Source organism: Phytomonospora endophytica, assembly GCF_014202425.1.
GTDB classification, from domain to species: Bacteria; Actinomycetota; Actinomycetes; order Mycobacteriales; family Micromonosporaceae; genus Phytomonospora; species Phytomonospora endophytica.
The window spans coordinates 386325-443995 of record NZ_JACHGT010000001.1; the positions used below are offsets into that span (position 1 = coordinate 386325).

Sequence of the window (57671 nt, forward strand, 5' to 3'; positions counted from 1 at the left end):
GGGGCTTCGCCCCCTTGACCCCCGGCCTCGCTCGGGAGACTGGGGGTGCCTTGGCGGTCTCCGGTCGGGTGGCTGGGATGCGGGCTGAGGTTGTTTGGCACTCGCCTGTCTCCGTCTTATCGGCCTTTTCAAGGGCACATGAAGAACCTGGGGCAGTCAAGGGAAAGAGCGCCCTTGACAGCCCCAGAACCTTCATGTCGTCCAATCAACGGCCGAAGCGACGGAGACAGAGGTTAGTGGTGGGTGGGTCGCGCTGGCGCGACCTGGGGGTTCCGTCTCGTGGGGGCGTTCGCTGCGACGGTGTGACCTCACCGAACACGTCCGCGCGCACGTGTTTCGTCTCGTGGGGGGCGTTCGCTGCAGGCTGCAGGCAGCAGGCAGCAGGCAGCAGGCAGCAGGCAGCACGCAGCGCACCGCACGCTGTCCGTCGCTTTGCGCTGGGCAGCGTTCGGCGGCGCGCGTCTGAACGAATCGCGCGCTTCCCCCTCGTGCCCAAAGGGGCCCCAAAAATCACAATACGGACAGGGTGTGACAGTTCGTATCGGCTGCTTTTTCGTTTGGAGTGTCACCCGTGTCGCCGGCGTTCGTGATCGCCGCCGCTTTCGCTCGGTGGGCGTCCTGGCGAACTCGCTCGTCGTGCGGCTTTCGCTGATGCCGCTGTTCTAGTCCGCGTGTCGCCGCCATCGCGAGCTCGTCATGCGGGGTCGGTTCGTGCGCGCCCGTCTTCGTGCCGTTGATGTTCACGGCGTGCCCTCGCCCGCTCGCGTTGCCGTCCGCCGCACCCACCCCGCCCGCGCCGCCGTGCCCGCCCGCGCCGCCATGCCTGTCCGGGCCATCGAGCCCTGTCCGGGCCCCCAAGACCCACGCCACCTGCGTTGTGAGCAGAAGTTCACGTCTTCGAAACATCGGTCGACATGTCCGTAACACGCGCGGCTCGTCGGTGAAACACCCCTGCTCGACGCTGTCCCCACGTTCACTTGACACCGGAAGGACTCGGCATGGAACTCGACGCCGGTAACACAGCCTGGGTGCTGATCGCCTCAGCACTCGTACTTCTCATGGTGCCGGGCCTTGCCCTGTTCTACGGCGGGCTGACGCGTGCCAAGAGCAAGGTCAACATGCTGATGATGAACCTGTCGGCCCTGGCCATCGTCAGCCTCCTGTGGGTCGCCTACGGCTACAGCGTCGCCTTCAAGGGCACCGGGGCCGTCATCGGGGACTTCACGGCGGCCGGGCTTCGTGACCTTCAGGACGCGGTGACGTCGACGGGGTTGCCCGAGTTGCTGTTCGTCGTCTTCCAGATGATGTTCGCCGGGATCACCGTCGCGCTCGTCTCGGGTGCGGTGGCCGAGCGCATGAAGTTCAGTTCCTGGCTCGTCTTCGCCGTGGTGTGGGCTTCGGTCGTGTACTTCCCCGTCGCGCACTGGGTGTGGGGTGGCGGGTTCATCGGGAACCGTGACACCGGGATCGGCGCTCTCGACTTCGCCGGTGGCACGGCTGTCCACGTCAACGCCGGAGCCGCCGCGTTCGGCCTGATCCTCGTCCTCGGGAAGCGACTGGGCTGGCCGCACCGCGACCACAAGCCGCACAACATGTCCCTCGTCCTGCTCGGCACGGGCCTGCTGTGGTTCGGGTGGTTCGGCTTCAACGCCGGCTCCGAACTCGCCGCCGACGGGATCGCCGCGCTCGCCTTCATCAACACGCAGGTCGCCACGGCGGCCGGGGTCGTCGCCTGGATGATCGTCGACTGGATCCGCCTTGGCAAGCCGACGCTGCTCGGGTCCTGCGGTGGCGCGGTCGCCGGGCTCGTCGCCATCACGCCCGCCTGTGCCTACGTCGAACCGCTGGGGGCGCTCGCCATCGGCGTCATCGCCGGTGCGCTGTGCCCCTTCGCGATCCTGCTGAAGAAGCGTCTCGGCTACGACGACTCGCTCGACGTCGTCGGTGTCCACCTGGTCGCCGGTGCGGTCGGGTCGGTCCTGATCGGTGTCTTCGCGGTGGGCTCGCTGGTGCCCGAGGGCGTCAGCGCGGGTCTGGCCTACGGCGGGGGTGCTTCGCTGCTGGGCAAGCAGGCCGCGGCGGTCGGCATCGTGGCGGTCTTCTCGGCGCTCGTGGCCGCCGTCATCGGCCTCGTGCTGAAGCTCACCATCGGCCTGCGCGTCCCCGCCGAGGGCGAGGTCGCCGGGATCGACACCCACGAACACGCCGAAGAGGGCTACGTCCTCGCCTACGAGGACGAGGACGCCTCGGCCACCGAACAGGCCGAGCAGGCCGACGAGACCGAAGGCGAACTGGTCGGCGCCGCCAAATAGGCACCTGACGGCACATGGCCCGCGAGGGGTTGTCGCGGGCCATGTGCCGTGTCCGGCTCCGGCCGGATAGGCTCGTTGGGACCTGCTATGAGTTGACAGCGAGGACGACCACCAGTGTTCGACACTCTTTCCGAGCGCCTGTCCGGCATTTTCAACCAGCTGCGCGGCAAGGGACGCCTCACCGACGCCGACATCGACGCCACCGCGCGCGAGATCCGGCTGGCATTGCTTGAGGCCGATGTCGCGCTGCCCGTCGTGCGCACCTTCATCGGGCACGTCAAAGAACGCTGCCGCGGTGCCGAGGTGTCGAAAGCCCTCAACCCCGGCCAGCAGGTCATCAAGATCGTCAACGAGGAGCTCATCGCGATCCTCGGCGGCGAGTCTCGCCGCCTGACCTTCGCCAAACAGCCCCCCACGGTCGTCATGCTCGCCGGCCTCCAGGGCGCCGGTAAGACGACCCTGGCGGGCAAGCTCGCGCTGTGGCTCAAAGGCCAGGGCCACGAGCCGCTCCTCGTCGCCGCCGACCTCCAGCGCCCCAACGCCGTCGAGCAGCTCAAGGTCATGGGCGAGCGCGCGGGCGTCGAGGTCTACGCGCCCCAGCCCGGCTCCGGCGTCGGCGACCCCGTCGAGGTCGCCAAGGACTCTCTCGCGCACGCGACCCGCCACGCCCGCGACATCGTCATCGTCGACACCGCCGGCCGTCTCGGCATCGACGCCGAGATGATGGCGCAGGCCGCGGCGATCCGCGATGTCACGAACCCCGACGAGGTCCTGTTCGTCATCGACGCGATGATCGGTCAGGACGCCGTCACCACCGCCGAGGCCTTCCGCGACGGCGTTGGCATCACCGGTGTCGTCCTCTCCAAGCTCGACGGTGACGCGCGCGGTGGTGCCGCCCTGTCGGTCCGGGAGGTCACCGGGCAGCCGATCATGTTCGCCTCCACGGGCGAGAAGCTCACCGACTTCGACGTCTTCCACCCCGACCGGATGGCTTCGCGCATCCTCGGCATGGGCGACGTGCTGACCCTCATCGAGCAGGCCGAGACGGTCTTCGAGGAGGAGCAGAAGGAGCGGATGACCGCCAAGATGCTCGGCGGTGAGACCTTCACGCTCAACGACTTCCTGGAGCAGCTCCTCGCGGTCCGCAAGATGGGCCCGATCGCCAACCTGCTGGGCATGATGCCCGGCATGGGGCAGATGAAGGACCAGATCGCCGACCTCGACGACAAGCACCTCGACAAGGTCACCGCGATCATCCGCTCGATGACGCCCGGTGAGCGCGAGGACCCGAAGGTCATCAAGGGCTCGCGGCGGATCCGCATCGCCAACGGCTCGGGCACCTCGGTCAACGACGTCAACCAGCTCATCACCCGCTTCTTCGACGCGCAGAAGATGATGAAGCAGATGGGCGGCATGATGGGCATGCCGGGCGGCCGGAAGGCCACGAAGTCGCCGACGATCAAGCGCAAGGGCAAGAACGGCAAGGTCAAGAAGCGCAACGTGCGCTCGGGCGGCATCGCCGGCGGCATGTTCGGGCCGAAACCGCCCGCGCAGCTGCCCGGTCAGGACCCCTCGGGTCTGCCCTCGGACTTCCAGATGCCCAATATCGACTTCGGTCAGCTGGGCGGCAAGAAAAAGAAGGACTGACGTCCGTGCCGCGCGAGGTGGAGCCGCTGCACGTCCGTGCCGTCGTCCTGCCCGGTGACGAGGTGACCGACCTGTACCTGTACGGGGACACGGTCACCTTCGAGCCGATCGCGGGCGCCCGCACGATCGTCGACGGCGGTTTCGTCCTCCCCGGTCTCGTCGACGCGCACTGCCACATCGGCATCAAACGCGGCTCGAACCCGGTGACCTCGCTCGACGAGGCCCGCGCCTTCGCCGCCGTCGACCGGGACGCCGGTGTCCTCGCCATCCGTGACGCGGGTTCGCCTTTCCCGTACCCGGAACTCGACGACGATCCCGACGTGCCGCGACTCGTGCGCGCGGGCCGCCACCTCGCGCCCGCGAAGCGCTACCTCCGGGGCGTCGCGATCGAGTGCACGCCCGAGGAGCTGCCGCTCCGCGCGGCCGAGCAGGCCGAACTCGGCAACGGCTGGATCAAACTCGTCGCCGACTGGATCGACCGCGGTGAAGGCGACCTCGGCCCCACCTACGACGCCTCCGTGCTCGCCGCCGCGATCGACGCCGCCCACGACGCGGGCGCCAAAGTCGCCGTGCACACCTTCAGTGAGGAGGCCGTCGCCGCCGTCGTGCGGGCCGGCGTCGACTCCGTCGAACACGGCACGGGCCTGTCGCTCGACCTCATCGACGAGATGGCCGCCCGGGGCACCGCGCTGGTCCCGACGATGATCAACATCGCGACCTTCGACGACATCGCCGCCCACGCCGACCCGAAGTTCCCCGTCTACGCCGAGCACATGCGCCGCCTCAAGACCGGGTTCCCCGAGGTCGTGCGGGCCGCGCACGAGGCGGGCGTGCCGATCTATGTGGGCACCGACGCCGGGGGCGGCATCGACCACGGTCTCGCCGCCGAGGAGATGATCCTGCTCAACGAACTCGCCGGGATCCCCACCGAGGAGGTCATCGCCGCGGCGAGCTGGCGCGGCCGGGACTGGCTCGGTTTCGGTTCGCTGACCGAGCGAGGGCTCGCCGACCTCGTCGCCTACGACACCGACCCGCGAAAGGACCTGCGCGTGCTGCGGGACCCGAAACGGATCGTGCTGCGGGGACGGGTCGTCAAGTAGCCCGCCCCCGGGTGGTCCCTACCGCAGCTTCGCCATCGCCGCCACCGCGTCGACCCACACCCGCTGCTTCTCCGGTGTCTGCCCGACCAGGTACGTCGCGCGCAGCTTCGGCGGCAGGTGCAGCAGCAACCGCGCCACGACCTCGATGTTGTCCCGCAGCTGCGAGGCCTCGGCGTTGGCGAAGACCTGGTGCACCAGGTCCGTGACGTCGGTGCCCTCGTCGTTCGACTCGGCCGCGATCATCAACCGCGCCTCCCAGCCGTCGACGTCGGAGGCCAGTTCACGCAGACCCACCGGCTTGTTGTCGGCCAGACGCGCCTCAAGCCCCGACAGCGACACCGGCGCGTAGTCGCCGTCGCCCAGATAGATCAGCCCGGTCCGCAACGGCTGTTCATGCCGGTGCAGCTTGATCAACCGCTCGATCGTCCGCTTCGTGACCCACTCGCGGCCCTCATCGTCGATGTCGTTCTTCCACCACTCCAGCACCACCTCGGCGGTGTGGCCGTAAGTGTCGATCAGCCACTGGTTGGCCGGGATGTCATCGGGCCGGACCTCATAACTCACCGTGAAACGGCTCGCCTGGGCCACGTTGTTGCTCGACACCATCAGCTTGCGGCCCAGGTGATACGGCGGATTCTGCAACGCGATCTGCGCCTTCAGGTTCTGGATCGGACGGCCCGCGAGGGTCCACTCCTGCGTGACCTCCATCAACTTCGCGAAAGCCGCCTTGTCCTTCGGCCGGTTGTACTCGTCCCAGACCAGGACCTTCGGTTCACGACCCAGCAGGCTGCGCGTCAACAGCGCCTCCAGGCTCCCGTCGGGCGTGGGGACCGGCACGCACAGATCCTCCACATTCGTCACCGGCAGCGAGAAGTACACCGGGTCACGACCGATCTCGTCGCGCACGACCTGTTTCGTCACCGCCGTCTTCCCGCACCCGGGAGGCCCCTGCAGCAGCACCGCCCACCGGTTGCGGATCGCCGCCCGCAGAATCCGCCGCACCGGGTCGGCGACCGTCGCCGGCGACGAGACGCCCAGGGCCTTGCCGATCCGGCCCAGGATCTCATCGGTCAAGTCGCGCGGCTTGCCCTTCTGCTCATCGGCCAGCCGCAACCGCGTCCCGTTCACCAGTGGCAGACCCCACTCCAGCGGGAAACCCTCCCGCGCGCAGTCCAGGACGTGCTGCAGCGTCCGCGGCGACAGCAGCTGCCGCACCACGGGCGCCTGCGCCGCCCAGACCTGGAACACCGGCGCCAGATCCCACGACGGATACCGCGCCGACAGGAACCGCCGCCACGAGGTGTCGTTGGCGCTGATCCGCATCGTCACCATCCGGTCGAGGACCGCCAGGTCACTGCGCCGGGCACTGGTCTCCGCCGAGGACTCGTTGTCGGTGAGGAACACCCCGACACAGCCCAGCTCCCGCAGATCGTGCTCGCCGAGGGTCCAGTCGCACGCGATCTGCATCAGCTGCGACTGGATGGTGTCCCCGGCCTGCAGCGAGTCGTCCAGCAACAGCACGAACGGCCGGCCCGGATTGAGCTGCTTCATGATCAGCTGCCGCAGCGCCAGCCCGCCCCGGTCCGTCCGGACCGGCGCGTTGACCAGCAGGTCGTCCGGCGTCAGGTTCGCCGCCGGGACCAGCACCACCTCGGTGTCGGGATACCGCTTCGGGATGTAGGACAGGAAGGTCGCCGTCTTCCCGATCCCATGCTCGCCGAACACCTGCCCGGTCTGGCCCATCGCGATCATCGCGTCGATGAAACGCTCAAGGGCCGAAGGTTCCGGCGCGTTCGCCGCGGCCTTCGCCTTGCGCGGCGTCCCGCGCCTGTCCCCGGTCATCAGCTCCGTCATCGCTCTCCCGTGGTGACCCGATGGCAGGCCATCGGCGGATCGTGTCTTTCCGGCCAGTCGTCGCCTCCGTCGGTGATCAGCCAGATCCACTTGCCCGGCTCCGCCGGCGACACCACGGGCGCGTACCCGTCGGTCACCATGATCACCGCGTCGGCCTTCTCCTCGAAGGTCGCGCCGCCGACCTCAAGACGGCCCTCGGCGTAGTCCACGACGTTCTGGAAATTCGTGCCCCCGCCGCCGTGCACCCGCTCACCGGGCTTGAACGGCATCACGACCCCGTCGAAGCTCAGCCAGTGCGTCTCCACCCCGTCGGTCTGCCCCACCAGCGTCGTCAGCCACTCCACGACGTCATCGGACATCGAACCCGAGGTGTCGAAGGCGACCAGCACCACCTTCGTCCGCTCCCGCCCCCGCCGCGACAGCAGCGGCTCGTGCCCCAGCGACAGCAGGACCGCGCCCAGCTTCTTCGGGTAGACCAGCCGTTCGCCCTCCCGCAGCTTCGAGGCCAGCACGTCGATCAGCCAGCGCTTCCACCAGTCGACCCGGCGCGTCTTCGGCGTCTGCCCGCGCAGCGCGGACAGCCCCAGCTCGCCCCACATCTTGCTCAGGCCGTCGTCGTCGCCGTCGCTGCGCCCGGCGAGGTCGAGCAGTTCGTCCTTCGCCGACCGGTTCCCCCGGCGCGCCTGCCGCATCGTCTCCTCCAGCACGGCCCGGCCGATGCGCGCGACGGTCTCGTCGTCGAGCGGCACACCCCCGTCGCCGTGGATGCACACGTACGACGGGCCCGGAGGATGCCTCATGCGCTTGAGTTCGGCGTAGACGGTCATGTCGGTCTCCACGAAGTCCTCGAAGGACAGTGGTTCCAGGCCCTGCCCGCGCAGATCGCGCCGGTAGGCCTCGTGGACCTCGGCGGGATCGACGCCGGTTGGCCGGACCGTCCCGTCGGCGAGGCGCTCGCCCGGCAGCGTGGAGCGGCCAAGGCGCCGCATCGCGACGTGGTTGATGCTCACCTCGGCGGCGATGGTGAAGACCGGGTCTTCGCGCAGCTCACGCTCGACGTACATGTGCCGGTGCACCAGGTGGCGCGCCTCGTGGAACAGCACGAACTTGACGCCCGCGACGTCGAGGCGGCAGAAGAAGTCCGGGTTGTACAGCAGCATGCACGCGCCCGCGCCGGTCGCGACGACCGCGGCGGTGTCGATCGCGGTCGTCGCGATCTGGTGATGGCACTTGGCGTACAGCCAGGACGTCATGACGCTGTCGCTGATGCCGAGGTCGAGCAGCGCCGACTCCTTCAGCGCCCGGGCCCGCTCGATCACCTCCGGCTCGGCTGGTTCGTGCGCGACGAGGGCGTGCCGGTCGGCGAGGTCGACGGGCCTGCGGGGATGGGGATGGGAGTGACCGGTGGCGGCTTCGGGGGTCGTCAACGCCCCTCCGTTCCCATGACGGTGGCGGCGGTGGCGAGCAGCGCGGCGACGGGGCCGTCGAACTCGTCGAGCAGCCGAACGGCGAGGATCCAGGCGTCCTGGTCGGTGCCGAGGGTGTGGCGGACCATGTCCGACAGTGTCGCGCGCGCCCGCGCGGCGTCGAACGCGGGCGGCGGATCCTCGATGAGTTCCCCGATCAGGCGCAGGGCGCCCACCGCGGGCCGCGCGTGCAGCAGCAGGTCCGTTGTGGACAGTCGGCCGGCGGTGAGGGCACGGCGGATCCAGGCGCGCTCCTCGTAACGGTGGCTCAACGGGTTCTTCCCGACCACGGCGCCGCTCTCGGCACCGCCGAGGATCGCGCGCTCGGCCGGGCTGAGTCCGACCAGCACCCGCTCGGACTCCGCGCGGATGTCCGCGGGGCAGTCGTCGACGTGGGCGAAGCGGCCGAAGACGTCGTCGCGGAAGGGCTCTTCGCGGTGGGCGGCCAGGATCTCCGGCCAGTGCCACAGGTGCGACTCGGCGAGCAGCGCCACCGGATCGACGGCCGGGTCGCGCAGGGCCGCGACCTGGCCGCGCGCGCTCTCGCCGTGGGCGACGCGGGCGCTGAGGCTGTCGACGGCCGCGGCCTCGTCGCCGATCGCGAGGAGGTCCCGGAGCGCGTGGTCGACCGTCGCCAGGAAGGCGGGCCGCCGGGGATCGGTGGCATGGGCCTTGAGTTCACCGTGGAACTCCACCAGCCGCTCGGTGCCCCGATGCCGCCACACGTTCAGCAGCATCCGCAGTTGCGGCACCTCGCCGCGGACGCGCTGGGACTGCAGGATCGACCACTGGACCTCGGTGTCGGCGCACACGACGGCGTCGCGCGGATGCCAGTCGTCGCGGCCGAGGCGGCGGAGTTCGAGGCGGAAGGCCGGGTCGAGGCGGCGGGCGAGGACGCGCTCACGGAGCGGGCGGTCGCAGTTCGGGTGCTTGAAGACGCGGGCGTCGACGAGCGGTTCACCGAGGTCGAGGAGGCGGCCGAGTTCGGCGGCCGACAGTTCCGGTCGCGCGGCCAGGAGGGCCTGCTGGGCCGGGGTGCCGTAGGAGGTGAGGTGGTCGATCCAGTCGGCGCGGAACGGGCTCTCCGACAGCAGCAGAGCGGTGGTGGGGGCGTCGAGTTCGGCGAGGACGGTCATCTGGACGACCGTGTCGGTGACGCTGAGGAGCCCGGCGAGGGCGGCGCGTTCGGCGCCGGGCTGGCCCGCTCCGGCCGCTCGGCCGCTGCGCCGGGGCGCGTCGGTGAAGAGTTCGGTGATGGAGCCGTCGAAGCGGCGCAGGCGGGCGCGCATGCGGTCCCAGGCGCGTGGGTCCTCGCCGAGCCGTTCGGTGACGAGGGCGGCGAGTTCGTCGGTGAGGGGCTTCCAGGCGGGCGAGGCCGAGCGGCGCAGGACCGCCGCGAGCACGGCCGGCGCGGGTCGGGCCTCGGCGGCGATGAGGGCGGCGTGGCCGTTCTCCTCGACGAGGCGTGTGATGAGCCCGGCGACGGCCTTGTCGGGCGCGGGCACCGAGGCGGGGGCCGTCAGCAGGCCCGGGTGGACGCGGTGGGCGGACCGCACGACGACGGCGGAGTCGGTGCGGTAGAAGGCGAGCAGCGCGTCCTCGGAGCAGTCGGGGCGCGCGGCGAGAACGTCGACGAGCATGCCGGAGAAGGGTTTGCGGCGGTGGGCCTCGATGACCGTGGGCCACTCGATGACCCCGCGCTTGCCGATGGCGTCGCGGTGGAGGTGGTCGGGCGCGGTTCGCAGCTCCTCGATGAGGCCGGTGGTGCCTTCGAGGAGCGCCGTGCGTGCGGCGAGGCCGGGGGGTGGCTCGGTGCCCTCCAGCGTGTGGATGGCGAGCCGGGCCCGATGCCGTTCGGCCTCGCTGAGGTACAGGCTGTCGACGGCGTGGCGGACGAGCTCGGGGAAAGGCGCGCGTAGGACGTTGGCGGCCTCGACCTGCCAGCGCTCGGGGTGGTGCAGCATCCCTTCGCGGAGGCCGTCGGGGCCGTGCCAGCACGCTCGTTCCGGGGGAGAGGACAGCAGCAGGCCCTGCGCCTCGTGGGGGAGGGTCAGGAGGGTCTCCATCCCGCAGGGGCAGGTTCCGGCGATCCGTGTGTGCAGGTCGGTGTTCTCGGGGTCGCGACGGATCAGGGCGGCCAGCTGGGCGTCGAGACCATGGCGCAGCACCGTTTCGAGCAGCCCGCCGGGGAGTTCGGTGAGGCGTTCGAGGATGCCGGCGAGGACGTCGCCGAGCGCGGTGGTCACTCGCTCCCAGTCCATGTCGCCGGCGGCGGCGAGCAGCACGCTTCCGGCGTAGCGTTCGTTGCGCGTCACGTCGTTCCCCTCAGGCCGCCACGGCCGCCGTGCGCAGGAGTTCGGCGACGGTGCCGCGGAACTCGGGCAGCATGCGCAGGGCGAGAAGCCAGGCGTCGGGCCGGTCGCCGACGGTCCCGGCGAGCAGCTCGGTCAGCGGCTCGGGCTCCTCGGCGAGTGCTTGCGCGGTCAGTGAGAGCGCCCGCATCGCGGGGAAGCCGTCGGTGAGGACCTGCCCGGTGTTCAGCTGGCCGGAGGTCAGGCAGCCCGAGAGCCAGAACCCGTTGACGAAGCCCGCGTCGAGGGCCTCGGCGCGCAGTCGCCGCAGCGGACCGCCGGGACTGGACAGTACTTCGTCCCAGGCGTTGCCCTGTGCCGCGGCGGCCTCGTCCAGTTCCGCGGGGAGCTCGTTGATCTCGTGGCGCATCGCCGCGAGCATCTTCGCCGGCAGGGGCTCGGTGCGATGGGCGGCGAGGATCCGGGGCCAGAGCCACACGTGGGACTCGCGGGCCAGCACGAAGTGGTCCTCGCGTTCACGGCGCAGCTCGGCGACCTGCCATTCCGCGGTCAGCGTGGCGTCCAGCTCGGCCCGCAGCGCCGCGAGCGCGGCCGCCGGCTCGGGCATCGCGGCGAGTTTGCGCAGGCGGGACTTGGCGCCTCGGCCGATCGGCCGACGCGAGTAGTTGGCACCGGTGAAGGAGTCGGAGATCAGGTGCAGGGCACGGTCCTTGCCGTGCCGCTCCCAGGCGTTGAGCAGCAGCCGCAGTTGCGGGCGCTCGCCGCGTACGCGGACGTGGCGGAGGATGTGCTCCTGCAGCTCGGTGTCGGCGCAGTCGACGGCGTCGGTGCCGCGCCAGCCGCCGGTCTTGGCGAGCAGGCGGTCGCGTAGTTCGGGGTGGAGCGGCACCGGGCCTTCGCCCGGCCCGAAGCGCGTGCCGGACAGGATCGCGCGCCGCTGCTCGGGAGTGGCGCCCGTCCGGTGGAAGATGCGGGCGTTGACCACGGGAGAGTCGAGGGCCAGCAGGCGGTGCAGCCAGTCCGCGTCGAGCCCGATGCGGGCGGCGAGCATCGCCGCCCAGGTCTCGTCGCGGGCGATCGCGGTTTCCATCAGGCGGGGGTCGAAGGCGGCGCGGGTGAACACGTCGAAGCGCGTGCGATCGTCGAGGACGGGCAGGAGCGCCAGGCGAACCTCGACCGTGGCGCGGTCGAAGACGGCGATGAAGGCCTCCCGCGCTCCCGACAGGGAGGGGGCCTTGCCGTCCGTGGGCGCGGGGGCGGCCTCGGGCCAGGACGCGGGCGCCTTGCCGTCGCCGACCATGGCCGAGACGTGGCCGAAGAGGTCCGTGACGGTTCCGCGCGCCGACTTCAGCGCCGCCCGCAGCGCCCGCCAGGCGGCGGGGTCGTCGCCGAGTTTCGCGACGGCCGCGGTCAGCTCGGCGAGCGCGGGATGCGCGTCCCCGGCATGGTCGCCGCGAGTGCCGGCGAGGACGGCGGTCGCCGGAGCGGCGTCGGTCAACAGCCCGCAGGAGAGGCCGTCGGCGAGGGCCCGGCGGGTCAGCATCCGGGTCGACTTCCCGAGGACCGACGCCGAGGCCTTCACCCCGTGCCAGACGCGGGCGTCGAAGCCGCCGGCGATCTCGGCGACCGCGAGCGGATGCGCCGCGTAGAGGACCGCGACGATCTCCGGTGGGCAGTCGTGCCGTTCCACCAGGGCCCTGGCCGCGCGCTCGTCGAAGGGTTCGGCGGCGTGCGCGGCCGCGATCAGCGGCCAGTCCAAGGTGGAGCGCTGGGCGGCCTGTTCGCCGAGGTCCGCGCGCTGCCCGGGGCGAAGTTCCCGGATCGCCGACTCCGTGCCTTCCGCCCAGGCCAGCAGGCCCGAGAGGTCGCCGCCCGCGTCGAGTTCGGCCAAGGCCAGCTCGCCGACCTTCCCGCCCAGCAGTTCGGCCCAGATCCGGGCCGTCTCGGCCCCGTCATGGCGGTACAGGCCGCGCAATGCGTGTCCGCGTTCGCGTTCGCTCAGCGCCACCGGCGCCACGGTCAGCGCGTGCTCGATCAGGTCGGGGAACGGGGCGTGGACCATGGGCCGCAGTCCGGTGAGGTTCTTGATCTGGCGGAGCCGGGCGAGCGCGCCTTCGGGGCCGTGCCAGCCGGGATGCTCCGGGTCGGCGTGCTTCAGTGTCGCCCGACGCAGAGCGGGATCCTCGCCCGCGGCGAGGGCGACGGCGGGGTGGCCGGTCGCGGCGAGGCGCTCGCGGACGGCGGGGTCGTGGCGCAGTCCGGGGTTGCCGGTCACGGCCTGGAGCATCGCGGCGTCGTCCGAGGCGAGGACGGTGTCGAGCAGACCGCCGGGGAGGTTTTCGCGCTTGCGCAGGACTACGAGGAACTCTCCGCGCAGCGACGAGGTGAGCCCGGTCCAGTCGAGCGGTCCGGCCGCGCCGATCAGGGTGGAGAAGGCCTGCTCGTGGTCGTGGGGCATGTGCGTGGGACTCAAGGCTTTCCTTCGGCTCGGCTGCGTGGAGCCTAACGCCGGGGTGTGACAGTCCTTTGTGGACGGCCGCGTGACGCGGGGGCTCCCATCCGGTGCCGACAAAGCTAATCCCCCGTGGCGACAGCGGACCGCGCACGAGGGGCGCACCGTCCGTGGAGTGACCACTGTGGACGGTGCGCCTCTTCGCGGTCAGCGCGGGCTGAAGCGCAGGACCTCACTGCGCCGGACCGCGCCGTCGGCGTCACCGAGGTAGAAGCGCGTCTCCAGGGCGGGGTCCTGCACGTCGACGATCGTGCGCCACAGGGTCCGCCACGGGTAGCCGGGCGTCGCGGGGACCGCGACCTCGTCCATGATCTCCTCCAGGTACTCGCGGCCGATCTTCTCGTCGACGGTCCGCTCGGCGAGCGTGCGGGCGCGGGCGTAGGTCTGGAAGGTCTGCTCGGTGTCCTCGGGGAGCCTGTTCGGGTCGGGGTTGCGGCTGAGCAGGTGGTTGGTCACGCACAGCGGACCGCCGTTCGCGGCCTCGATCATGTGCTCGACACCGCCCGCGCGCTCCCACACGAAGGCGTTGCCCTCGGCGTCGGCGATCAGGTAGTGGCAGCCGACCTCCTCGGTCTGCTTGGCCCCGAGCAGGGCGGCCTTCGCCTCCTCGACGGTCCGGCAGGTCTCCAGCACGAAGCGCGCCAGGTGCATCGGGTTGATCCCGACCTGCGCCGGCATCGGGCCCTCCGGCGGCTTCGCCGCGGTGATGTCGGCGATCAGCAGCGCCACCGACAGCCCGGCCTCGTTGACGCCCTCGGTCGCGCCGTCGAGGTTGTCCATGGTGATGATGGTCGTGGCCAGGCCCTCGTCGGGGACGGTGGTCAGTACGTACGGCCGCGAGGCGATCGGAGTTCCGCCGGGGACGGCGGCCCGCGCGCCGGGTTCGGCGAAGGCCGCGACCATCTCGGGCCAGGACATGGTGAAGAAGTCGTAGTTGCGGCCGAACAGGCCATGACCGTCCAGTGTGGACGACGGCGGGCAGAAGACCACCGAGCAGCCCGAGCCCTCCGGCACGCTCGACGGCGAGTCGAACAGCACGTCGTCGCGCTCGGCGTCCATGCCGAACGCGTCGGCGATGCCGCGCAGCCGCTCGGCGTGCTGCGGCCAGTGCCGCTCGAACCAGAGGCGGCGGGCCCGGCCCACGACCGGGTCGATCGGCGCCGGCGCCCAGCCGTGCGAGGCGGCCTCGGCGCCCAGTACGCGGCCGATCTCACGCTGGCCGCCGGACAGCCGCAGGTGCCGCACGGTCAGGAAGTCGGTCGCGCCGCCGGCGACGACGGTGGATTCGTTAGACATCTCGCGCTCCTCGGAATATCGGGGGAATCCCTGTGCCCCGAACGGTTCCCGGTGGCGCTGACGGCCCGCGCACGAAACGCGCACGGGCCGCTGACGGCTCAGCCGACCGCCGCCTTCGCCGTCGCCAGCAGTTCCGGAAGCGTGCCCTGGAAGTCGCGGATCATGCCCAGGACCACCATCCACGCGTCGGCGTCGCCGTTGACCGAACCCGCCAGCAGCTTCGCCACCGCCTCGCCGGACTCCCCGGGCAGCCCGGCGAGCGCGATCGCCGTGGGATGGGCCGTCGCCACGACCTCACCGATGTCGATCACGCCCCGGGCCACCGCCATCCGCAGCCAGCGCCGCTCCCGGTAGTCCAGCGGGAGCGGCGCCGCGAGGCGTTGCCGCACCTCCGCGGCGCCGAGCGTCGCGTCGCTCCACGACTCCCCGTACTCCGGCAGGGCGCCGAGCGCCGCCGACTCCCGCGCGAACTCCTCGGGGCAGCCCGCGGTCGAGGCGTCGAAACCCTTGACCATCCACGGCGAGAACGGCTCGGCCCGGTGCGCGTCGAGCAGCTCCGGCCAGTGCCAGTGATGGGAGTGCTTCGCCAGGTCGAAATGATCGCTGCGCTCCCGGCGGACCTCGGCGATCTGCCAGGCCGCGGTCAGCGACTCCTCGGTCTCGGCGCGCAGCCCGGCGAGTTCGCCGGACGGGTCGTCGAGAGCGAAGAGCTTCTCGAAGCGGCGTTTCACCGCCGGACTGATCGGGTTCGGCGAGTACGACCTGCCGCCGACATCGCCCTTCACGTACTTCACCGCCAGCTCCACGCCGTGCCGCTCCCAGGCGTCGAGCAGCAGCCGGGTCTGCGGCATGTCCCCGCGCACCCGCACGCTCGACAGGATGTGCGTCTGCAACTCGGCGTCGGCGCAGTCGATGACATCGGTGCCGCGCCAGCCGCCGTCGCGTTCGAGCAGCCGCTTCCGCAGCCCGGGATCGAGCGGTACCGGCCCCTCCCCGTCACCGAAGCGACGGCCCGACAGGATCGCCGTTCGCTGACGGTTCGAGATCCGCGACCGCGTGAACAGACGCGCGTTGATCTCCGGGTCGTCGCGTTCGAGCAACCGCTGAATCTCCTCGGTGCCCAACGACGCCCGCGACGCCAGCGACAGGCACCACGAACGCTCCCCGCGCGCGACGGCCTCGTCGAGCCACTCCGCGCGCCACGAGCCCTGCGTGAACACGTCATGCCGGGTCCGGCCGTCCACGTGCGGCAGCAGGGCGAGCCGGGTCTCGGCGGCCGCGGCGTCGAAGAGCGGCACGAACGCCGACCGCGCCCCCGACAGCGACGACGGCTTCCCGTCGGACGGAACGTCGGCCTCGTCCGGCCACCGCGCCGGTGCTTTGCCCGACCCCGCGATCGTCCGCGCCTTGTCGAACAACTCCTCGACACTCAGCCCCTTCGCCGACTTCAGCGCCGCCCGCAGCGCCCGCCACGCCGCCGGATCGGCCCCGAAACCCGACACCGGACCCGACAACTCCGCCATCAGCACGGCCGCCGCCTCCGGATGCTTCTCCCGCGTGACCCGCAGCGCCTCCAGCACCGCCACCGCGGGCCGCGCCTCGGCGAACAGCCCGTCGGGCCTGCCCTCGGCCACGAAACGCCCGATCAGCGTCTTCGTCGCCCGCCCGATCACCGCCGCGCTCCCCACCGGCTTCGCCGCCCAGAAAGCACGGCCGATCCGCGCCGCCCGTTCGGCCACCACGGCCGGCGACGTCACGTACAACTCGATGGCGAACTCCGCCGGGCAGTCCGCGCGGGCCGCGAGCACGCCCGCGGCCTCGTCACCGAAAGGCTCGGCGGCGTGCGCCTCCCGCAACGCCGGCCAGTCGAGCGACGTCCGCCGCTCCACCAGCCACGCGAGATCGGAACGCCCGCCCCGCAACTCACGGAGCGTCGCCTCCGGGCCGTCGGCCCACGCCGTCAACCCCGACAGGTCCCCGCCCGCCGACACCTCGGCGGCGGCGCGCTCGCCGAGCTCGCCGAGGTCCTTGAACCACGCCTCGGCGGCCGCCGGGCCGGCCGCGGCGCGCAGGTTCCACAGGGCGAGCGCCTGTTCCCGCTCCGACAGCAGGTGCCCGACGTGCCGCAAGGTCGAGGTCAGCAGCTTCGGGAGACGCGAGTGGACGTAGCGGCGCCGCCCGCGAAGCTCGTCCGCGGGCCGCATCCAGTCCACCCAGCGCGCGAGGTCCAGCGCGTCCCAGCCGGACGGTCCCAGGTGGGCCGAGGCGAGCAGCCGGGTCTTGAAGTCGCCGTCGCCGTGATGGAAGAGCTCGGGATGGCCGGTCGCGGCGAGGCGGTCGAGCACGTCGGGCATGCCGACGACCCGCTCGTGGCCTTTCAGCAGCGACACCAGCAGGAGACCTTCGCCGCGGCGCAGCGCCACCTCGGCGAACTCCGTGGGGATCGGGGTGTTCCCGTCGAGGACGATCCGCACGATCTCCGGGCGCGCGGCGATGATCCTGGCCCAGTCCTGCGGCTCGGCCGCCGACATCAGCACCGCCACGGCCAGGTCGGCGGTCGGCGGGGGGATGGAGATGAACGAGTCGCTCACAACGGGGTCCTTCGGCTCGGATACGGCGGGCACGCTACCGCCCCCGGGCGACAGTCCCCAATGGACCGGGCGCCGCCGCACGGGTGCCCACGCCTGAGCGGTGCATATTCGCTGTCGCCGGGCAAAACCGGCCCTGTAGGCTGCCCTCGTGGTGTCACCTTCGAAGGACACCACCTCTGACCAGCGCAAACGATCATGCAAAGGATCGCGATCACCGTGGCACGTGTGCTCACTCCCCAGGCGGAGGACTTTCCCCGTTGGTATCAGGACGTCATCGCGAAAGCCGAGCTGGCCGAGAACGGTCCAGTCCGCGGCTCGCAGGTGATCCGACCGACGGGGTGGGCCATCTGGGAGCGCATGGTGGCCGAGGTCGACCTCCGCATCAAGGACGCCGGTGCGGAGAACGCGTCGTTCCCCCTGCTGATCCCGCAGAGCTACCTGCAGCGCGAGGCCGAGCACGTTGAGGGCTTCGCCCCCGAGCTCGCGGTCGTCACCATCGGCGGCGGCAAGGAGCTCGACGAGCCCGCCGTCATCCGGCCCACGTCCGAGACGGTCATCGGCGAGTTCATGGCCAAGTGGGTGCAGTCCTACCGGGACCTGCCCCTGCTGCTCAACCAGTGGGCGAACGTCCTGCGCTGGGAGAAGCGCACGCGCCTCTTCCTGCGGTCGTCGGAGTTCCACTGGCAGGAGGGCCACACCGCTCACGCCACCAAGGACGACGCCCGCGCCTACGCGCGCCGGATCCTGCACGACGTGTACGAGGACTTCATGGTCAACGTCCTGGCCATTCCCGTCGTCGTCGGCCGCAAGACCGTCCGCGAACGGTTCGCCGGCGCCACCGACACCTACACGCTCGAAGGGCTCATGCGCGACGGCAAGGCCCTCCAGATGGGCACCTCGCACGAGCTCGGCCAGAACTTCGCCAAGGCCTTCGACATCGGCTTCCTCGGCGGCGACGGCCAGCAGCACCACGCGTGGACCACGTCGTGGGGCGTGTCGACCCGCATGGTCGGCGGCCTGATCATGGCCCACGGCGACGACAACGGACTGCGTGTCCCGCCGGCCCTCGCGCCCGTCCAGGCCTACGTGATCGTCGTCAAGGACGGCGAAGGCGTCGCCGAGACCGCCGCGCAGCTCCACGAGGAGCTCAAGGCCGCCGGTGTCCGCGTGAAGCTCGACACCCGCACCGACATCCCCTTCGGCCGCCGCGCCGTCGACGCCGAACTGCGCGGATACCCCGTGCGCATCGAGCTCGGCCCGCGCGACCTAAAGGAGGGCAACGTCACCATCGCCCGCCGCGTGGACGGCTCGAAGACGCCCGTCGCGGTCGGCGCCGTCGCCAAGGCCGTCGTCGAGGCCCTCGAAGCCGACCAGAAGTCGCTGCACGACGCCGCCCTGGCCTACCGTGAGGCGCACACGGCCGACGCCGCCACGCTCGCCGAGGCCATCGAGGCCGCCGGCGACGGGTTCGCGCGCCTGCCCTGGGCCGACTGCGGCGTCGAAGGCGAGAACGAGGCCAACGCCAAGGGCGTCAGCGTCCGCTGCCTGGTCCGCGCCGACGGCTCCGTTCCGGACTCCGAGGACGAAGCGGGACTGGTCGCCTACCTGGCTCGTTCCTACTGATCGGACGTCGGTAGGATGGACCGCTGGTAGTGGATCGTGCGCGGCGCCCTCTCATCGACGTCGTACGGCCAGTCCATCGAGCGGAAAGCGCCACAACCCTACGTGGCGGCCGTACCGCTCACCCAATATCGCAACAGGAGCTAACACAGCTGTGGCCGTAAAGATTCGACTTCTGCGGATGGGCAAGATCCGCCACCCTCAGTACCGCATCGTCGTCGCCGACTCGCGCACCAAGCGCGACGGCAAGGCGATCGAGCTGGTGGGCATCTACCACCCGAAGGAGGAGCCCTCGCGTATCGAGGTCAACTCCGAGCGGGTCCAGTACTGGCTCGGCGTCGGCGCGCAGCCGTCCGACCCGGTCAAGGCCATCCTGTCCAAGACGGGTGACTGGCAGAAGTTCAAGGGCCTGCCCGCCCCGGAGCCGCTGAAGACCGCGGCCCCGAAGGTCGACAAGTCCGCCGTGTACGAGGCCGAGGCGCTTGCCGCCGGTGGGGACGCCAAGGACGCGGAGACCAAGCCGAAGAAGAAGGCCCCCGCCAAGAAGGCCGCCGCCGAGAAGGCGGAGAAGGCCGACGAGGCGAAGGCCGAGACCGAGGACAAGTCGACCGCGACTGCTGAGGAGACTGCCGGTGGGGACGCCGCCGCGGAGTCCTGACGTTCTCCGGCCCGCGCTGGAGCACCTGGTCAAGGGCATCGTCGACAACCCGGACGACGTCCGGGTCCGCATGATCAACGGTCGTCGCGGTAAGCGGCTTGAGGTCCGGGTCAACCCCGACGACCTCGGGACCGTCATCGGCCGCAGCGGCCGTACCGCCAAGGCTCTGCGCCAGGTCGTCACCGGTATCGGTGGCCGCGGCGTGCGTGTCGAGATCCTCGACTCGTACTGACCGTGCTGCTTGCTGTCGGCCGGATCATCCGGCCACATGGCGTTCGGGGCGAGCTCGTCGTCGAGATCCGCACCGACGAGCCCGACCTGCGGTTCGCCGTCGGGAAGGTGTACATCACCGACCCGGCGGCGGCCGGTCCGCTCACCACCACGGGCATCCGTCCGCATCAGGGCCGCCTGCTGATGACCTTCGAGGAAGTCGGCGACCGTGCCCGTGCCGACGAGATGCGCGGTGTCCTGCTGTGCTTCGACAGCGAGGAGATGTCCGCCCCCGAGGACCCCGACGAGTTCCGCGACCATGACCTGTGGGGTCTGGCCGTGGTGACGACCGAGGGCGAGCACGTGGGCGAACTCACCCGCATCGATCACGGGGCGGCGCACGACATGCTCGTCGTGAAGCGCAAGGGCACCAACCCCGCCTACATTCCGTTCATCAAGGAGATGGTCCCCGAGGTCGACGTGCCCGGTGGCCGGATCGTGGTGGACCCTCCCGAGGGCCTGCTCGACCTGTGAACGACCGCCTTCCCGACGACCCCGCCATGCGGATCGACGTCGTCACCGTCTTCCCCGAGTACCTCCAGGCGCTCGACCTGTCCCTGATCGGCCGCGCCCGCAAACGCGGCCGGCTCGATGTGCGCGTGCACCAGTTGCGCGAATGGACGCACGACGTCCACCGCACCGTCGACGACAGCCCGTACGGCGGCGGTCCGGGCATGATCATGCGCCCTGAGCCGTGGGGCGAGGCCTTCGACGCGCTCGCGCCGGCCGAGGGCCCGGTGCCGCACCTGCTGGTGCCCAGCCCGGCGGGTGTGCCGTTCACGCAGCGCATGGCCGAGCAGCTGAGCACCGAGCCGTGGCTGATGTTCGCCTGCGGCCGGTACGAGGGCATCGACCAGCGGGTCATCGAGCACGCGGCGACGCGGATGCCGGTGACCGAGGTGTCGCTCGGGGACTACGTGCTCTTCGGTGGTGAGGTCGCCGTCCTGGTCATCGCCGAGGCGGTCACCAGGCTCGTCCCGGGTGTCCTCGGCAACGCCGAGTCGATCGTCGAGGAGTCCCACACCACGGGCCTGCTCGAAGCGCCGCTGTACACCAAGCCCGCCGAGTGGCGCGGACATGAGGTACCCGAGGTTCTCGTCTCGGGGCACCATGCGAAGATCGTGCGGTGGAAGCGCGATCAGGCCCTGCTGCGAACCGCGCGGACCAGGCCGGATCTGCTGGCGGCGACGCCGGTCGGTGAGTTCGACAAGCACGATCGGGCGACGTTGGAAGGGGCCGGGTTCGAGGTCGGCCCTGCGTAACGTGTAGTATCGAGCGGTTGCTTCGGCCGCTCCCGCGGTGTCTCACCCGACTTCGGCCGCCGACACCAGTCATCAGACTTTCATTAGGCGCGTGCGCGCCTTGAGCTTCGAGGATTATTCGCCATGAACACGCTGGACCTTCTGGACGCCGCTTCGGTACGGGCGGACATCCCGGATTTCCGTGCCGGTGACACGCTCAAGGTGCACGTGCGGGTCGTCGAGGGAAACCGTTCCCGCGTCCAGATCTTCAAGGGCATCGTGATCGCCCGCCAGGGTTCCGGCCTGCGCGAGACCTTCACCATCCGCAAGGTCAGCTTCGGCATCGGCGTCGAGCGCACCTTCCCGCTGAACTCTCCGGTCATCGACCGGATCGAGGTCGAGACCCGCGGTGACGTGCGTCGCGCCAAGCTGTACTACCTCCGTGAGCTTCGCGGCAAGAAGGCGAAGATCAAGGAGCTGCGCGAGCGTCCCGCCAACTAAGGCGGCAGCGCCCCACCGGATTTCCCCGACGCGGGTCCGCCTCACGGCGGGCCCGCGTCGGCGTGTGCCCGCCCGTGTTGCCCCGGGCTTGACGGCTCGTGAAGGATGGCGACGCGCGCACCCGCGCGTCACGCCCACCCGGAGGGACCCATGGACGGCGAAGCGCCCGGCACCGAAGCGGTCCCCGACGTGACCGAGCGGCCCGCCGCCGCGGGCCGTCGCGAGTCGGCGAACGCCAAGCGCCGCCGGAGGCTCGCCCAGGGCACGGCGACGCGCCGGGAGATGCCGCTGTGGAAGGAACTGCCGCTGCTGCTGCTGGTCGCGTTCTGCGTGGCCGTGCTGATCCGCACCTTCTTCCTGCAGGCCTTCGGTATCCCCTCAGCCTCGATGGAGCAGACCCTCACCGAAGGCGACCGGGTCCTGGTGTCGAAGGTCGTCTACCAGGTCCGCACGCCCCAGCGCGGCGAGGTGATCGTCTTTCGCGGCAACGACCGCTGGGCCCCGGAGTTCCAGTCCGACCCGAAAGCCGGACTGCTCAGCCGCATCGGCGGGGGACTGGCCGACCTCGTCGGGATCGGGCAGCCGGGCGAGAAGGACTTCATCAAACGGGTGATAGGCCGGCCCGGTGACACCGTGATGTGCTGTGACGCCGACGGCAAGGTCACCGTCAACGGTTTCCCGCTTGACGAGTCGGCGTACCTCTACGAGGATTCGCCGCTCGCCGAGGGCGGCGCGCAGACCAACGACTGCCGCACCCGCGATTTCGGTCCCGTCCTCGTCCCCGAGGGCCAGTTGTTCGTGATGGGGGACCATCGCGGCAGGTCGCAGGACTCGCGCTGCCAGGGATTCGTGCCGATGGACAACGTCATCGGGCGCGCGATCGCGGTCGGCTGGCCGATCGACAGATGGCATTCGCTGCCCGTCCCGCCGACCTTCGCCGACGTGCCCGATCCGGGCGGCGGCCAGGGCGGTTCGGCGCCGGTCGCCCTCGACGGCGGTGGAGGCGGACTTCCCGTGTTCGCGCCGATCCTTTTGACGGCCGTGTTCCCGGCACCACGTTTCAGGTTCAATGCGTAGACTCCGCGTGTGATTGAAGAAGAGCAGCCGAAGACCGAGCCGCCCGCCGAGGATCCCGCGCCGTCGTCCAAGGACGAGGACAAGAAGAAGCGCGGCTCGTTCTGGAAGGAACTGCCGATCCTGCTGGGCGTGGCGATCGTCGTCGCGTTGCTCGTGCGGACCTTCGTCCTGCAGTCCTTCTGGATCCCGTCGGGGTCGATGGAGCACACCCTCGACCTGCAGGACCGCGTGCTGGTCAACAAGCTGGTCTACGACTTCCGGGAACCCGAGCGCGGCGAGGTCATCGTCTTCACCGCGCCGAACGACTGGCGCAGTGACCCCAACGAAGAGGACTTCATCAAGCGGGTCATCGGCATCGGCGGTGACCACATCATCTGCTGCGACAACGGCAAGATCACCGTCAACGGTGTGGCGCTCGACGAGACCGAGTACCTGTACACCAACGACGACGGCGTGCAGGACGCCCCGAGCGCCAACAAGTTCGACATCGTCGTGCCCGAGGGCCGCTTGTGGGTCATGGGTGACCACCGTTCGGCGTCGGGGGACTCGCGGGAGAACTTCATCCGCTTCGAGAGCATCGAGCGGTCCACGATCGCGGTGGACGCCGTCATCGGGAAGGCCTTCGTGATCATCTGGCCGCTCGACCGCTGGCGCTGGCTGTCGATTCCCGGCACCTTTGCCGACGTGCCGGGACCGACGTAGGGTCGGTTCCCGTGACTTCTGCCGAGGTGGTGAACCGGCTCGCCGGGAGGGTCCTGCTCGTCAACGGTGAGGGCCGCGTCCTGCTGTTCCGCGGCTGCGACCCGCTGTCGCCCGCGGACAAGTACTGGTTCACCCCCGGCGGCGGCTTCGACGAGGGCGAGGACGCCCGCGCCGCCGCCCTCCGCGAGCTCTTCGAGGAGACCGGCCTGATCCTGTCGGCCGGCGAGCTGGCCGGTCCGGTGTTCGAGGAGGTCGCCGAGTTCGACTTCGACGGGCGCGCCTACCGGCAGCGGCACTGGTTCTTCCTGGCGCGGGTCGAGTCGTGGGAGGTCGACACGGCCGGTTTCGAGCCGATCGAGCGGACCACGATGGACGAGCACCGATGGTGGAGCCCGGCCGAGCTCGAAGAGACGGCCGAGGTGATCTACCCGCCCGAGTTGAGCAGAATCCTGCGTGAGGTCCTGTGATCACCATTCCCCGCACCGTCATCCGGCGCGACGGTGACCTGTACACGTTCGAGGACGCGCTCCGGCGGCGCGGCTTCAATGTCGTCGCCGGAGCCGACGAGGCCGGTCGTGGGGCCTGCGCCGGGCCGCTCGTGGTGGCCGCGGCGATCCTGCCGCCCGGCAAGCGAGGACGCGTGCCCGGTCTCGCCGACTCGAAGCTGCTGACTCCCGCCGCGCGCGAGGAGGCCTACGTCGAGGTCGTCGCGCGGGCCGTCGCCTATTCGGTGGTGGTGATCCCGCAGGAGGAGGTCGACAAGAGAGGGCTGCACGTGTGCAACCTCACTGGCATGCGCAGGGCTCTCGCCAGGCTCTCCGTCGCGCCGGGTTACGTGCTCACCGACGGCTTCGCCGTCGACGGGCTCTCCGTGCCTGGTCTGGCCGTGTGGAAGGGCGACCAGGTCGCCGCCTGCATCGCCGCGGCGAGTGTCCTGGCGAAGGTGACAAGAGACAGATTGATGGACGACTGGCACGTGAAGTTCCCCCGATACGGGTTCGACGCGCACAAGGGATATGTCACCGCGGGCCACCAGGAGGCGCTGGCCGCCTACGGTCCGTGCGTGGCGCACCGGCTTTCGTACGCGAATGTCAGGAACGCGGGAGTGTCGCGGCAGCCTGCGATGCCCGCCGAGCCGGTCATGGGTGACAATGACGGGGTGGAGGCCGCGACATGAGCGCTGAGGATCTCGAAAAGTACGAGACCGAGATGGAGCTGCAGCTCTATCGGGAGTACCGCGACATAGTCCGCCAGTTCTCCTATGTGGTGGAGACCGAGCGACGGTTCTATCTCGCCAATCACGTTGAGATGCACGTCCGCAACACCGACGGCGAAGTCTTCTTCGAGGTCGAGATGCGCGACGCCTGGGTCTGGGACATGTACCGCCCGGCACGGTTCGTGAAGAACGTGCGGGTCATGACCTTCAAGGACGTGAACGTGGAAGAGCTGGACAAACCGGACATCACCCTGCCTTAAGGCGGGTGACGGCGGCCGCGGCGGAAGAGTGGAGTCCGGCAGGACTCGGCTCGCTTCGGCTCCGCCGTGCCGTCGCACGGCGGCGACAAGGCTTCCCCCTCGCGCGAGCCGCGCGAGCACGGAAAGGCCGACGGGTTCCCCGGAGCCCAGGACGAGAATGCGGCCTGAGCTCCGGGGACTGGGCCTCGTGCAGGGGTCGCCGGGTTGGCCTCGTCTGCTGGCGGGCCGTGGGGTGTCGTGCGGGCGGCTTCGGGCTTGCGGTGGCTGGATGTGGTCGTGCGGGCAGATGGGTCCGTGAGGGTCACGCGCGCCCGTGGCGGCGTGGTGGCTACATCGCACAGGGACGGCCGCCCGGTGCCCGCGATGGGCACTTCGGGCCTGTAGGAACCGCGTGCGTGCGCAAGGGCCACCTCGCGCGGGCGCCCGTGGCGGTGGCGGTGGCGGTTGTGCCGGGCGGCACGTGTCCGCGACGGCCACACGGGGCCTGTGACGGTGACACGTGTCCGTGCCCGTCCCCGTCCGATCGTGCCCGTCCCATCGCGCCAGCAACGGTCACGCGCGCCCGTGGCTTCGTTGCGCTTTGACGGCCTCACCCGGCCGGCGACTTGGGCGCGTCCGTGTCGGCGGCGGGAGCGGGCCCGCAGCACCTCGCTTCGGTTCGGCCGCCGCCGTGAGGTTGTCCGCAGCTCGGGCCGAGGGTGCCCGGCTGTTTCGGGCCGATCGGTTCTCCGCCGTTCGAGTTTCCGGCTCGGCGGCGGAGACGGTGATAGTGGCGGTCTTGGCGGTGTGGCTCGACGGTCCCGGTTCGGCCGGGGCCGTGGTGTTCCCGAGTCCGTCCTTCGCGCGCGGCTCGCGTTCCTGTCTCGCAGTCGCGAGGGTGTGGCTCGATCGCTCGGGTCAGCGTGATCCGTGTGGTTCCGTGTCGCTTCTCCCGTGCGTGTTCCGCGAGGAGATGCGTCCCGCCGGCCCGGCGGGACGCATCTCCTCGCTTTCGCCTCAGAGGCGGCGAGGGGCGTGGCTCGACCGTCCATCCGTCCTCCTCGTGCGGTTCGCGTCTCCGGCTCCGCAGCCACGAGGGCGCCTCTCGACAGTCCGGGTCAGCCCGAGCCGTGCGGTTCCATGCCGCCGCTTGCTTGCACGCATGCACGGAGAGACGCCGCCACCCGGGCGGGCGGACTCAAGGCGTCTTCATCTCCGTGTCGCGGCTGTCGGGAGGCGAATGCTCTGGCGCCGCCGCCCCCCACGCATCGGCAAAGAGATGCGCGCCGCCGGGGCTGACGGGAGCGAAGCGTCACCTGGTGCGCCGTCACCGGCCCTCGATGCTCACGCTCCCTTCGTCTTCGTCTTCGTCCCCGCCTTGTTTCGCGGCTGTCGGGAAGCGAATGCTCTGGCCCGGTCGTACGCCTACGACCCCGCGGCCGACGCGTGGACGGCTCTGCCGGACATGCCGCTGTCGCCGGCCGGTTCGGCGTACTCGGCGGCCGACGGGAAGCTCGTCGTCTCCGGCGGCCGGCTCAACGGTTCCGGCACGACCAACGCCACCGTCGTCGCCTCAGCGGCCCATGCGGCCTCGGCGGCTCATGTCGCGTCCGTCCACCGGTGTCGGCCTGATGGCCGCCCTGGTTTGGCGGAAGCGGCCGTCCGCTTCTTCGATGAGGCCGGCGCGGTGGAGGGTCGGCAGAGTCTTCAGGATCGCCTTGAGGGGTACGCCCGCCTGGGCGGCGATGTGGGCGGGCATGGCCGCCGTGCGGCGGGGCACGGCGTCCAGGATCCGCGAGGAGACCTCGTCGAGACGGTCGAGGGCGGTGTCGGGGGCGCTGAGAGGTTCGGCCAGGTCCGCGCCGAGGCGGCCCAGATCCTCGATGATCTCCGCCGCCCGGGTCACGATGCGCGCCCCACCCGGCTCGCGGGCGAGCTGGTGCACCCCCACGCTCTGCGGGGACGTCGCCTCGCCGGGCACGATCATGAGCTGGCGGTCGAGTTCGACGGCGTGCCGGGCGGTGTTGCGCGCGCCGCTGCGGATCTGCGCCTCCACCACGACGGTCCCGAGTGTCGCGGCGGCGATGAGACGGTTCCGGATCAGGAAGCGATGCCGAAGCGGCAGGGCGCCCGGCGGCCATTCGCTCAGGATCAGGCCGCGCTCGGCGATCGCGGCGAAGAGCAGCTCATTGCGGGCCGGGTAGACGTGGTCGACCCCGCAGGCGAGGATCGCGACGGTCGGCCCGTCGGCGGCGAGGGCCCCGCGATGCGCGGCCGTGTCGATGCCGAAGGCGCCACCCGAGACGACGGCCCAGTCGCGGTCGGCGAGACCGAAGGCCAGCTCGCGGGCCATGCTGTCGCCATAGGCCGTGGAGTCCCGCGCGCCCACGATCGACGCCGACTCCTCCAGGGTCTCCCGCAGGTTCAGCGGCCCGCGCGCCCACAGGCACAGCGGCGGACCGTGCGAGCCGGGCCCGGCGCCGAGGGCGGCGAGATCGTCCAGGCGGGACGGCCACTCCTCGTCACCAGGGATGATGACGCGCGCCCCGGCGCTCACCGTGTCGGCGAGGATCCCGGCGGCCAGGTCGAGCGGGTCGCGGCCGGCGAGGCGGTTGCCGGCGAGGCGGTTCAGCGCGGCGGGCAGACCGCGCTCCCGGAAGCGCCCGGCGATCTCCTCGGGGGAGTGCTCGGCGAGCAGCTCGTGGGCCATGCCCACCCCCGGTTCGAGGAGGGCGGTCAGCAGCACGCGGATCAGACGGGGCAGGTCAGCGGTCATGGCACGTCCTTAAAGGTGAGAAGCGGCGGTCAGACCTTGTGTCCCAGGCGCAGTTCGACGGCCTCGCCGAGGTCGTTCTCGTCGGGGCGGTCCCGGCCCGCGAGGTCGGCGATCGACCAGGCGAGGCGCTGCACCCGGTCGTAACCGCGGGCGCTGAGCCGGCCGGAGTCGAGCATCCAGTCGGCGACGCCGAGGACCGTGCTCGGCAGACGCCACGGCCGGGCCCGCAGCCGGGCACCGGCGACCTGGGAGTTGGGGATGCGTCCGCACCCTGCGCTCTCCCAGCGCGCCGCCGCCGCCTCCCGCGCCCTGCTGACACGTTCGGCGACGGCCCTGGAGTCCTCCGGCGCCGGTTCGTCGCCCAGGAGCGCCGAACGCCCGACCGGCTGGAGCCGCACGTGCAGGTCGACGCGGTCCATCAGCGGCCCTTTGAGCTTGGCGCGGTAGCGTCCGCGGGCCATGGCCGAGCATTCGCAGTCGGCCGGTTTGGGGGCCGCGCACGGGCACGGGTTCGCCGCCAGCATCAGCAGCACGCGCGCGGGGAAGCGGACGACGGCCGCCGAGCGGTGGATGTTGATGATCCCCGACTCCAGTGGCTGGCGCAGCGCGTCGATCACGTCCCTGCGGAACTCGGGCAGCTCGTCGAGGAACAACACCCCGCAGTGCGCCAGCGACAGCGCTCCCGGCCGAGGCACGCCCGAGCCGCCGCCGACGAGCGCGGGCATCGACGCCGAGTGGTGCGGCGCCTGGAAGGGCGCCCTGCGCAACAGCGCGGCCCGCTTCTCGAACTGCCCGGCGATCGAGTGGATCGCGGTCACCTCCATCGCCGAGGCGTCGTCCAGGCGCGGCAGCAGCGGCGGCAGGCGCTCGGCGAGCATGGTCTTCCCGACCCCGGGCGGGCCGAGCAGCATCAGGTTGTGCCCGCCCGCCGCCGAGATCTCCAGTGCCCGCTTGGCCGCGTCCTGCCCGACCACGTCGGCGAGGTCGGGCGAATGGTCCTCCGACTCCGCGTCGAGCTCCGGCACCGGCAGCATCTCGCCCTGACCGGCCAGCCCGGCGGTGAGCCGCCGCAGGTCCGGCGAGCCGTGCACGGTCAGCCCGGACACCAGCGCCGCCTCACGCAGGTTCCCCGGCGCGACGACCGCCGCCCGCAACCGCGACTCCCGCGCCGCCATCAAGGCCGGGAGCACCCCCGGCACGGGCCTGAGGCGCCCGTCGAGGCCGAGCTCGCCGATGGGGACGATCCCGTCGATCAGCGGCGGCGGGAGCTGCCCGCTGGCCACGAGCAGCACCAGCGCGATCGCCAGGTCGAAGCTGGACCCGTGCTTCGGCAGGGAGGCGGGGAGCAGGTTGATGGCGATGCGCTGGTCGGGCCAGTGGAACCCGGAGTTCACCAGGGCGGAGCGGACGCGGTCGCGCGCCTGCCCGAGGACCGCGTCGGGCAGCCCCGACAGCACCACCCGCGCCTGCCCGCGGTCGACGTGCGCCTCAACGGTCACCAGGTGACCCGTCACGCCCACCAGCCCGACGGCGGTGATCCGCGCGTACCCCATCAGAGCACCTCCCGGCGGTGGCTGAGCCGGAGCGGACCGTCCCGCGACACGACGATGCCGATCACGTCGAAGCGGAGCCGGTCCGCACGGGTCGGGTGCGCCTTGAGCCAGCGCGCGGCCAGGCGGCGCAGCCGCCGCGACTTCTCCTCGTCGACGGCCTCGATGGGCGTGCCGTGCCGCAGCGAGCGCCGGGTCTTCACCTCGCAGAACACCAGCGTCCCCGGCCCGTCGCGGGCCACGATGTCCAGCTCGCCTTCCCCACAGCGCCAGTTCCGGTCCAGTACGCGCAGACCGTCCTCGCTCAGGTGCCGCGCGGCGATCTCCTCCCCGTAACGGCCGAGTTGATCCTTCTCCAGCTGACTCGTCCTCATCTGTCTCCCCTTGGGCGAATGCGGTCCCTCAAGATTCAGTGCTCGGAGCCCGCCTTTCAAGCACTCCCCGGCCGAGCCTGTGGACAACTCACCGGTTGTGGATAACTCGGTGTTACGGCGCGACCGCTTGACAGAACGGGCTCCATAGGACGAAGGTCGACACCGTGAGCGCACGGCGACGAGTCGATCTCCAACAGGCACGAGAGAAACTTCCCAACGCCATGCGTGAGGCGGTGGCGGGTTTCGCCGCGCACCTGGCCGACGTGCGCAGGCGTTCGGAGCACACGGTCCGCGCCTATACCGGCGACATCGTGTCCCTGCTCGACCACGCCTTCCGCGCCGGCGCGCGCGGCGTGGGAGACCTCGACCTGGAGATGCTGCGCGGATGGCTGGCACAGCTGCGCCGGGCCGGCGTCGCCCGCGCGACCGTCGCCAGAAGGGCCGCGGCGGCCCGCACCTTCACCTCATGGGCGCAGCGCACCGGGCTCGCCGAAGAGGACGCCGGCATCCGCCTCGGCGTCCCGCGCGTGCGCCGCACCGCGCCGACCGTCCTGCGCACCGAACAGGCCACCGACCTCGTCGAGACGCCAGTCACCGACGAGTCCGCCCTCGGCCTGCGTGATCGCGCGGTCCTCGAACTCCTCTACGCCTCGGGCATCCGCGTCTCGGAGCTGTGCGGGCTCAACATCGCCGACATCGACGCCGGCCGGCGCCTCCTGCGCGTCATCGGCAAAGGTGACAAGGAACGCAAGGTCCCCTACGGCGTCCCCGCCCAGGACGCCCTCGACGACTATCTCGCCGCGGGCCGCCTCCACCTGCGCGGCGACGCCGACGAACCCGCCCTGTTCCTCGGCGCGCGGGGCGGCCGCCTCCACCCGACCATCGTGCGCCGCATCGTCCGCGGCGCCGCCCTCGCCGCAGGGCTCGCGCACACGACCCCGCACGGCGTCCGGCACAGCACGGCCACCCACATGCTCGAAGGTGGCGCTGATCTCCGTTCGGTCCAGGAACTGCTCGGTCATGCCACGATCAGTACGACACAGATCTACACCCATGTGTCGGCCGAACGCCTGCGGGAAGCCTTCACCCAGGCACATCCGCGGGCCTGATCAGCGTGTCAGGAGCCAGATGTCCCTCCCCTCCGTGCCCGCACCGGTCCCCGGCGGCGCCAGTCTCTTCGGGCTCGACCCCACCTTCACCAACCTCAACCACGGCTCGGTCGGAGCGGTGCCCCTCACCGTCCGCAACCGCCGCCGGCTGATCACCGACGAGCTGGAGCACGACCCCCGCGGCTTCTTCAAGTCCCGCGTCCGGCGCGTTACCGCCGCACGCCACGCCGTCGCCGGGCTCGTCGGCGCCGACCCCGAGCTCACCGCCTTCGTCACCAACGTGACCACCGGCTCCGCGGTCGTCCTGCACTCCCTCGGCCTGCGCAGTGGCGACGAGGTCGTCACCACGATCCACGGTTACGGCGCCATCGGCTTCAACGTCGACGCCTACGCCCCGGCCGGAGTCGTCCACAAGGTCGCCGACATGCCGCTCATCCCCACCGACGACGAGGTCGTCGACGGGATCCTCGCGCAGGTCACCGACCGCACCCGGCTGGTCATCTGCGACCACATCACCTCGGCCACCGCGCGGCTCTTCCCCATCGCCCGGATCGCCGCCGAACTCCGTTCACGCGGTGTCCCGCTGCTTGTCGACGCGGCCCACGTGCCCGGCCACATCCCGGCCGACGTCACCGCCCTCGGCGCCGACTTCTGGGTCGGCAACCTCCACAAGTGGGCCTTCGCGCCACGGGGGAGCGCGCTGCTGACCGTCGCCCCCGAATGGAAGGACCGGATCCGGCCCCTCGTCATCTCCTGGGAGAACGAGGCCGGCTACCCCGTCGCCGTCGAGTACAACGGCACCGACGACTGGACCAACTACCTCGCCGCGCCCGCCGGTGTCGAACTCCTCGACGACCTCGGCCCCGAACTCGTCGCCGCCCACAACCGGCGCCTCGCCCACTACGGCCTCTCGGTCCTCTCCAAGGCCCTCAACGTGGAGACCCCCGACGCCGGGCCCAGCGAACTCGCCATGCGGCTCGTCTTCCTCCCCGAGGGAGTCGGCGACACCCAGGAGAAGTGCGCCAGGATCGAGCAGGCGGTCCGCGACGAACTGCGCACCGAGCTCACCGTCAACTCCTTCGGCGGGACCGGCACCATGCGCGTCGCCGCCCAGATCTACAACACCCCCGCCGACTACGAGCGGCTCGCCGACCGCCTCCCGGCGCTCCTGCACTCGCTCACCTGACCCACAGCGGCAGGCCCGCCGCTCGGGACGGGGCAGCAGACGCACCCTCCCCGTCCCGACGGCGGCGAGCGGATCGAGGTACTCGCCGCCGCGGATCAGACCCCAGTGCAGGCACGCCGCGGCCGGACAGCCCGCGTGCCCGGCCACCAGCCGCGCGATGACCTGCCCGCGCGAAACCGCCTCCCCGGCCCGCACGGACGGCACCAGCGGCTCATAGGTGGTCCGGACCAGCGGGGTGTGGCCGACGCTGACGACCTTCCTCCCGCCGACCGCTCCGGCGAAGCGCACCACCCCGTCGGCGGCGGCGCGCACGACCGCCCCGGGCGCCGACGCCAGGTCGACGCCCCGGTGACCGGCCGCCCAGTCCGAAGGCGGCCGCTGGAAACGGCCCACCACCCGGACCGGCGGGTCGAGCGGCCAGGAGAGGCGGGCGGGCGCGGAAGGAAACGCCACGGAAGACCGCCCGGCATCGGACAGAGCGGCTTCGGCCGGTGGCGCACCCCGGGGCAGCAGAACCAGGACCGCCGCGAACAGTACGACCGCGACGGAAGCGGACAGGAGGCGAGATGGGTGCATTACGGGAGGCATACGTCCACGATCGGGCAGGCCGGATGAAAGCACCACCGCCGATCCACGGCCCCTGTGGATTACTCACCGGTTGTGGATAACCGATCCGGCATGCCCACCAGGTGACGAGGCACCGACCTGGGTGGCCGAGCGCGGTCGAGACCCCACCCACTTCAGCGTTCGCCCGGAACTTCCAGGCGCATATCCGCACATGTCGTATCCGCCGCTGGCGCGGTGGCGCCGCCGTGCCCTACTCTCCCGGACCGTGGCCGAACATCAGCGCAACTACCCCGAACCCGTGAACCCGGCCGACGCCGGGTCCCTGTGGGAGCCCACCACGTCGTCGGGCCGCCGCGCGTCCGAGTGGACCGACACCCCGGCGCCACGTCACGACCCGGACAGCGCCAGCACCCAGGCCGAACAGTGGCAACTCGGCGGCGAGGCCCCCGAACCCGAACCCGCCAGGCACATGCCCGAGCCTCAGGTCGTCGACCCGGAGCTCGCCGCCCTCGCCGGTGGTGAACCGCGCGGCCCGCTCGCGCCGGCCCGCCCCGCCGTTCCCGAACCGCGCGGCCCGCTCCCGCCGACCTTCGACGAGCCCCGCCGCGGCCCCTTCCCGCCCGCCGAGCCCGTCTCCGGCGCCCCCCGCGTCGCACCCCCGCCGCCTCCGGCGTCCGCCATGCCGTCGGTCCCGCCGCCCCCGCCCGGTATGCCGCGGCCTCCCATCGACCCGCCCACTCAGGCCTACCCCTCCATGCCCCGGGGCCCCGAGCGCCGCACCGAGCCGGTCAACCGCCGCCCGGACGCCCCCATGGAGATCTTCGAAGGCGTCTACCGCAAGAAGCGCCCCGCCGTCGTCCTCCTCGTCGCGGTCGTCTCGGCGCTCGCGATGATCCCGGCCGCGGTCGTCCTCGCGCGCTCGCTGTTCGCCGGGGACGGCTTCAGCCCCTCCGGCGTCGTCGCCGGGATCCTGATGCTCGCCGGGATCCCCCTCGTCGGCGCCGGGCTCATCCCGCTCCTCGGCAGCGGCCCGCGCATCGGCGGACGCGAGATGAGCGCGATCCTCCGCCCGCCCTACATCTACCTCGTGACCGGACTGGTCCTGCTGCTCGCGGCGGGGGCGGCGGCCTGAGCGCGGCGGGGTCCCCGGCGGGAGCCCGCCGGGGACCTCGCGCCAAGTGCCGTACACTGGTCAACCGGCGGTCACCCATGTGACCGACTTCGCGTGCCTTCCCGCGTCTTACCCGGATCTTCCCGGGATGCGGGCGGCGGCCTCCCTGGTCCCGTTGCGACGGGTCCAACACGGCCACCGACCGGGCACCAGGAGATGGCTCAGGCCATCGCACACAACCAGGGAGCAGGGTCGAAAGCTACGACCCTGCGTGAGGAAAGGACTGGCAGACATGCCAGCAGTGACCATTCGCCAGCTGCTCGAAAGCGGCGTCCACTTCGGACACCAGACCCGTCGCTGGAACCCGAAGATGAAGCGCTACATCTTCACCGAGCGCAACGGCATCTACATCATCGACCTTCGCCAGACGCTCGACTACATCGCGAAGGCCCACGACTTCATCAAGAACATGGTCGCCGAGGGCGGTCACATCCTGTTCGTCGGCACCAAGAAGCAGGCCCAGGAGGCCATCGCCGAGCAGGCCGCGCGCGTCGGGATGCCCTTCGTGAACTACCGCTGGCTCGGCGGCATGCTCACGAACTTCCAGACCATCTACAAGCGCACCCAGCGCCTCAAGGAGCTCGAAGCCCTTGAGCAGTCCGGCGAGACGCAGGGCCGCACCAAGCGCGAGCTGCTCACCCTGATGCGCGAGAAGGACAAGCTCTCCCGCACCCTCGGTGGCCTGCGCGACATGGGCAAGCTCCCGTCGGCGATCTGGGTCGTCGACACCAAGAAGGAGCACATCGCGGTCGACGAGGCCCGGAAGCTGAACATCCCGGTCGTCGCGATCCTCGACACCAACTGCGACCCCGACGAGGTCGACTTCCCGATCCCGGGCAACGACGACGCGATCCGTTCGGCCGCGCTGCTCACCCGGGTCATGGCCGACGCCGTCGCCGAGGGCCTCATCGCCCGCGCCGGCGCCGCCCGCGGCGAGGAGAAGCCGGAGGGTGGCACGACCACCACCGAGCCGCTCGCCGAGTGGGAGCGCGAGCTCCTGGAGGGTGACGCCAAGGTCGAGGCCGCCGTCGAGGCCGTCGCCGAGGCCCCCGCGCCGACCGAGCCGGTCGCCGAGGCCGTCGAGGCCGCCGCCGAGGAGACCGCCGGCGCCGAGAAGCCCGCCGAAGAGACCACCGGCACCACCGAGTCCTAAGGACTTCGATCCCCGGGGCGTTCCGCCGCAGCGGCGCCCCGGGGAACAACCGCGCCCAGGCGCGGCTGCGGCACTACCCAGCTGAACTTCGCCCGGGCGTTCAGGGGCGACCCGGGCACCACAAGTGGAGAGCAACAATGGCCAACTTCACCGCCGCGGACATCAAGAAGCTCCGCGAACTCACCGGCTCCGGCATGATGGACGTCAAGAAGGCGCTCACCGAGACCGACGGCGACTTCGACAAGGCCGTCGAACTTCTGCGCATCAAGGGCGCGAAGGACGTCGGCAAGCGCGCCGGCCGCACGGCGGCCAACGGTCTGGTCGCCCAGTCCGGCAACGCGCTCCTCGAACTCAACTGCGAGACCGACTTCGTCGCCAAGAACGGCGCCTTCGTCGAGTTCGCCCAGGCGCTCGTCGAGCACGTCGCGGCCACCAAGCCCGCCGACGTGGACGCGCTGCTCAACTCCGAGCTCAACGGCAAGACCGTCGCCACCCTCGTCGAGGAGGAGTCGGCCAAGATCGGCGAGAAGCTGGTCCTGAACCGCTTCGCCGTCCTCGACGGCGAGGTCGCGGTCTACATGCACCGCAAGGCCGAGGACCTCCCGCCGCAGGTCGGCGTCCTGGTCCAGTTCGAGGGCGACGCCGACGCCGCGCGCCAGGTCGGCATGCAGGCCGCCGCGATGCGTCCCAAGTGGCTGACCCGCGACGAGGTTCCGGCCGACCAGGTCGAGAACGAGCGCCGCGTCGCCGAGGAGACCGCCCGCGAGGAAGGCAAGCCCGAGCAGGCGATCACGAAGATCACCGAGGGCCGCGTCAACGCGTTCTTCAAGGACTTCGTGCTCCTGGAGCAGCCTTCGGTCAAGGAGCCGAAGCAGTCGGTCAAGCAGGTCCTCGACGCGCAGAACACCACGGTCGCCGCGTTCGCCCGCTTCGAGGTCGGCCAGGCCTAACGGCCGCCGGTCGCGGATCGAGCAGCCGGAACAGCAACCGAACGTGGAGGTCGCAGGTGGAAGCACACCCGCGGCCTCCACGTTCGTGTGCACCGGCCGGCGCAGTAGCGTCGGCCCGTCGAGCAGCACAGGGAGAGTGTCATGACCGAGAACACGAGCCACCGCTACCGCCGGGTCGTGCTGAAACTGTCCGGTGAGGTCTTCGGCGGCGGCGCCGTCGGCGTCGACCCCGACGTGGTCGCCGGCATCGCCGCGCAGATCGCCAAGGCCAGTGCCGGGGGCTCCCAGATCGCGGTCGTCATGGGCGGCGGGAACTTCTTCCGCGGCGCCGAACTCCAGGCCCGCGGCATGGAGCGCGCCCGCGCCGACTACATGGGCATGCTCGGCACGGTCATGAACTGCCTCGCCCTCCAGGACTTCCTGGAGAAGCGCGGTGTCGACACGCGCGTGCAGACCGCCATCACCATGGCCCAGGTCGCCGAGGCCTACATCCCCCGCCGCGCCATGCGGCACCTGGAGAAGGGCCGCGTCGTCATCTTCGGCGCCGGCGCGGGCATGCCCTACTTCTCCACGGACACCGTCTCGGTCCAGCGCGCGCTGGAGATCAAGGCCGACGCGGTGCTGATGAGCAAGAACGGCGTCGACGCGGTCTACACCGCCGACCCCCGCACCGACCCCACCGCCGAGCGGCTCGACCAGCTCACCTTCGAAGAGGCCCTGCGCCGCGACATCAAGGTGGCCGACGCGGCGGCCTTCAGTCTGTGCAAGGAAAATAAGCTCCCGATGGTCGTCTTCGGAGCCGAAGGGGAGGACACCATCGCGCGGGCCCTCAGTGGTGAGAGGATCGGAACCCTCATCACCTCTGAGAGCTGACCCACGCACGGTTTCACCCAAGACGAGCACCGCCCAACCGCCCGACGAACACCGGCCGCGTGCCGGACCAGTCGGCTCGCAGTGACAGGAGGCGACACCAAGGTGATCGACGAGACGCTCCTCGAAGCCGAGGAGAAGATGGAGAAGGCGATCGAGCACGCCAAGGAGGAGTTCGGCGCCATCCGCACCGGACGAGCCAGTGCCGCGATGTTCTCCAAGATCTTCATTGAGTACTACGGCACGCCCACGGCCCTCCCGCAGATGGCCTCCATCGGGGTGCCCGAGCCCCGCATGGTCATCATCAAGCCCTACGACGCCTCCCAGACGTCGGCGATCGAGCGCGCCCTGCGCGACTCCGACCTCGGCGTCAACCCGAACAACGAGGGCGGGCAGCTGCGGCTCAACATGCCGCAGATGACCGAGGAGCGCCGCCGCGAGATGATCAAGGTCGCGCGGCACAAGGGCGAAGAGTCCAAGGTGACCATCCGCAACATCCGCCGCAAGGGCAAGGACGAACTCGACCGCCTCGTCCGCGACGGCGAGGTCGGCGAGGACGAGGGCCGCCGTGCCGAGAAGGAACTCGACGACCTGACCCAGAAATTCGTCAAGCAGGTCGACGAGATGCTTGCGCACAAAGAATCCGAGCTGCTCGAAGTCTGATGGGCCAACAGGACCTGTCCCCCTTCGGCGACGACCGCGGGCGTCCTCGGGGGCGTCGCCACGCCCCCGAGCCCGGGGACCCCGCCTACGGTGGCCGCCGCGACGAACCCCCCTACGGGGACGGCCGCCGCCGGGACGCGCCGCACGGCGACTCCCCGTACGCCCGTCCGCGCGACGAGCGCTACGACGAGCGCTACCAGGCGCCCCACGGTGGGCCGCCCTACCCTCCGGAGCCTCCGTACCCGCCCGCGGGCCCGCCGGGGGATCCCCGTGCCCCTCGGGACCCGCGCGACCCCCGTGACTTCGGTGAGCCGGAACCCGAGCGGGAGCAGGCGCCCCCGCCGGCCTCCCGCGCGGGCCGGAACCTGCCCATGGCGATCGGGACGGGACTGGGCCTCGGCGCCGTCGTTCTCGCCTCGCTGCTGATCTACCGGCCGGCGTTCCTGGTCGTGGTGGCGGCCGCGGCCGCCGTCGGGATCTGGGAGCTCGTGCGGGCGATGTCCGTGCGGCACAAGGTCCCGCTGGCCCCTCTGCTCGCCGGCGGCGTCGGCATGACGGCGATGGCGTGGTTCGGGGGAGCGGAGAACCTGGTTCTCGGTCTCGGGCTCACGCTCGTCGTCGTGATGGCCTGGCGCCTCGCCGACGGCCCCGAGGGCTATCTGGGGGACATGCTCGCCTCGACGCTGGTCGCGGTCTACGTGCCGTTCCTGGCGGGTTTCGCGGTGCTTCTGGCCGTGCCCGAGGACGGTGCCGCGCGTGTCATCGTCGTGCTCGGGCTCGTCGTGCTCAGTGACACGGGCGGCTACATCGCCGGCGTGCTGTTCGGGAAGCACCCGATGGCGCCGAAGGTGAGCCCGAAGAAGTCCTGGGAGGGCATGGGCGGTTCGATCCTGGCCTGTGCCGTCGGCGGCGCCCTGATGCTGTTCTTCGTCTTCGACGTGAGCTGGTGGAAGGGCGCGCTGTTCGGGCTGGCGATCACGGTCACGGCGACGGTCGGCGACCTCACCGAGTCGATGATCAAGCGCGACCTCGGGGTGAAGGACATGAGCGGCCTGATCCCCGGTCACGGCGGCCTCATGGACCGGCTCGACTCGATCCTTTTGGCGGCACCGACGGCTGTGGTGTTGCTGACGGCCTTGGCTCCTCCCGCGTGACGTCCGCCCGCCTGTGCGTACGTAGGTGGGCGGACGTGGGAGACTGGCTAGTGATATGACGACCCAGCCGCTTACCCTGCAACCGCGCCGCCGAGGCGCGCCACCCCGTCACCTCGCCGATCTGGACATGGCCGCACGTAAAGAGGCCGTCGCCGAGCTCGGCATGCCCGCGTTCCGCGCGCGCCAGCTGTCGCACCATTACTTCGGCCGGCAGTTGTCCGACGTGGGCGCCATGAGCGACCTTCCCGCCGCCGAGCGTGAGCGCCTGGGCGGTGAGTTGTTCCCGCCGCTGCTGACGCCGGTGACGCAGGTCGCCTGCGATGACGGTGCCACCCGCAAGACGGTGTGGAGGCTGCACGACGGCTCCCTTGTGGAGAGCGTGCTGATGGGGTACGCCGACCGGACCACCGTGTGCGTTTCCTCACAAGCGGGCTGTGGAATGGCATGTCCCTTCTGTGCGACGGGACAGGCCGGCCTCACGCGCAACCTGTCCACCGCCGAGATCGTGGATCAGGTGGTGTCGGCGGCACGGACGTCGCGTGAGGGGGGCCTCGGCAGGCTCTCGCACGTGGTGTTCATGGGCATGGGCGAACCCCTCGCCAACTACGAACGGGTGTTGCGGGCGCTTCGGCGCCTGACCGATCCGGCGCCGGACGGCCTGGGTCTGTCGCAGCGGCACATCACCGTCTCGACGGTCGGGCTTGTTCCGGCCGTTCGGCGCTTGACGGCCGAGGAGCTTTCGGTGACGCTCGCATTGTCGCTGCACGCACCAGACGACGAGCTGCGCGATGAGCTCGTCCCGGTGAACAACCGTTGGAAGGTCGACGAGGTGCTTGACGCGGCGTGGGAGTATGCAAGCCGCACAGGGCGACGGGTGTCGATTGAATACGCGATGATCAGAGACGTGAACGACCAGCCATGGCGGGCTGATCTCCTTGGCCGGTTGCTGGCGGGGAAACTCGCCCACGTTAATCTCATCCCGCTCAATCCGACCCCGGGAAGTCGCTGGGATGCGAGTCCGAAGGCGGTAGAGCGGGAATTCGTCCGGCGGTTGCGTGCCGCGGGCGTGCCGACCACGGTGCGCGATACCCGTGGACGTGAGATCGATGGTGCGTGTGGCCAGCTTGCGGCGACGCAGGAAAAGGCCGCTGCCACGCACGGGCAGGCGGAGGTGGCCGAGTGACGAGTCAGGGTGAGCGGTTCCGGCGCAGGGCCTTGCGCCGTGGCTACAAGGTGGACGAGGTGGACGCCTTCCTCGACCGCGTTGAAGCCACTCTCGAAGGCCAGCCGATCGGCCCGCCGGTGGCTTCTCAGGAGGTCGACGACGTCGTCTTCAGGGTCCGCTTCGGCGGATACGACGAGTGGCAGGTGGACGTCTACCTCGACCGGGTGGCGCGTCAGCTGTCGGAGCTTGAGGAGCGCGGTGTGCTCGGCCGGGCGCCCGCGCCCGACTTCGAGGGCCGTCCTTCCCGGGCGAGCATGGAGGCCCCCGCCGGACGCGGTCCCCGCGACCCGCGCGAGATGCACGGCGGCCCCGGCCCCGGCCCCGGTCGCGACCCGCGTGAACACCGTGATCCCCGCGACCTGCACGAGCCGCGCGATCCCCGGGACCCGCGCGACTTGCACGACCCTCGCGGCATGGACCCCCGGGACCCCCGCGACATGCACGCTCCGCGTGGCATGGATCCCCGCGACCCCCGTGGCATGGACCCCCGTGACCCTCGCGATCCCCGTGACCCTCGCGGTCCGCAGCCGATGGACCCGCGGATGCCGTCGCCCGCCGACGCCCGTGGCGGCCCGCCGCCCCCGGACCCGCGCGACATGCCCGAGCCCCGTGGACGCCAGCCCGAGCCGCGCGCGGCCCGCGGCTCGGCCGCCCCGCCCGCCCGGGACCGTTTCGGCCCTCCGCCCCCGCCCGCCGCGGCTCCGCCGCCGGCGCCTTCGGGTCCCGACCCGGAGGGCTTCGGCCACCTCTCCGGTGGCGACGACGAGGGCTTCGGGCACCTGGCGCCACGCTCCGACGACTTCGACGACCGTCCAAGCCGTACCGCCCGCAGTCGCGGTGGCGGCCTGTACAGCGGCCTGAGCGACCTCAGCGGAGACGGCCCTCCGCCGCCACCCGCGCCGGTCTCCGGTCCGCCGCAGAGCGAGGACCGGTACGGCGCACCGCCGCCGCCCCCGCCGAGCCGCTTCGACCGCGCCGCCGACGACCGCTACGGTCCGCCGCCGGCCGCGACGCCCCCGCCTCCGCCGGAGCCGACGACCCGCTTCAGCGCGCCCGACGACCGCTACGGCCCGCCTCCCGGCGAGCGTCCGGCGGCTCCCGCCGACCGTTTCGCGCCGCCGCAGGACGACCGTTTCGCTCCGCCCCCGCCGATGCCCCCGCGCGGTCCCGAACCGGACCGTGGCGGCTACGGCGGCGAGCGGATGCCTCCGCCTCCGGCGCCTTCGCGCGAAGAGCGGCGTCCCGCCTCGCCGGTGGACCGCTTCGCTCCTCCGCCGCCGCCCTCGAACGACCCGGGCGCGACGCAGATCCAGTCGGCGATCCCGCCGCTGCCGCCCCCGGGCGGTCCGCAGCGTCCCGGGCCCGCCGCTCCGCCTCCCGGCGGACGCCCGCCGTACGGCGGCGACGACCCGTACTCGCGCGGTGGCGGATTCACCGAGCCGGGCCGTCACGGCCGGCCGGAGATGACCACCGAGATGCGCGCGCCGGACTCGCCGTTCACCGGCGACGACATCTCGCGCCTTGAACAGATCCGCCGCTCCTTCCAGCCGCGCCGTTTCGGCAGCGGGTACGACCCCTCACAGGTCGACCGGCTGTTCGACGCGGTCTCGGCGACGATGACCGGCCGGGCCGCCGTGCCGCTGTCGGACGCCGAGCTGGACACCTCGCAGTTCAGCCTGGTGCAGGGCGGGTACTTCGAGGCCGAGGTCGACGCGGCGTTGCGGGAGATCCGTGACACGTTCGCGCGCCGGGGGCTGATGAGGTTAGACCCCTACGGACGACGTGGAGAAGGCCGCTACCGCTAGGTGGCGGCCTTCGCCGCATCCGTCAGAGGCCGGCCAGCCACTCGTGCCCCGGGTGCACCCGCGTCAGCAGCGCGCGCAGCTCGGCGCGCTGCGAGTCGCTGAGCAGCGGGACGACGCCGTCGAAGTCAACCTGGTCCTTCGGGCGGACGTTCCTGGCCTTGAACAGCAGGACCAGCTCGGGAGCCAGGTACGGGATCCCGTCCGGGGTGCGCCGGATGATGTCGGCGTAGGGCAGCCGGAGCGTCTCGTCCCGCCGGCAGATCCAGGTGTCACCGTCGTGGGGTTCGCGGAACACGTCGAGGCGGTACTCGTCCGTCACGGGGTCGCGCAGCCAGGTCTGGTGCACGGCGGCGAGCGCCTCCGGGCCCGGTGACGTCCAGACCCGCCGGTAGCCGACGGCGTCCCACAGGTGGCCCGGGAAGCGGTCCCGGACCTCGGCGAAGCGCCCGGCCGGGACGGCGATCTCCAGGTCTTCGTGTTCGCGCGTCTTGCCGCCGCGGAACAGGTCGAGGGCCCAGCCCGCCGCGACGTACCAGGGCGTGGTCACGCCGTCCAGCCGCGCGGCGACCTCGGCCGGTGTCCAGGCGTTCGCCCACCGGGCGTCGAGGGCGTCGATGTCTTTCTGGGACAGCGGATGACCCCCGTCGGGGAGTTGTTCACTCATCGGGCGAACCTAGCAGCGACGGTCTCGAAAGACTTCTTTCGAAAGATATGCTTCGACACATGCAGCCGGAACCGCCCCCCACTCGCAAGGTCTCCGACCCCGCCCAGCTGCGCGCCATGGCGCACCCCCTCCGCTTCACCCTCATGGAACTGCTCCTCCTCGACGGCCCCGCCACGGCCACCGAACTCGCCGCCAAGGTCGGCCAGTCGCCCGCGAACTGCTCCTGGCATCTCCGGCGCCTCGCCGAGTACGGCTACGTCACCGAGGCCCCGCCCGGCCCCGGCCGGCGCCGCCCCTGGCAGGTCGTCGCACAGAGCCACACCACCGACGACGACGCCGAATCCGACCCCGACTACGCCTCGGCTCACGACGCCTTCCACGTCGTCGCCCTGCGCCACGAGTTCGCGCGGCTCGACGCCTGGTTCATGGCCCGCCGCGCGGCGCCCGAGGAGTGGCGCGAGGCCGCGGGCGTCGTCCAGTCGCTCATGTGGCTGACCCCCGGCGAACTGGCCGAGCTCCAGACCGACCTCCGGGCGCTCGCCATGCGCCACATCGACCGTCTCACCGACCCCGATCGCCGTCCCGCCGATGCGGCCCTCGTCCGCCTTGTCGCATGGGGCGTGCCCGAACGTCTCGACCCGCCCGCCAACCCCGAGTGAAAGGCAGCTCCATGCGCGCCGTCTTCGCAGACCCCCGCTACCGCTTACTCTTCGCCTCCACCGTCGTCGGCATGGTCGGCGACTGGCTCTTCGTCCTCGTCCTCGGCGTCTGGGTCAAGGAGCTCACCGGCTCCAGCGGCGCCGCCGGGCTCACCCTGCTGTTCGGCGCGCTGCCGCTGCTCTTCGCACCCTTCGGCGGCCTGCTCGCCGACCGTTTCCGCCGCAGGCCCTTCCTCATCGCCGCCAACCTCGCCAACGCCGTCGTCCTGCTCCCGCTCGCCCTCGTCCACGACGAAGGCGACGTGTGGCTCGTCTACGGTGTGGCGGTACTGCTCGGCTTCGGCCGGATCGTCGACGGACCGGCCACCGGCGGCCTGCTCAAGCGCGTCGTGCCGCCGGAGCGTTTGGTCGAGGCCAACAGCGCCCGGCAGGTCGCCACGCAGGCCCTGCGGCTCGGCGGGCCACTGGCCGGTGTAGGCCTGTACGCGTTCGCGGGCGGGTTCACCGTCGCGGTGATCAACGCCGCCAGTTTCGTATCGGCGGCGGCTCTCATCGCGCTCCTGCGCGTCGACGAGGAAGCCCCGCCGAAACCCGAGTCGCACTTCCTCGACGAGGTGACCGCCGGGTTCCGCTTCATCGCGCGCTCACCGGCGCTGCGCCGGGCGATGGCCGGTACCGGCCTGATGACCTTCGCGGGCGCGGGCCTGGAAGTGCTGATCTACGCGATCACCGACACCGGGCTCGGCCGGCCGCCGGAGTTCGTCGCGGTGATCGTCGCCGTGATGGGCGTCAGCGGAATCGTCGGCGGATTCGGCGCGAAGCGGGTGATCGCCCGCCTTGGCGAGCTGGGCGCGAGCGGAGCCGCCGTGGGCGTGCTCGCGGTCGTGCTCGCGGCGTTCGCGGTGCCGTCGACGCCGGTCGTGCTCGGTGCCTCGCTGATCGCGGGCTTCGTGATCCCGGTCATCGCGATCGCCGGTGCGACGCTGATCCAGCGCGAGTCGCCGCACGAACTGATGGGCCGGATCGGCGCGGCGACCGACGTGGCCGCGATCGCGCCCCAGCTGATCTCGCTGGCGGGCGGCGCGTACCTGGTGACCGTCGTGAGCCACCAGGTCCTGCTCGCCGCCATGGCCGTGGTCATGGGCGGCGCCGCGGCCTACCTCTTCCTCGGGCGGAGACTGAGTCCGCCCGCGGGGGAGTCGGCTAGTCCTTCAGACCGTTCTTCCTCAGCAGCCAGTCCCCGGCGATCGTCAGGGCGATGACGCCGGCGCTGAACAGCAGCCACAGGTCCTCGACACGGCCCTCGTGGTTGCCGATCAGGTACAGCAGGAGCACGGCGATGGAGATGATCCCGCCGGTGTAGGCCGCCTTGCGGTTGGTGGGCTTGTGCTGGTCCGGGGAGGTCACCGGTTCGTTGCCGCCTGCCACTGCGCGACACCTTCCATGAGGTCGATGATCTTTGTCTGTGTTCCGCCGTCAGTTTCCCATGCCTTCCCCGACCACCGGACGGTGGTCGGGGAACCCCCGTGTAGCGTTCGACATCGGGCAGCAGGCGCGATCACAGAAGGGGTCGAAGGTTGCGTATCACCGGAACCGGACACGCGAGCATGTTCATCGAGACGGCGGCGGGGAGCATCCTGACCGACCCGTGGGTGAACCCGGCCTACTTCGCCTCGTGGTTCCCCTTCCCGGACAACTCACAGCTGGACTGGGACACCCTCGGGCAATGCGACTACCTCTACGTTTCGCACCTGCACCGCGACCACTTCGACGAGAAGAACCTCCGCGAGCGGATCTCGAAGAAGACCACGATCCTGCTGCCGGAGTACCCGACCAGCGAGCTTGAGGACGAGCTGCGCGAGCTGGGCTTCAGGAACTTCATCAAGACCGTCAGCGGTGAGGTCACCGAACTCGACGGCGGCGTCAAGGTCATGATCCAGGCGCTGACCTCGCCGACCGACGGCCCGATCGGCGACTCCTCGCTGTGGATCGAGGACGCCGACGGGATCCGGCTGCTCAACCAGAACGACGCGCGCCCGACCGACCTGTCGGCCTTCACCAGGCTCGGGCACATCCACGCCCACCTGCTCCAGTTCTCCGGGGCCATCTGGTACCCGATGGTCTACGAGCTGCCCGACTCGGCCAAGCGCGCCTTCGGCAAGCAGAAGCGCGACCGGCAGATGGACCGCTCGCTGCGCTACATCGACGACGCGAAGGCCTCCTGGATCTTCCCGATCGCCGGGCCGCCCTGCTTCCTCGACGACTCCCTGTGGCAGTTCAACGACATCCACGGCGACGAGGGCAACATCTTCCCCGATCAGCAGGTCTACCTCGACTACCTCGCCGACAACGGCCGCGACAACGGCGTGATCCTGTTGCCCGGCACCGTCTCCGAGGTCACCGAGAACGACTGCGTCACGACCCACCCGGTCGCCGACGTGCGGGAGTTCTTCGACAACAAGGAACAGCACCTCGTCGAATACCGCGAGCGCCAGCGCCCGGTGATCGAGGCCGCGAAGAAGTCGTGGGAGCACCCCGAGATCGACGTGCTCGCCGAACTCAAGGCGCGCTTCGAGCCGCTGATGGCCGAGGCCGAGATCATGTCCGAAGGCATCAACGGGCCGGTCCGTTTCGACCTGACCGCGCCCGACGACCCCGACACGGTCGTGCAGTCGGTCCTCTTCGACTTCCCGACCGGGGAGATCCGCGCGGCCGACGGTGAGAAGGTCCGCTACCGCTTCAAGACCGAGCGGCGGCTGGTCGAGCACCTGCTGCACATCGACGAGATCGACTGGGTCAACTCGCTGTTCCTGTCCTGCCGGTTCTCGGCGGCGCGGATCGGCCAGTACAACGAGTTCGTCTACACCTTCTTCAAGTGCCTCTCCGAGGAGCGGCTGAACTACGCCGAGGGCTGGTTCAGCGAACGCGACGACGGCGGCGAGGACATCGCCCTCGACGGCTGGACCGTGCAGCGCCGCTGCCCGCATTTGAAAGCCGACCTGACGCGCTTCGGGAAGGTCGAGGACGGCGTCCTGACCTGTCAGATGCACGGCTGGAAATGGAACCTGGCCACGGGCCGCTGCCTGACATCGGTCGGCAACGACATCCGTTCGGCGAAGCGCGGCGAATAGTTCGCCTACTCGCTCGCCGGTACCCGAAGGTTGCGTTCGCCCGTCTTGTGGGTGAAGGTGTTGCGATGACCGTGCTGCTGACCCGTACGGCCGTCGACGGCCTCATCGACCCTGACGGGGTTCTCGCCGCCCTCCGCGCGGGATTCACCGCCGCCGATCCGGCGGCGCCGCCCCTGCGGGTCCGGACTTCGCTGCCGGGACCGGGGACCGCGACGGCGTTGCTTCCGGGCCTGCTCCCCGACGTCCCCGCCTACACGGTGAAGGTCAACGCGAAGTTCCCCGGCGCGGCACCGGCCCTGAGGGGCGTGGTGTGCCTGCACGACGTGAGCGACGGGACCCTGCTCGCGTTGCTGGACTCGTCGTCGGTGACGTCCTGGCGGACGGGACTGGCGGCGGCGATCGCCACCGACGCACTCGCCGGGCCCGACGGGACCGTCGCGGTGATCGGGGCGGGAGCGCAGGCGCGCGTGGTGCTGGCGGGTCTCGCCGCCCTGCGGAGACTGACGCGCCTGATCGTGTGCGACGCCGACAGCTCACGGGCGATGGCCTTCGCACTGGAGCATGAGGCGTCCCTGGGCGTGCCGGTGGAGATGGCGCCGACACCCGCGAAGGCGGCGGCCCTGGCGTCGATCGTGATCACGGCGACGTGGGCCCGTGAGCCGTTGCTGGGGGCGGCGGACCTGCGGCCGGGGATGCACGTGACGACGCTGGGTGCCGATGAGCCGGGGAAGGCGGAGATCACGGCGGAGGCGCTGCGAGCGGCCAGAGTCGTGGTCGACGACGTGCGGCTCGCGGTGGCGATGGGGGCGCTCGGGAACGTGGGTCTGGACGAGGGGGATGCGGTGGGGACCCTGGGGGAGGTGCTGCGGGGAGGAGTGGCCGCGCGGGAGACCGACGGGGACGTGACGGTGTACGCGCCGGTGGGACTGCCCTGGCAGGACCTGGCGGTGGCGTGGCCGGTCTATGGGGCGGCGGTCGGGGCGGGGCGGCAGCGGGAGATCGACTTTCTTGCTTGAGGGGGGTGGGTTGGCCTCCGGTGTTGCGGTTAGCCCGGCCGGGGGCTTCGCCCCAGACCCCACCAGGGACTCCGTCCCTGGACCCGGAACTCGCTGCGCGAGTCTCTTCGAGACTCGCTACGCGAAGAGCAAGAGCTGGTCGTGGGGTGGTGTCTTGGTCAGGTTGTCCCAATCCATTCTGTGATGTCCACTCGCAGCTGTGCTGCCATTTCAGCCAGCATCGCGTTGAACAGCAAATCCGGGTGCTCGATTACCGGCAACTGGCCATGCACCTCCATCGCCACCACCCCGTACAGCCTGATCCAGTACGTCAAGAACATGTACGAGAACTCCACCGGCACGTCCGCGCCGATCGTGTGCGCGCAGGCCACCAACTCCGCCTGAAGACCCGGTGACATGTTCGGCACGGCCGGGGTCGGCAAAGGGAAGCCACGCTCCTCATCGGTCTGCCGGTACAACTCGTGGAAAATCCGGCCGAACACCTGCGAGAACCGGGCCGCCGCGGCATGCGGTTCGGCCGTCGGGTCATGGTGGGCCGAGCCCTCCGAGTGCAGGTCGACGCTGGCGAACATGAGCGTGAACTCCGGGCGGTGCGCCACCGCCCAAGCGCGGAAGGACTTCGCGGCCACCAGCAGCCGCCCGATGCGATCCCCCTCAGGCAGTTCGGCGCAGGCCGTCTCCATGAACCCCCGCAACTCGTCGTAGAGGTCGACGACGAGCGCCACCAGCAACGCCTCCAAGCTGGGGAAGTACCGGTACAGCGCCGGCGCGCTCATCCCCATGTCCCGCGCGATCGCGCGCAGGGAGATCGCGCCCGGGCCGTCCCCGGTCAACTGGTCACGAGCCACCGACTTGATCTCGGCGACGGTGGCGTTTCGCACCCGTTCGCGACGGTTGGGCGTCTTGGGTGTGACGGGTTCCACGCTTCTCCTCGTGGGTACGGGCGCTCGCGGTGTTGACAAACGTGAACGACATTGTCGATAGTTAACGGTGTTCACGTTCATGAATACCGTTACATCTTAATGTCTCGCGAGTGGACTGTCGATCACCGTGTCGGCGGACACGCCGCAAGTCCGCAGGAGGAACGTTTCCAGTGTTCGCATGGTGGGGGCGCGTCGTCGCCCGAGCCCGATGGATCGTGCTGGCCGCGGGGGTCATCGTGGCCGTCATCGGCGCCCTGTGGGGGACGGGCGTCTTCGGCGCCGTCTCCGACGGCGGCTTCTACAACGAGAACAGCCCCAGCGCGCAGGCCGCCGACCGGATCGCCGAGAAGTTCGGCCGCCAGGCCGTCGACGTCGTGGTCCTCTACTCGTCCGACTCCATGTCGGTCGACGACGAGGCGTTCAAGCAGTCCGTCATGACCGTCATCGGCGAGGCGGGCGGCAATCCCGACATCGCCGCCGTCCAGTCGTACTACACGATCCCGGCGCCGCAGAACGCCGTCTTCAAGTCCGGCGACGGCCACGCCACCTACCTGGCCGTGCGGCTCTCCGGTGCCGACGAGGCCGAGCGGGCCGACCAGTTCACCGCGCTCAAGGACTCCTTCGGCGCCGCGGGCCTCGACAGCGAGCTCGGCGGCCAGTCGGCGATCTTCGCCGACGTCAACACCCAGACCCAGGACGACATCGTCAAGGCCGAGACCCTGGCGATGCCGATCCTGCTGATCCTGATGGCCGTCATCTTCGGCAGCGTCGTCGCGGCCCTGACCCCGCTGATGGTCGGCGTCCTGGCCATCCTCGGCGCCTTCACCGTCACGCGGCTGCTCACCTACGTCACCGACGTGTCCGTCTTCGCCATCAACATCATCACCATCATCGGCCTCGGCCTGGCCATCGACTACGCCCTGTTCGTGGTCAACCGCTTCCGCGAGGAGCTGCACGCCGGGCACGACCGGTCGGCGGCCATCTCGCGCACCATGGCCACGGCCGGCCGCACGGTCACCGTGTCCGGCGTGATCATCATGCTTTCGCTGGCCGGGCTGCTGGTCTTCCCGCTGCCGTTCCTCAAGGCGATGGCCTACGGCGGCATCGCCGCGGTCGGCATCGCGATGCTCGGCGCGCTGACGGTCCTGCCGGCCCTGCTGGCCGTGCTCGGGCCGAAGGTCGACGCCTGGCGCATCCCGTTCCGCCGCAAGAACGGCGGAGCCCCCGCCGAGAGCAGGTTCTGGGGTGGCATCGGCCGGGTCGTCATGAAGCGGCCGGTGTTCTTCATCGTCGGCGTCCTCGGCGTCCTCACCCTGGTGGCCAGCCCCTTCCTGCACGCCAAGTTCGGCGGCGTCGACGAACGCGTCCTGCCCGCCGGAAGCGAGAGCCGGGTAGTCAGCGAGGAGCTCAAGGAGAACTTCCCCGGCGGAGGCCTCACCAAGCTCGAAGTCCTCGTCGACGGCGGGGGAGAGGCCGCGGTGGCGCAGGTCCGCGCGGAGATCCTCGACGTCCCGCACGTGACCGGCGCCGACCCGACGGTCGCCGACGCGAGCGGTGCGGTCCTGTCGGTCTCCTACGACGTCGACCCCGAGACCCCCGCCGCCCGCGAACTCGTCAACGACATCCGCGACGTCGCCGTCCCCGACGGCACCACCGTCCACGTCACCGGCCAGAGCGCGGTCCTCGACGATCAGCTGACCGACCTCACCGACCGGCTGCCGCTCATGGCGCTGCTCGTCGCCGGGGTCACCTTCCTGCTGCTGTTCCTCGCCTTCGGCTCGCTGCTGCTGCCGCTCAAGGCGATCTTGATGAACGTCGTCTCGATCGGCGCGTCCTTCGGCGTGATCGTGTGGATCTTCCAGGACGGGCACCTCGCCGACCTGCTCGGTTTCACCCCGCTCACCGCGCTCGAACCCACGAACCTGCTGCTCATGCTGGTCCTGCTGTTCGGTCTGTCCACCGACTACGAGGTGTTCCTGCTGTCCCGTGTCCGCGAGGAATGGGACGCCCACGGCGACAACACCCGTGCCGTGGTCACCGGCCTCCAGCGCACCGGCGGGATCATCAGCTCGGCGGCGCTGCTGCTCATCGTCGTGGTCGCCGGCTTCGCCTCCGGCGGGATCGTCTTCATCAAGATGATCGGCATCGGCATGATCGTGGCGATCCTCGTCGACGCGACCCTCGTCCGCGGCCTGCTCGTTCCGGCCACCATGCGCGTCCTCGGGCGTGCGAACTGGTGGTCGCCGAAACCGCTGCGGAGGCTCTACGCGAAGTACGGCATCGACGAGGGCGAACCGAAGCCCACGAAGAAGGAGACCGTCTCCGTCGGGTGATCCGCACATGACGCCGTGTACCGGCCGGGCGAGTCCGGCCGGTACACGGCGTCTACGATTCACCCGGTGAGCGGTGAGTACATCCTGACCCTGTCCTGCCCCGACCGCGTCGGCATCGTCCACGCGGTGGCCGGTTTCCTGGCCGAACGCGGCGGGAACATCATGCACAGCAACCAGTTCTCCGACCCCGACCACGGGCGCTTCTTCATGCGCGTGCACTTCTCCTGCGACCACGACCCCGCCGGTCTCCGCGTCGACTTCGCGCCCGTCGGCGCCGAGTTCGGCATGGACTGGGAACTGCACGACCGCTCCGCCCGCCAGCGCGTCCTGGTACTGGTCTCCAAGCAGGACCACTGCCTCAACGACCTGCTCTACCGCTTCCGGATCGGCGCGATCCCCGGCGAACTGGTCGGCGTCGCCTCCAACCACGCCCACGCCCGGGAACTCACCGAGGCCGCCGGCTTCGCCTTCCACCACCTGCCCGTCACCGCCGAGTCGAAGGCCGCCCAGGAACGCCGGATCCTGGACCTGGTGGAAAGCGAACGCGCCGACATCGTCGTCCTCGCCCGCTACATGCAGGTCCTCTCCGACGACTTCTGCGGCAAACTCTCCGGCCGCATCATCAACATCCACCACTCCTTCCTCCCCAGCTTCAAAGGCGCCAAGCCCTACCACCAGGCCTACGACCGCGGTGTGAAGATCATCGGCGCGACCACCCACTACGTCACCGCCGACCTCGACGAAGGCCCGATCATCGAGCAGGAGATCGCCCGCGTCGACCACGCCATGACGCCCCAGCAGCTCGTCGCCGTCGGGCGCGACCTGGAGTCGCTCGTCCTCGCCCGGGGACTCACCTGGCACCTCGAACACCGTGTCCTCCTCAACGGCGGGCGGACGGTCGTCTTCCGCTAGATCGGCGTGCGCGACAATGAGACGGTGAGTCCACGAGAGATAGTCATCCTCGGCTCGACCGGGTCGATCGGTACGCAGGCCATCGACGTCATCGAGCGCAACCCCGGCCGCTTCCGCGTCGTCGGTCTCGGCGCGGGCGGCGGCAACCCCGCGCTCCTCGCCGCGCAGGCCCTCAGCCTCGGCGTCGACGTCGTCGGAGTCGCCAAGGCCGGAGCCGCCCAGGACATCCAGCTCGCCTTCTACGCCGAGGCCAAGAAGCGCGGCTACGCCAGCGGCGAGTTCAAGATCCCCAAGATCCTCGCCGGGCCCGACGCGATGACCGAGCTCGCCTCCTGGAAGTGCGACCTCGTCCTCAACGGCATCACCGGCTCGATCGGCCTGCGCCCGACCATCGCCGCCCTCCAGGCAGGCAGCGTCCTCGCCCTGGCCAACAAGGAGTCCCTCGTCGCTGGCGGACAGCTCGTCCGCGACCTCGCCGCACCGGGCCAGATCGTCCCCGTCGACTCCGAGCACTCCGCCCTCGCGCAGTGCCTGCGCGGCGGCCGCGCCGAGGAGGTCCGCCGACTCGTCCTCACCGCCAGCGGAGGCGCCTTCCGCGGCCGCACCCGCGCCGAACTCGCCGACGTCACCCCCGAACAGGCCCTGAACCACCCCACCTGGGACATGGGACCCGTCGTCACCATCAACACCGCCACACTGGTCAACAAGGGCCTTGAGGTCATCGAGGCGCACGAACTCTTCGGCGTCCCCTACGACGACATCGGCGTCATGGTCCACCCCCAGTCGGTCATCCACTCCATGGTCGAGTTCACCGACGGCTCCACCCTCGCCCAGGCGAGCCCGCCCGACATGCGGCTGCCCATCGCGCTCGCCCTCGGCTGGCCCGACCGGGTCCCCGACGCCGCACCGGCCGTCGACTGGACGAAGTCCCACACCTGGGAGTTCGCGCCCCTCGACGACCAGGCCTTCCCCGCCGTCCGGCTCGCCATGCACGCCGGGCGCACCGGGCGCTGCCTCCCGGCGGTCTACAACGCCGCCAACGAGGAACTCGTCGCCGCCTTCGCCGACGGCCGCCTGCCCTTCCTGGGCATCGTCGACACCCTTGAGCGGGTCCTCGCCGAGGCGCCCGATTTTGGCCAACCGGGTACCGTCGACGAGGTGCACGCGGCCGAGGAGTGGGCGCGGGCGCGGGCAACGGAGCTCGTGCACAGCCACGTACGCGCATAACTCAGCGGTCTGTTAAGAGAGGAACACCCGCTCCATGATCTTCGTTCTCGGTGTGCTGCTCTTCGCGTTGGGCATCCTGATCTCGGTCGCCCTGCACGAGTACGGGCACTTCGCCACCGCCAGGATGTTCGGCATGAAGGTCACCCGGTACTTCATCGGGTTCGGGCCGACCCTTTTCGCCTTCAAGAAGGGCGAGGTCGAGTACGGCCTCAAGGCGATCCCCGCCGGCGCCTTCGTCAAGATCATCGGCATGACCCCCCTCGAAGACGAGGAGGAGGTCGCACCCGAGGACAAGAACCGCGTCTTCTGGCGCAAGCCGCTGTGGCAGCGGACGATCGTGCTGGCCGCCGGTTCCATCGCGCACTTCATCATCGGCCTGGTCATCGTGTGGATCCTGGTGTCGTTCATCGGCATCGGCAACCCCGACCGCGCCGCCGCGGCCGAGGAGTCCTCAGCCACCGCGACCGTCGCCGTCGCCGAGTGCATCCCCCCGGCCGACGCGCCCGCCGACTTCGCGTGCGGCCCGAACGACCAGCCCGGACCCGCCGCCGCGGGCGGCATCCAGGACGGCGACCGCGTCACCTCGGTCAACGGCGTCCAGGTCACCAACTGGGAGCAGATGACCGCCGCCATCCAGCCGCTTCCGGCCGGAGTCGCCGCGACGATCACCGTCCTGCGCGACGGGCAGACCGTCACCACCACGGTCACCCCCTACGCCTCGGAGACGGTCGGCACCGACGGCCAGACCAAGCCGGTCTCGAAGATCGGCGTCGGCGCCTACATCGACCCCGCCATCCCGCTGACGGTCGCCTACGGGCCCATCGACGGCATCGGCGAGACCTTCGCCGTCACCGGCCAGTTCGCCGAGGGCATCGGCAAGGCCGTGGTCAACCTGCCGCAGAAGGTCCCCGCCCTGTGGAACTCCCTCACCGGCGGCGAACGCGACCCCGACACCCCCGTCAGCGTCGTCGGCGCCAGCCGCATCGGCGGCGAGCTCGCCGAACGCAGCGAGTGGGAGATGTTCTTCGTCCTGCTGGCCACGCTGAACTTCTTCATCGGCGTGTTCAACCTGCTGCCGCTGCTGCCGCTCGACGGCGGGCACATCGCGATCGCCTGGTTCGAGAAGGTCCGCAGCTGGGTCTACGGATGGATGAAGAAACCCGACCCCGGTCGGGTGGATTACCTGAAGCTCCTGCCGGTCACTTACGTCGTGATTGTTATCTTTGCGGGGTTCACCCTGCTCACCGTCGCGGCTGACATCGTCAACCCGATCGTGTTGTTCAAATGACCCCGCCCCCCGCGGGAATGGTCCGGAGGGACTCTTGAGCACTATCAGTCTTGGTATGCCGTCGCTGCCACCGCCGCCGATCGCCGAGCCGCGCAAGTCGCGCCAGCTCAACGTCGGAGGCGTGCTCGTCGGCGGTGGGGCGCCGGTGAGCGTCCAGTCGATGACCACCACGGTCACCGCCGACATCAACGCGACCCTCCAGCAGATCGCCGAACTGACCGCCTCGGGCTGCCAGATCGTCCGCGTCGCGGTGCCGAGCGCCGACGACGCCGAGGCCCTGCCGATCATCGCCCGCAAGTCGCAGATCCCGGTGATCGCCGACATCCACTTCCAGCCGAAGTACGTCTTCGCCGCGATCGAGGCCGGCTGCGCCGCCGTGCGCGTCAACCCCGGCAACATCAAGAAGTTCGACGACAAGATCGGCGAGATCGCCCGCGCGGCCAAGAACGCCGGGACCCCGATCCGCATCGGCGTCAACGCCGGTTCCCTCGACCCGCGCCTGATGGCCAAGTACGGCAAGGCCACCGCCGAGGCGCTGGTCGAGTCGGCGCTGTGGGAGTGCTCGCTGTTCGAGGAGCACGACTTCCGCGACATCAAGATCTCGGTCAAGCACCACGACCCGGTCGTCATGATCCGCGCCTACCGGCTCCTCGCCCAGAAGTGCGACTACCCGCTGCACCTCGGCGTCACCGAGGCCGGCCCGGCCTTCCAGGGCACGGTCAAGTCGGCGGTCGCCTTCGGCGCGCTGCTGGCCGAGGGCATCGGCGACACCATCCGCGTGTCGCTGTCGGCCCCGCCGGTCGAGGAGGTCAAGGTCGGCAACGCGATCCTGGAGTCCCTCGGGCTGAAGGAACGCGGACTGGAGATCGTGTCCTGCCCGTCCTGCGGGCGGGCCCAGGTCGACGTCTACAAGCTCGCCGAGGAGGTCACCGCCGGGCTCGACGGCCTGCCGGTGCCGCTGCGCGTCGCCGTCATGGGCTGTGTCGTCAACGGACCCGGTGAGGCCCGCGAGGCCGACCTGGGTGTGGCGTCGGGCAACGGGAAGGGCCAGATCTTCGTCAAGGGCGAGATCATCAAGACCGTCCCCGAGGCGCAGATCGTGGAGACCCTCATCGAGGAGGCGATCCGGCTCGCCGACGAGATGGGCGCCGACATCCCCGAGGAGCTGCGCGAACTCGTCAAGCCCGTCGTCGAGGTGCACTGATCGCCGGTCACCTGGCAGGCTAGGGGCGTGGAGACCACGCTCACGGTGCGGCGGCTGTCCGCGCCCGACAACGACGCGGTGGTTCGGCTGCTCGACGCCGAACCCCTCGCGGGCGCGTTCGTCGCCGACCGACTCGAAGTACTGGGCTGGTCGCGGTCGAACCGCCTGTACGGCTACGGCCGCGGTGGCGAGCTGACCGCGGTCTGCCTGTCGGGGGGCAACCTGGTGCCCGTCGGGTGCGATGACGCGGCCGCCGACGCCTTCGCCGACATGGCGAGACGCGAAGGGCGGCAGTGTTCGTCCATCGTGGGCGCCGGACCGGCGGTCCGGCGCCTCTGGCGTGGTCTGCGCCCTCACTGGGGCGAGGCCCGGGCCGTCCGGGAGCGTCAGCCGCTGCTGATGATCGACCGTCCGCCGGCCGTGGCTCCCGATCCCTTCGTGCGCCGGTCGACCCGCGCGGACGTGCCCGCGCTGTTCCCGGCGGCGGTGGCGATGTACACCGAGGAGGTCGGCGTCTCCCCGCTGGCCGACCGCGCCGGTGCCTCCGCCTACCGCGACCGCCTGGAATTCCTGGTGGCCGTCGGCCGCTCCTACGCCCGCATCGACAACGGGCGGGTCGTGTTCAAGGCGGAGGTGGCCTTGCAGACCCGGCACACCGCGCAGATCCAGGGCGTGTGGGTCGCTCCGCACCTGCGGGGGAGGGGGCTGGCGGCGCCGTGCATGGCCGCCGTGATCGCCGACGCGCTGCACCGGCACGCGCCCACGGTCTCCTTGTATGTCAACGATTTCAACGCGCCTGCACTTCGCACGTACCGTCGCTGCGGCATGCGTGAGGCCGGTGAGCTGGCAACCGTCTTGTTCTGATGGTTCCGCACGGTACTTCTGCTACTGCAATCTGCCGCCGCTGTCGGCTTTTTCACGTGACGGGTAGCCGACTCGTGACTCCCTTTCGCCTTCAAGTTGCAGCAATGTGGGGATGTACCCGACAGGGAAGCCGAAACAGTCCGTCCCGAGTGTCAGATAGCAGACAAAATCGGTCGCCAAGGCAACAAACCGGACCAATCGGATTTCAGTGAACACGGGACAGCTCAGGCGACCACCGAAAATAATGACCCCTGTACAGGCAGTAACGAACCACAGGGCGTTCAGTGACGATCAATGAGGTGAGGACCCCATGGGGAGGATCGTTCGAGAGGTCGCCGACGGGGTGACCAAGCACTACTGGTATCCCGGCGAGAAGGCCGACTGGATCAAGGCGGGCATCGCGGTCGGAGCGGGCGCGGTGACCTTCGCGCTCGTCGCGATCGTGCTCAAGGACATGCTCGTGGCCGCGGTACTCGGTACCTCGGTGACCACCGGCGTCGGCGGTGTGAACCTCGGCCGCCGTGACGTCACCGCGCTGAAGGGCTTCCCGGACGTGGCGGCGGCCCGCAAGGCCGCGGTCGCGCACGCGATGCGCGCCGGCTGGCGCGGGCTTCTCTACGGCTTCACCGCGGCGGCCGCCGCGGTGTTCATCGTGAACATGCCGCACAGCGGCTTCGTCGCCGACTGGCTCCTGCCGGTCGTCCCGGCGGTCGTCGGCGCCGTCGCCCACCAGGGCGGCATGGTCTACGAGCGCATGGGCCAGGTCCCGAAGACCGACCCGGGCGACGCCGAAGCGGCCATCGACCCGAAGGAGCTTGAGCCCGCGGGCTGACGGGCACAACGGAGACCACTAATCGGCAACCCCCGGTGACGACACCCCCAGCGGTCGTCGGCGGGGGTTGCCGATGTGAGAGGGCGCGGGGGCTCACCGACCGGCCGCGCGGGAGTGGACAGACGGGACGGCGGACCGCTCACGGAGAAAAGGTGAGCCGGCGCGGAACGTCTGCCGCGAACCCGCGTTGGGGACGGGTCGGGCGCTCGTACCGTGTCGGGTGTGTCGGACGGGAGCGCGCTCCACGCCGGCTCAGATCTCGTCACCGGAGTCGCCCCCGGCGTCGTCAGACACCCTTTATCGACGTACTTCCCTTGCCACGAAACAAATCATGCCGTGCGCCCGGCCCCCTGGCAAGGGGATAACAGGCCTGGAAATCAACAGAGTGTGACGGGGTAAAGGGTGACCGATCACATGTTGCCGAGGCGCCTCGCGAGCACCAGGATGCTGGTCATGGGCAAGATCTACGAAGGCATCGGCGGGCGGCTGGCCGAGTTCATCTCCGCGCAGCACGTCTTCTTCACCGCGACCGCCCCGAGCGGCGCCGACGGGCACGTGAACGTCTCCCCGAAAGGCATGAGCGGCACCTTCGCCATCCTCGACGAGCACCGCGTCGCCTACCTCGACTACACCGGCAGCGGCTCCGAGGGCCTGGCGCACCTGCGCGAGAACGGCCGGATCTGCCTCATGTTCTGCGCCTTCGACGGTCCCCCGAACATCGTCCGCCTGCACGGACGCGGCGAACCGGTCTTCGTCGGCGACCCGCGCTTCGCCGAACTCGCCGCGCACTTCGGTGAACCGGGCCGCCACGGCCTGCGCGCCATCGTCGTCGTCGAGGTCACCCGCGTGTCGGACTCCTGCGGCTACGGTGTCCCGCTGCTCGACTACCAGGGCGACCGCGACATCCTCGTCCGCTACATGGCCCGCAAGGACGACGAGAAGATGGCCGCGTACCAGGCGCTGAAGAACACCGAGAGCATCGACGGGCTGCCCGCGCTGCCGCCGTCGGCGGTCGAGGCGCGCTGACCCCGGGGGTGGGCCGGCGCCCACCGGCGACTGGATAGCCTTGGCGCATGACTGTTCGCGCTCCCATCGCACCCGGCACGGTGTCGGGCATGCGGGACGTGCCCCGGCACATCACGCGACCCGAGTACGTCGGGAAGCCCGCGCCCGCCCGCTTCACCGGCTCCGAGGTGAAGACGCCCGAGCTCATCGAGCGCATGAGAATCGCCTGCCGCCTGGCCGCCGACGCCCTCGTCGTCGCCGGTGAGCACGTCAAGCCCGGTGTGACGACCGAGCACATCGACCAGGTCGTGCACGAGTACCTCTGCGACCACGGGGCCTACCCGTCGACCCTGGGCTACCGGGGCTTCCCGAAGGCGTGCTGCACGTCCCTCAACGAGGTGATCTGCCACGGCATCCCCGACTCGACGGAGATCGAGGACGGGGAC

General features: G+C 70.7%; 51 protein-coding genes and 1 pseudogene (1 of these 52 only partly in view). 37 read left to right on the forward strand and 15 right to left on the reverse strand.

The features are described from left to right. Positions 1–510 precede the first annotated feature (510 nt). Positions 511–744, reverse strand: coding sequence for a hypothetical protein (locus tag HNR73_RS01565; RefSeq protein WP_184785372.1), 234 nt, complete (start codon positions 742–744; stop codon positions 511–513). A 254-nt stretch (positions 745–998) separates the two neighbouring features. Between HNR73_RS01565 and HNR73_RS01570 the strand changes: the two genes are divergently transcribed. The 3 genes from HNR73_RS01570 (at position 999) to HNR73_RS01580 (ending at position 5059) form a co-directional block, all read left to right on the forward strand. Next, a complete protein-coding gene (locus HNR73_RS01570) occupies positions 999–2312 on the forward strand; it encodes an ammonium transporter (RefSeq protein WP_184785373.1) in 1314 nt (437 codons plus the stop codon). 114 nt (positions 2313–2426) lie between these two features. Next, positions 2427–3959, forward strand: a complete 1533-nt coding sequence (ffh, locus tag HNR73_RS01575) for a signal recognition particle protein (protein ID WP_184785374.1) — start codon at positions 2427–2429, stop codon at positions 3957–3959. A 5-nt stretch (positions 3960–3964) separates the two neighbouring features. Beyond that, positions 3965–5059 carry an amidohydrolase family protein gene (locus HNR73_RS01580; protein ID WP_239122095.1) on the forward strand — a complete coding sequence of 365 codons (1095 nt, stop codon included), beginning with the start codon at positions 3965–3967 and terminating at the stop codon, positions 5057–5059. Positions 5060–5077: 18 nt separating this feature from the next. Here HNR73_RS01580 and HNR73_RS01585 read toward each other — a convergent pair whose 3' ends face one another. The 6 genes from HNR73_RS01585 to HNR73_RS01610 form a co-directional block, all read right to left on the reverse strand. Next, positions 5078–6913, reverse strand: coding sequence for an ATP-binding protein (locus HNR73_RS01585; protein ID WP_203686112.1), 1836 nt, complete (start codon positions 6911–6913; stop codon positions 5078–5080). After that, positions 6910–8340, reverse strand: a complete 1431-nt coding sequence (locus tag HNR73_RS01590) for a DUF2201 family putative metallopeptidase (RefSeq protein ID WP_184785375.1) — start codon at positions 8338–8340, stop codon at positions 6910–6912. Before HNR73_RS01590 ends, HNR73_RS01585 begins: the two co-directional genes overlap by 4 nt. Further along, positions 8337–10694, reverse strand: coding sequence for an amino acid adenylation domain-containing protein (locus tag HNR73_RS01595; RefSeq protein WP_184785376.1), 2358 nt, complete (start codon positions 10692–10694; stop codon positions 8337–8339). Before HNR73_RS01595 ends, HNR73_RS01590 begins: the two co-directional genes overlap by 4 nt. Positions 10695–10704: 10 nt before the next feature. Further along, positions 10705–13164: a hypothetical protein gene (locus tag HNR73_RS01600; protein WP_184785377.1), complete on the reverse strand. Its 2460-nt coding sequence runs from the start codon at positions 13162–13164 to the stop codon at positions 10705–10707. A gap of 186 nt (positions 13165–13350) precedes the next feature. Then, the gene (locus tag HNR73_RS01605) at positions 13351–14499 is read right to left on the reverse strand and encodes a C45 family autoproteolytic acyltransferase/hydrolase (RefSeq protein WP_184785378.1); all 1149 of its coding nucleotides are present in this window, start codon (positions 14497–14499) and stop codon (positions 13351–13353) included. Between the two features lie 98 nt (positions 14500–14597). Next, complete coding sequence (locus HNR73_RS01610) at positions 14598–17090, reverse strand: hypothetical protein (RefSeq protein ID WP_184785379.1); 2493 nt, start codon at positions 17088–17090, stop codon at positions 14598–14600. A 216-nt stretch (positions 17091–17306) separates the two neighbouring features. Here HNR73_RS01610 and proS point away from each other — a divergent pair, with 216 nt between their 5' ends. The 11 genes from proS (at position 17307) to HNR73_RS01665 (ending at position 24635) form a co-directional block, all read left to right on the forward strand. Further along, positions 17307–18713 carry a proline--tRNA ligase gene (proS, locus tag HNR73_RS01615; protein ID WP_184785380.1) on the forward strand — a complete coding sequence of 469 codons (1407 nt, stop codon included), beginning with the start codon at positions 17307–17309 and terminating at the stop codon, positions 18711–18713. Between the two features lie 151 nt (positions 18714–18864). Then, the gene (rpsP, locus tag HNR73_RS01620; RefSeq protein WP_184785381.1) at positions 18865–19368 is read left to right on the forward strand and encodes a 30S ribosomal protein S16; all 504 of its coding nucleotides are present in this window, start codon (positions 18865–18867) and stop codon (positions 19366–19368) included. Beyond that, complete coding sequence (locus tag HNR73_RS01625) at positions 19343–19600, forward strand: RNA-binding protein (RefSeq protein ID WP_184785382.1); 258 nt, start codon at positions 19343–19345, stop codon at positions 19598–19600. Before rpsP ends, HNR73_RS01625 begins: the two co-directional genes overlap by 26 nt. 5 nt (positions 19601–19605) lie before the next feature. Further along, positions 19606–20112, forward strand: coding sequence for a ribosome maturation factor RimM (gene rimM, locus HNR73_RS01630; RefSeq protein ID WP_203686116.1), 507 nt, complete (start codon positions 19606–19608; stop codon positions 20110–20112). 26 nt (positions 20113–20138) lie between these two features. Beyond that, positions 20139–20900, forward strand: a complete 762-nt coding sequence (trmD, locus tag HNR73_RS01635; protein ID WP_184785718.1) for a tRNA (guanosine(37)-N1)-methyltransferase TrmD — start codon at positions 20139–20141, stop codon at positions 20898–20900. A gap of 123 nt (positions 20901–21023) precedes the next feature. After that, positions 21024–21380 (forward strand): 50S ribosomal protein L19, encoded by a 357-nt coding sequence (gene rplS / locus HNR73_RS01640; RefSeq protein ID WP_184785384.1) that lies wholly within the window; start codon positions 21024–21026, stop codon positions 21378–21380. 150 nt (positions 21381–21530) lie between these two features. Further along, on the forward strand, positions 21531–22457 hold the full coding sequence (lepB, locus tag HNR73_RS01645; protein ID WP_184785385.1) for a signal peptidase I: 927 nt from the start codon (positions 21531–21533) through the stop codon (positions 22455–22457). 12 nt (positions 22458–22469) lie between these two features. Beyond that, complete coding sequence (gene lepB, locus HNR73_RS01650) at positions 22470–23159, forward strand: signal peptidase I (protein ID WP_184785719.1); 690 nt, start codon at positions 22470–22472, stop codon at positions 23157–23159. A gap of 11 nt (positions 23160–23170) precedes the next feature. Then, a complete protein-coding gene (locus tag HNR73_RS01655) occupies positions 23171–23626 on the forward strand; it encodes an NUDIX hydrolase (protein ID WP_239122094.1) in 456 nt (151 codons plus the stop codon). Continuing rightward, positions 23623–24336: a ribonuclease HII gene (locus HNR73_RS01660; RefSeq protein WP_184785386.1), complete on the forward strand. Its 714-nt coding sequence runs from the start codon at positions 23623–23625 to the stop codon at positions 24334–24336. Before HNR73_RS01655 ends, HNR73_RS01660 begins: the two co-directional genes overlap by 4 nt. Beyond that, complete coding sequence (locus HNR73_RS01665) at positions 24333–24635, forward strand: DUF2469 domain-containing protein (RefSeq protein WP_184785387.1); 303 nt, start codon at positions 24333–24335, stop codon at positions 24633–24635. The genes HNR73_RS01660 and HNR73_RS01665 overlap by 4 nt, the downstream gene beginning before the upstream one ends. A 1404-nt stretch (positions 24636–26039) precedes the next feature. Here HNR73_RS01665 and HNR73_RS01670 read toward each other — a convergent pair. Genes HNR73_RS01670 through HNR73_RS01685 form a run of 4 tightly spaced genes read right to left on the reverse strand, consistent with a single transcriptional unit; the run spans position 26040 to position 29314 of the window. Next, positions 26040–26177, reverse strand: a complete 138-nt coding sequence (locus tag HNR73_RS01670; RefSeq protein ID WP_184785388.1) for a hypothetical protein — start codon at positions 26175–26177, stop codon at positions 26040–26042. Between the two features lie 10 nt (positions 26178–26187). Beyond that, on the reverse strand, positions 26188–27390 hold the full coding sequence (gene dprA / locus HNR73_RS01675; RefSeq protein ID WP_184785389.1) for a DNA-processing protein DprA: 1203 nt from the start codon (positions 27388–27390) through the stop codon (positions 26188–26190). Positions 27391–27419: 29 nt separating this feature from the next. Beyond that, positions 27420–28943, reverse strand: coding sequence for a YifB family Mg chelatase-like AAA ATPase (locus HNR73_RS01680; protein ID WP_184785390.1), 1524 nt, complete (start codon positions 28941–28943; stop codon positions 27420–27422). Beyond that, positions 28943–29314, reverse strand: a complete 372-nt coding sequence (locus HNR73_RS01685) for a YraN family protein (RefSeq protein WP_184785391.1) — start codon at positions 29312–29314, stop codon at positions 28943–28945. Before HNR73_RS01685 ends, HNR73_RS01680 begins: the two co-directional genes overlap by 1 nt. Before the next feature lie 221 nt (positions 29315–29535). Between HNR73_RS01685 and HNR73_RS01690 the strand changes: the two genes are divergently transcribed. Beyond that, positions 29536–30423: a tyrosine recombinase XerC gene (locus HNR73_RS01690; protein ID WP_184785721.1), complete on the forward strand. Its 888-nt coding sequence runs from the start codon at positions 29536–29538 to the stop codon at positions 30421–30423. A gap of 19 nt (positions 30424–30442) precedes the next feature. Continuing rightward, complete coding sequence (locus HNR73_RS01695; protein ID WP_184785392.1) at positions 30443–31609, forward strand: aminotransferase class V-fold PLP-dependent enzyme; 1167 nt, start codon at positions 30443–30445, stop codon at positions 31607–31609. Between the two features lie 129 nt (positions 31610–31738). Here the strand turns inward: HNR73_RS01695 and HNR73_RS01700 are convergent. Continuing rightward, positions 31739–32197: pseudogene (locus HNR73_RS01700) on the reverse strand (murein hydrolase activator EnvC family protein); the annotation flags it as partial. A gap of 244 nt (positions 32198–32441) precedes the next feature. On the opposite strand from HNR73_RS01700, the gene HNR73_RS01705 reads away from it, so the two are divergent. The 8 genes from HNR73_RS01705 (at position 32442) to HNR73_RS39390 (ending at position 41167) form a co-directional block, all read left to right on the forward strand. Further along, positions 32442–33308 (forward strand): hypothetical protein, encoded by an 867-nt coding sequence (locus HNR73_RS01705; RefSeq protein ID WP_184785393.1) that lies wholly within the window; start codon positions 32442–32444, stop codon positions 33306–33308. A gap of 271 nt (positions 33309–33579) precedes the next feature. Continuing rightward, entirely contained in the window at positions 33580–34500 is a 921-nt protein-coding gene (gene rpsB, locus HNR73_RS01710) for a 30S ribosomal protein S2 (protein WP_184785394.1), read from the forward strand. Positions 34501–34637: 137 nt separating this feature from the next. Beyond that, a complete protein-coding gene (gene tsf, locus HNR73_RS01715) occupies positions 34638–35450 on the forward strand; it encodes a translation elongation factor Ts (protein WP_184785395.1) in 813 nt (270 codons plus the stop codon). A gap of 141 nt (positions 35451–35591) precedes the next feature. Next, positions 35592–36323 carry a UMP kinase gene (pyrH, locus tag HNR73_RS01720; RefSeq protein ID WP_184785396.1) on the forward strand — a complete coding sequence of 244 codons (732 nt, stop codon included), beginning with the start codon at positions 35592–35594 and terminating at the stop codon, positions 36321–36323. A 102-nt stretch (positions 36324–36425) separates the two neighbouring features. Beyond that, the gene (gene frr / locus HNR73_RS01725; protein ID WP_184785397.1) at positions 36426–36983 is read left to right on the forward strand and encodes a ribosome recycling factor; all 558 of its coding nucleotides are present in this window, start codon (positions 36426–36428) and stop codon (positions 36981–36983) included. Further along, the gene (locus HNR73_RS01730) at positions 36983–38137 is read left to right on the forward strand and encodes a phosphatidate cytidylyltransferase (protein WP_184785398.1); all 1155 of its coding nucleotides are present in this window, start codon (positions 36983–36985) and stop codon (positions 38135–38137) included. The genes frr and HNR73_RS01730 overlap by 1 nt, the downstream gene beginning before the upstream one ends. 55 nt (positions 38138–38192) lie before the next feature. Continuing rightward, positions 38193–39320 (forward strand): dual-specificity RNA methyltransferase RlmN, encoded by a 1128-nt coding sequence (gene rlmN, locus HNR73_RS01735; RefSeq protein ID WP_184785399.1) that lies wholly within the window; start codon positions 38193–38195, stop codon positions 39318–39320. Further along, positions 39317–41167: a DivIVA domain-containing protein gene (locus HNR73_RS39390; protein ID WP_239122093.1), complete on the forward strand. Its 1851-nt coding sequence runs from the start codon at positions 39317–39319 to the stop codon at positions 41165–41167. Before rlmN ends, HNR73_RS39390 begins: the two co-directional genes overlap by 4 nt. Positions 41168–41189: 22 nt before the next feature. Here HNR73_RS39390 and HNR73_RS01745 read toward each other — a convergent pair whose 3' ends face one another. Further along, entirely contained in the window at positions 41190–41831 is a 642-nt protein-coding gene (locus tag HNR73_RS01745; RefSeq protein ID WP_184785400.1) for a nucleotidyltransferase domain-containing protein, read from the reverse strand. Between the two features lie 59 nt (positions 41832–41890). On the opposite strand from HNR73_RS01745, the gene HNR73_RS01750 reads away from it, so the two are divergent. After that, positions 41891–42490 carry a winged helix-turn-helix domain-containing protein gene (locus HNR73_RS01750; protein ID WP_184785401.1) on the forward strand — a complete coding sequence of 200 codons (600 nt, stop codon included), beginning with the start codon at positions 41891–41893 and terminating at the stop codon, positions 42488–42490. Positions 42491–42501: 11 nt separating this feature from the next. Continuing rightward, positions 42502–43752, forward strand: a complete 1251-nt coding sequence (locus HNR73_RS01755) for an MFS transporter (RefSeq protein ID WP_184785402.1) — start codon at positions 42502–42504, stop codon at positions 43750–43752. Here HNR73_RS01755 and HNR73_RS01760 read toward each other — a convergent pair. Beyond that, on the reverse strand, positions 43694–43918 hold the full coding sequence (locus HNR73_RS01760; RefSeq protein ID WP_184785403.1) for a DUF2631 domain-containing protein: 225 nt from the start codon (positions 43916–43918) through the stop codon (positions 43694–43696). The two genes, HNR73_RS01755 and HNR73_RS01760, sit on opposite strands and share 59 nt — an antisense overlap. Positions 43919–44073: 155 nt before the next feature. Between HNR73_RS01760 and HNR73_RS01765 the strand changes: the two genes are divergently transcribed. Next, positions 44074–45621, forward strand: a complete 1548-nt coding sequence (locus HNR73_RS01765) for a Rieske 2Fe-2S domain-containing protein (protein WP_184785722.1) — start codon at positions 44074–44076, stop codon at positions 45619–45621. Positions 45622–45686: 65 nt separating this feature from the next. Beyond that, the gene (locus tag HNR73_RS01770) at positions 45687–46637 is read left to right on the forward strand and encodes an ornithine cyclodeaminase family protein (RefSeq protein WP_184785404.1); all 951 of its coding nucleotides are present in this window, start codon (positions 45687–45689) and stop codon (positions 46635–46637) included. A 158-nt stretch (positions 46638–46795) separates the two neighbouring features. On the opposite strand, the gene HNR73_RS01775 is transcribed toward HNR73_RS01770, so the two are convergent. Continuing rightward, positions 46796–47560 (reverse strand): TetR/AcrR family transcriptional regulator, encoded by a 765-nt coding sequence (locus HNR73_RS01775; protein ID WP_184785405.1) that lies wholly within the window; start codon positions 47558–47560, stop codon positions 46796–46798. Between the two features lie 170 nt (positions 47561–47730). Between HNR73_RS01775 and HNR73_RS01780 the strand changes: the two genes are divergently transcribed. From HNR73_RS01780 to map, 9 genes are all read left to right on the forward strand, one after another. Then, positions 47731–49893 carry an MMPL family transporter gene (locus HNR73_RS01780; RefSeq protein WP_184785406.1) on the forward strand — a complete coding sequence of 721 codons (2163 nt, stop codon included), beginning with the start codon at positions 47731–47733 and terminating at the stop codon, positions 49891–49893. 66 nt (positions 49894–49959) lie between these two features. Next, entirely contained in the window at positions 49960–50805 is an 846-nt protein-coding gene (gene purU / locus HNR73_RS01785; protein WP_184785407.1) for a formyltetrahydrofolate deformylase, read from the forward strand. A gap of 39 nt (positions 50806–50844) precedes the next feature. Next, on the forward strand, positions 50845–52032 hold the full coding sequence (dxr, locus tag HNR73_RS01790; RefSeq protein ID WP_184785723.1) for a 1-deoxy-D-xylulose-5-phosphate reductoisomerase: 1188 nt from the start codon (positions 50845–50847) through the stop codon (positions 52030–52032). A gap of 34 nt (positions 52033–52066) precedes the next feature. Beyond that, entirely contained in the window at positions 52067–53320 is a 1254-nt protein-coding gene (locus HNR73_RS01795) for a M50 family metallopeptidase (protein ID WP_184785408.1), read from the forward strand. 34 nt (positions 53321–53354) lie between these two features. Beyond that, positions 53355–54524: a flavodoxin-dependent (E)-4-hydroxy-3-methylbut-2-enyl-diphosphate synthase gene (gene ispG, locus HNR73_RS01800; protein ID WP_184785409.1), complete on the forward strand. Its 1170-nt coding sequence runs from the start codon at positions 53355–53357 to the stop codon at positions 54522–54524. Positions 54525–54551: 27 nt separating this feature from the next. After that, the gene (locus HNR73_RS01805; protein ID WP_184785410.1) at positions 54552–55388 is read left to right on the forward strand and encodes a GNAT family N-acetyltransferase; all 837 of its coding nucleotides are present in this window, start codon (positions 54552–54554) and stop codon (positions 55386–55388) included. A gap of 310 nt (positions 55389–55698) precedes the next feature. Beyond that, positions 55699–56220 carry a hypothetical protein gene (locus tag HNR73_RS01810; RefSeq protein ID WP_184785411.1) on the forward strand — a complete coding sequence of 174 codons (522 nt, stop codon included), beginning with the start codon at positions 55699–55701 and terminating at the stop codon, positions 56218–56220. A gap of 453 nt (positions 56221–56673) precedes the next feature. Beyond that, positions 56674–57246, forward strand: coding sequence for a pyridoxamine 5'-phosphate oxidase family protein (locus tag HNR73_RS01815; protein ID WP_184785724.1), 573 nt, complete (start codon positions 56674–56676; stop codon positions 57244–57246). Positions 57247–57293: 47 nt separating this feature from the next. Next, positions 57294–57671, forward strand: partial view of a type I methionyl aminopeptidase gene (map, locus tag HNR73_RS01820; protein ID WP_184785412.1) — the 5' end (the start) only. Its footprint extends 516 nt past the window's final position; the window shows 378 of its 894 coding nt (coding positions 1–378); its start codon is at positions 57294–57296; the stop codon falls past the right edge of the window.

What these genes read in the sequence shown, in the direction of transcription:
- HNR73_RS01690 (WP_184785721.1), top strand. Translation starts at nt 29,536, where the DNA reads ATGCGTGAGGCGGTGGCGGGTTTCGCCGCGCACCTGGCCGACGTGCGC.
- dprA (WP_184785389.1), bottom strand. Translation starts at nt 27,390, where the DNA reads ATGACCGCTGACCTGCCCCGTCTGATCCGCGTGCTGCTGACCGCCCTC.
- rlmN (WP_184785399.1), top strand. Translation starts at nt 38,193, where the DNA reads ATGACGACCCAGCCGCTTACCCTGCAACCGCGCCGCCGAGGCGCGCCA.
- tsf (WP_184785395.1), top strand. Translation starts at nt 34,638, where the DNA reads ATGGCCAACTTCACCGCCGCGGACATCAAGAAGCTCCGCGAACTCACC.
- HNR73_RS01755 (WP_184785402.1), top strand. Translation starts at nt 42,502, where the DNA reads ATGCGCGCCGTCTTCGCAGACCCCCGCTACCGCTTACTCTTCGCCTCC.
- HNR73_RS01730 (WP_184785398.1), top strand. Translation starts at nt 36,983, where the DNA reads ATGGGCCAACAGGACCTGTCCCCCTTCGGCGACGACCGCGGGCGTCCT.
- HNR73_RS01605 (WP_184785378.1), bottom strand. Translation starts at nt 14,499, where the DNA reads ATGTCTAACGAATCCACCGTCGTCGCCGGCGGCGCGACCGACTTCCTG.
- HNR73_RS01570 (WP_184785373.1), top strand. Translation starts at nt 999, where the DNA reads ATGGAACTCGACGCCGGTAACACAGCCTGGGTGCTGATCGCCTCAGCA.
- rplS (WP_184785384.1), top strand. Translation starts at nt 21,024, where the DNA reads ATGAACACGCTGGACCTTCTGGACGCCGCTTCGGTACGGGCGGACATC.
- trmD (WP_184785718.1), top strand. Translation starts at nt 20,139, where the DNA reads ATGCGGATCGACGTCGTCACCGTCTTCCCCGAGTACCTCCAGGCGCTC.
- HNR73_RS01745 (WP_184785400.1), bottom strand. Translation starts at nt 41,831, where the DNA reads ATGAGTGAACAACTCCCCGACGGGGGTCATCCGCTGTCCCAGAAAGAC.
- HNR73_RS01680 (WP_184785390.1), bottom strand. Translation starts at nt 28,943, where the DNA reads ATGGGGTACGCGCGGATCACCGCCGTCGGGCTGGTGGGCGTGACGGGT.
- HNR73_RS01750 (WP_184785401.1), top strand. Translation starts at nt 41,891, where the DNA reads ATGCAGCCGGAACCGCCCCCCACTCGCAAGGTCTCCGACCCCGCCCAG.
- HNR73_RS01815 (WP_184785724.1), top strand. Translation starts at nt 56,674, where the DNA reads ATGGGCAAGATCTACGAAGGCATCGGCGGGCGGCTGGCCGAGTTCATC.
- rpsB (WP_184785394.1), top strand. Translation starts at nt 33,580, where the DNA reads ATGCCAGCAGTGACCATTCGCCAGCTGCTCGAAAGCGGCGTCCACTTC.
- HNR73_RS01810 (WP_184785411.1), top strand. Translation starts at nt 55,699, where the DNA reads ATGGGGAGGATCGTTCGAGAGGTCGCCGACGGGGTGACCAAGCACTAC.
- HNR73_RS01770 (WP_184785404.1), top strand. Translation starts at nt 45,687, where the DNA reads ATGACCGTGCTGCTGACCCGTACGGCCGTCGACGGCCTCATCGACCCT.
- HNR73_RS01695 (WP_184785392.1), top strand. Translation starts at nt 30,443, where the DNA reads ATGTCCCTCCCCTCCGTGCCCGCACCGGTCCCCGGCGGCGCCAGTCTC.
- lepB (WP_184785385.1), top strand. Translation starts at nt 21,531, where the DNA reads ATGGACGGCGAAGCGCCCGGCACCGAAGCGGTCCCCGACGTGACCGAG.
- HNR73_RS01685 (WP_184785391.1), bottom strand. Translation starts at nt 29,314, where the DNA reads ATGAGGACGAGTCAGCTGGAGAAGGATCAACTCGGCCGTTACGGGGAG.
- HNR73_RS01665 (WP_184785387.1), top strand. Translation starts at nt 24,333, where the DNA reads ATGAGCGCTGAGGATCTCGAAAAGTACGAGACCGAGATGGAGCTGCAG.
- HNR73_RS01585 (WP_203686112.1), bottom strand. Translation starts at nt 6,913, where the DNA reads ATGACGGAGCTGATGACCGGGGACAGGCGCGGGACGCCGCGCAAGGCG.
- HNR73_RS01795 (WP_184785408.1), top strand. Translation starts at nt 52,067, where the DNA reads ATGATCTTCGTTCTCGGTGTGCTGCTCTTCGCGTTGGGCATCCTGATC.
- pyrH (WP_184785396.1), top strand. Translation starts at nt 35,592, where the DNA reads ATGACCGAGAACACGAGCCACCGCTACCGCCGGGTCGTGCTGAAACTG.